Source organism: Collinsella sp. CLA-ER-H3, from assembly GCF_040092425.1.
Taxonomy (GTDB): domain Bacteria; phylum Actinomycetota; class Coriobacteriia; order Coriobacteriales; family Coriobacteriaceae; genus Collinsella.
Genome location: NZ_JBBNLP010000004.1, coordinates 115,343 through 173,013 on the forward strand (window position 1 = coordinate 115,343; position 57,671 = coordinate 173,013).

At 59.1% G+C, this 57,671-nt stretch carries 50 protein-coding genes (2 of these 50 running past the window's edge); 19 read left to right on the top strand and 31 right to left on the bottom strand.

Annotation, left to right across the window (positions count from 1 at the left end; all coding sequences use genetic code 11):
• On the top strand, positions 1-235 hold the 3' portion of the coding sequence (locus tag AAAX32_RS04610; RefSeq protein WP_349100128.1) for a DUF188 domain-containing protein. It extends 248 nt beyond the left edge of the window; only the last 235 of its 483 coding nucleotides appear in the window; its start codon lies beyond the left edge, outside the window; it ends in the stop codon at positions 233-235.
• Between the two features lie 133 nt (positions 236-368).
• Here AAAX32_RS04610 and AAAX32_RS04615 read toward each other — a convergent pair whose 3' ends face one another.
• Positions 369-1,463, bottom strand: coding sequence for a putative manganese transporter (locus tag AAAX32_RS04615; protein ID WP_349100129.1), 1,095 nt, complete (start codon positions 1,461-1,463; stop codon positions 369-371).
• 171 nt (positions 1,464-1,634) lie between these two features.
• Here AAAX32_RS04615 and AAAX32_RS04620 point away from each other — a divergent pair, with 171 nt between their 5' ends.
• The 5 genes from AAAX32_RS04620 to AAAX32_RS04640 all read left to right on the top strand — a co-directional run bounded on the left by AAAX32_RS04620 (position 1,635) and on the right by AAAX32_RS04640 (position 7,263).
• The gene (locus AAAX32_RS04620; protein ID WP_349100130.1) at positions 1,635-2,603 is read left to right on the top strand and encodes a 3'-5' exonuclease; all 969 of its coding nucleotides are present in this window, start codon (positions 1,635-1,637) and stop codon (positions 2,601-2,603) included.
• A 349-nt stretch (positions 2,604-2,952) separates the two neighbouring features.
• Complete coding sequence (locus AAAX32_RS04625) at positions 2,953-4,143, top strand: hypothetical protein (protein WP_349100131.1); 1,191 nt, start codon at positions 2,953-2,955, stop codon at positions 4,141-4,143.
• A 419-nt stretch (positions 4,144-4,562) separates the two neighbouring features.
• On the top strand, positions 4,563-4,928 hold the full coding sequence (locus AAAX32_RS04630; RefSeq protein WP_055252065.1) for a metalloregulator ArsR/SmtB family transcription factor: 366 nt from the start codon (positions 4,563-4,565) through the stop codon (positions 4,926-4,928).
• A 63-nt stretch (positions 4,929-4,991) separates the two neighbouring features.
• Positions 4,992-5,210 carry a heavy metal-associated domain-containing protein gene (locus AAAX32_RS04635; protein WP_035137286.1) on the top strand — a complete coding sequence of 73 codons (219 nt, stop codon included), beginning with the start codon at positions 4,992-4,994 and terminating at the stop codon, positions 5,208-5,210.
• A 100-nt stretch (positions 5,211-5,310) separates the two neighbouring features.
• Entirely contained in the window at positions 5,311-7,263 is a 1,953-nt protein-coding gene (locus tag AAAX32_RS04640; protein WP_349100132.1) for a heavy metal translocating P-type ATPase, read from the top strand.
• Positions 7,264-7,548: 285 nt separating this feature from the next.
• Here the strand turns inward: AAAX32_RS04640 and AAAX32_RS04645 are convergent, their stop codons facing one another.
• From AAAX32_RS04645 to AAAX32_RS04690, 10 genes are all read right to left on the bottom strand, one after another.
• The gene (locus AAAX32_RS04645) at positions 7,549-7,938 is read right to left on the bottom strand and encodes a metal-dependent transcriptional regulator (RefSeq protein WP_035137287.1); all 390 of its coding nucleotides are present in this window, start codon (positions 7,936-7,938) and stop codon (positions 7,549-7,551) included.
• 187 nt (positions 7,939-8,125) lie between these two features.
• A complete protein-coding gene (locus AAAX32_RS04650; RefSeq protein ID WP_349100133.1) occupies positions 8,126-8,896 on the bottom strand; it encodes a Cof-type HAD-IIB family hydrolase in 771 nt (256 codons plus the stop codon).
• Positions 8,897-8,902: 6 nt separating this feature from the next.
• Entirely contained in the window at positions 8,903-10,762 is a 1,860-nt protein-coding gene (locus tag AAAX32_RS04655) for an ABC-F family ATP-binding cassette domain-containing protein (protein WP_349100134.1), read from the bottom strand.
• Positions 10,763-10,925: 163 nt separating this feature from the next.
• Positions 10,926-11,798, bottom strand: coding sequence for a phosphate ABC transporter ATP-binding protein PstB (gene pstB / locus AAAX32_RS04660; protein WP_349100135.1), 873 nt, complete (start codon positions 11,796-11,798; stop codon positions 10,926-10,928).
• Positions 11,795-12,721 (bottom strand): phosphate ABC transporter permease PstA, encoded by a 927-nt coding sequence (pstA, locus tag AAAX32_RS04665; protein ID WP_199409541.1) that lies wholly within the window; start codon positions 12,719-12,721, stop codon positions 11,795-11,797. The genes pstB and pstA overlap by 4 nt, the downstream gene beginning before the upstream one ends.
• Positions 12,714-13,622, bottom strand: a complete 909-nt coding sequence (gene pstC, locus AAAX32_RS04670) for a phosphate ABC transporter permease subunit PstC (protein ID WP_349100136.1) — start codon at positions 13,620-13,622, stop codon at positions 12,714-12,716. Before pstC ends, pstA begins: the two co-directional genes overlap by 8 nt.
• A 24-nt stretch (positions 13,623-13,646) precedes the next feature.
• Positions 13,647-14,585, bottom strand: a complete 939-nt coding sequence (locus AAAX32_RS04675) for a phosphate ABC transporter substrate-binding protein (protein WP_117655832.1) — start codon at positions 14,583-14,585, stop codon at positions 13,647-13,649.
• Positions 14,586-14,904: 319 nt separating this feature from the next.
• On the bottom strand, positions 14,905-15,750 hold the full coding sequence (locus AAAX32_RS04680; protein WP_349100137.1) for a M20/M25/M40 family metallo-hydrolase: 846 nt from the start codon (positions 15,748-15,750) through the stop codon (positions 14,905-14,907).
• Entirely contained in the window at positions 15,747-16,340 is a 594-nt protein-coding gene (locus AAAX32_RS04685) for a M20/M25/M40 family metallo-hydrolase (RefSeq protein WP_349100138.1), read from the bottom strand. The genes AAAX32_RS04680 and AAAX32_RS04685 overlap by 4 nt, the downstream gene beginning before the upstream one ends.
• Positions 16,341-16,394: 54 nt before the next feature.
• Positions 16,395-17,057, bottom strand: a complete 663-nt coding sequence (locus AAAX32_RS04690; RefSeq protein ID WP_195404186.1) for an HAD hydrolase-like protein — start codon at positions 17,055-17,057, stop codon at positions 16,395-16,397.
• A gap of 156 nt (positions 17,058-17,213) precedes the next feature.
• Between AAAX32_RS04690 and AAAX32_RS04695 the strand changes: the two genes are divergently transcribed.
• Entirely contained in the window at positions 17,214-18,074 is an 861-nt protein-coding gene (locus tag AAAX32_RS04695; protein ID WP_273376991.1) for a DegV family protein, read from the top strand.
• Positions 18,075-18,167: 93 nt separating this feature from the next.
• Here AAAX32_RS04695 and AAAX32_RS04700 read toward each other — a convergent pair whose 3' ends face one another.
• The 5 genes from AAAX32_RS04700 to AAAX32_RS04720 all read right to left on the bottom strand — a co-directional run bounded on the left by AAAX32_RS04700 (position 18,168) and on the right by AAAX32_RS04720 (position 22,240).
• Complete coding sequence (locus tag AAAX32_RS04700) at positions 18,168-18,476, bottom strand: type II toxin-antitoxin system YafQ family toxin (RefSeq protein ID WP_055250871.1); 309 nt, start codon at positions 18,474-18,476, stop codon at positions 18,168-18,170.
• Between the two features lie 2 nt (positions 18,477-18,478).
• A complete protein-coding gene (locus tag AAAX32_RS04705; RefSeq protein WP_055250873.1) occupies positions 18,479-18,778 on the bottom strand; it encodes a type II toxin-antitoxin system RelB/DinJ family antitoxin in 300 nt (99 codons plus the stop codon).
• A 113-nt stretch (positions 18,779-18,891) separates the two neighbouring features.
• Entirely contained in the window at positions 18,892-19,650 is a 759-nt protein-coding gene (locus tag AAAX32_RS04710; RefSeq protein ID WP_349100139.1) for a TIGR00730 family Rossman fold protein, read from the bottom strand.
• 213 nt (positions 19,651-19,863) lie between these two features.
• On the bottom strand, positions 19,864-21,003 hold the full coding sequence (gene tgt, locus AAAX32_RS04715) for a tRNA guanosine(34) transglycosylase Tgt (protein ID WP_055250876.1): 1,140 nt from the start codon (positions 21,001-21,003) through the stop codon (positions 19,864-19,866).
• A 436-nt stretch (positions 21,004-21,439) separates the two neighbouring features.
• Complete coding sequence (locus AAAX32_RS04720; protein ID WP_006235414.1) at positions 21,440-22,240, bottom strand: SDR family oxidoreductase; 801 nt, start codon at positions 22,238-22,240, stop codon at positions 21,440-21,442.
• 294 nt (positions 22,241-22,534) lie between these two features.
• Here AAAX32_RS04720 and AAAX32_RS04725 point away from each other — a divergent pair, with 294 nt between their 5' ends.
• A complete protein-coding gene (locus AAAX32_RS04725; protein WP_195535157.1) occupies positions 22,535-24,298 on the top strand; it encodes a hypothetical protein in 1,764 nt (587 codons plus the stop codon).
• Positions 24,299-24,630: 332 nt separating this feature from the next.
• On the opposite strand, the gene queA is transcribed toward AAAX32_RS04725, so the two are convergent.
• The 4 genes from queA to AAAX32_RS04745 all read right to left on the bottom strand — a co-directional run bounded on the left by queA (position 24,631) and on the right by AAAX32_RS04745 (position 29,735).
• Positions 24,631-25,842, bottom strand: coding sequence for a tRNA preQ1(34) S-adenosylmethionine ribosyltransferase-isomerase QueA (gene queA / locus AAAX32_RS04730; RefSeq protein WP_117818284.1), 1,212 nt, complete (start codon positions 25,840-25,842; stop codon positions 24,631-24,633).
• Between the two features lie 134 nt (positions 25,843-25,976).
• Positions 25,977-26,987: an ornithine carbamoyltransferase gene (gene argF / locus AAAX32_RS04735; RefSeq protein ID WP_055285784.1), complete on the bottom strand. Its 1,011-nt coding sequence runs from the start codon at positions 26,985-26,987 to the stop codon at positions 25,977-25,979.
• Between the two features lie 32 nt (positions 26,988-27,019).
• Complete coding sequence (locus AAAX32_RS04740; RefSeq protein ID WP_117637307.1) at positions 27,020-28,264, bottom strand: arginine deiminase; 1,245 nt, start codon at positions 28,262-28,264, stop codon at positions 27,020-27,022.
• Positions 28,265-28,292: 28 nt separating this feature from the next.
• Positions 28,293-29,735, bottom strand: a complete 1,443-nt coding sequence (locus AAAX32_RS04745) for a YfcC family protein (RefSeq protein WP_035137320.1) — start codon at positions 29,733-29,735, stop codon at positions 28,293-28,295.
• 253 nt (positions 29,736-29,988) lie between these two features.
• Between AAAX32_RS04745 and AAAX32_RS04750 the strand changes: the two genes are divergently transcribed.
• A complete protein-coding gene (locus AAAX32_RS04750) occupies positions 29,989-31,239 on the top strand; it encodes an arginine deiminase family protein (protein ID WP_117637309.1) in 1,251 nt (416 codons plus the stop codon).
• A gap of 2 nt (positions 31,240-31,241) precedes the next feature.
• Entirely contained in the window at positions 31,242-31,898 is a 657-nt protein-coding gene (locus AAAX32_RS04755; protein ID WP_158551273.1) for an XRE family transcriptional regulator, read from the top strand.
• 60 nt (positions 31,899-31,958) lie between these two features.
• Here AAAX32_RS04755 and AAAX32_RS04760 read toward each other — a convergent pair whose 3' ends face one another.
• Positions 31,959-32,534, bottom strand: a complete 576-nt coding sequence (locus AAAX32_RS04760) for an epoxyqueuosine reductase QueH (RefSeq protein WP_349100140.1) — start codon at positions 32,532-32,534, stop codon at positions 31,959-31,961.
• A gap of 10 nt (positions 32,535-32,544) precedes the next feature.
• The gene (locus AAAX32_RS04765; protein WP_349100141.1) at positions 32,545-33,111 is read right to left on the bottom strand and encodes a DUF3267 domain-containing protein; all 567 of its coding nucleotides are present in this window, start codon (positions 33,109-33,111) and stop codon (positions 32,545-32,547) included.
• A gap of 132 nt (positions 33,112-33,243) precedes the next feature.
• Between AAAX32_RS04765 and AAAX32_RS04770 the strand changes: the two genes are divergently transcribed.
• Positions 33,244-35,394 carry a class I tRNA ligase family protein gene (locus AAAX32_RS04770; RefSeq protein WP_349100142.1) on the top strand — a complete coding sequence of 717 codons (2,151 nt, stop codon included), beginning with the start codon at positions 33,244-33,246 and terminating at the stop codon, positions 35,392-35,394.
• A 36-nt stretch (positions 35,395-35,430) separates the two neighbouring features.
• On the top strand, positions 35,431-36,534 hold the full coding sequence (locus AAAX32_RS04775; RefSeq protein WP_349100143.1) for an RsmB/NOP family class I SAM-dependent RNA methyltransferase: 1,104 nt from the start codon (positions 35,431-35,433) through the stop codon (positions 36,532-36,534).
• A 24-nt stretch (positions 36,535-36,558) separates the two neighbouring features.
• Here AAAX32_RS04775 and AAAX32_RS04780 read toward each other — a convergent pair whose 3' ends face one another.
• Positions 36,559-36,729, bottom strand: coding sequence for a hypothetical protein (locus tag AAAX32_RS04780; protein ID WP_349100144.1), 171 nt, complete (start codon positions 36,727-36,729; stop codon positions 36,559-36,561).
• A 191-nt stretch (positions 36,730-36,920) separates the two neighbouring features.
• On the opposite strand from AAAX32_RS04780, the gene AAAX32_RS04785 reads away from it, so the two are divergent.
• Positions 36,921-38,012: a hypothetical protein gene (locus AAAX32_RS04785; protein ID WP_349100145.1), complete on the top strand. Its 1,092-nt coding sequence runs from the start codon at positions 36,921-36,923 to the stop codon at positions 38,010-38,012.
• 81 nt (positions 38,013-38,093) lie between these two features.
• Here AAAX32_RS04785 and AAAX32_RS04790 read toward each other — a convergent pair whose 3' ends face one another.
• Positions 38,094-38,984, bottom strand: a complete 891-nt coding sequence (locus tag AAAX32_RS04790; RefSeq protein ID WP_349100146.1) for a DegV family protein — start codon at positions 38,982-38,984, stop codon at positions 38,094-38,096.
• 320 nt (positions 38,985-39,304) lie between these two features.
• On the opposite strand from AAAX32_RS04790, the gene AAAX32_RS04795 reads away from it, so the two are divergent.
• The 3 genes from AAAX32_RS04795 to AAAX32_RS04805 all read left to right on the top strand — a co-directional run bounded on the left by AAAX32_RS04795 (position 39,305) and on the right by AAAX32_RS04805 (position 42,321).
• Complete coding sequence (locus AAAX32_RS04795; protein WP_349100147.1) at positions 39,305-41,221, top strand: fructose-1,6-bisphosphatase; 1,917 nt, start codon at positions 39,305-39,307, stop codon at positions 41,219-41,221.
• A gap of 78 nt (positions 41,222-41,299) precedes the next feature.
• On the top strand, positions 41,300-41,695 hold the full coding sequence (locus AAAX32_RS04800; RefSeq protein ID WP_006235398.1) for a GtrA family protein: 396 nt from the start codon (positions 41,300-41,302) through the stop codon (positions 41,693-41,695).
• 218 nt (positions 41,696-41,913) lie between these two features.
• Positions 41,914-42,321, top strand: coding sequence for a GtrA family protein (locus AAAX32_RS04805; protein ID WP_055250894.1), 408 nt, complete (start codon positions 41,914-41,916; stop codon positions 42,319-42,321).
• A 159-nt stretch (positions 42,322-42,480) separates the two neighbouring features.
• Here AAAX32_RS04805 and AAAX32_RS04810 read toward each other — a convergent pair whose 3' ends face one another.
• From AAAX32_RS04810 to AAAX32_RS04840, 7 genes are all read right to left on the bottom strand, one after another.
• Positions 42,481-43,359 carry a DUF4430 domain-containing protein gene (locus tag AAAX32_RS04810; RefSeq protein ID WP_349100148.1) on the bottom strand — a complete coding sequence of 293 codons (879 nt, stop codon included), beginning with the start codon at positions 43,357-43,359 and terminating at the stop codon, positions 42,481-42,483.
• Positions 43,360-43,368: 9 nt separating this feature from the next.
• Positions 43,369-47,157, bottom strand: coding sequence for a DUF4430 domain-containing protein (locus AAAX32_RS04815; RefSeq protein ID WP_349100149.1), 3,789 nt, complete (start codon positions 47,155-47,157; stop codon positions 43,369-43,371).
• A gap of 430 nt (positions 47,158-47,587) precedes the next feature.
• Complete coding sequence (locus tag AAAX32_RS04820) at positions 47,588-49,351, bottom strand: lipopolysaccharide core heptose(II) kinase RfaY (RefSeq protein ID WP_117639742.1); 1,764 nt, start codon at positions 49,349-49,351, stop codon at positions 47,588-47,590.
• Positions 49,352-49,359: 8 nt separating this feature from the next.
• Positions 49,360-49,776, bottom strand: a complete 417-nt coding sequence (locus AAAX32_RS04825; RefSeq protein WP_117583986.1) for a hypothetical protein — start codon at positions 49,774-49,776, stop codon at positions 49,360-49,362.
• A 99-nt stretch (positions 49,777-49,875) separates the two neighbouring features.
• Positions 49,876-51,399, bottom strand: a complete 1,524-nt coding sequence (locus AAAX32_RS04830; protein WP_349100150.1) for a C69 family dipeptidase — start codon at positions 51,397-51,399, stop codon at positions 49,876-49,878.
• Between the two features lie 354 nt (positions 51,400-51,753).
• Positions 51,754-52,608: a bifunctional 5,10-methylenetetrahydrofolate dehydrogenase/5,10-methenyltetrahydrofolate cyclohydrolase gene (locus tag AAAX32_RS04835; RefSeq protein ID WP_349100151.1), complete on the bottom strand. Its 855-nt coding sequence runs from the start codon at positions 52,606-52,608 to the stop codon at positions 51,754-51,756.
• Positions 52,609-52,610: 2 nt separating this feature from the next.
• On the bottom strand, positions 52,611-53,243 hold the full coding sequence (locus AAAX32_RS04840) for a cyclodeaminase/cyclohydrolase family protein (RefSeq protein ID WP_349100152.1): 633 nt from the start codon (positions 53,241-53,243) through the stop codon (positions 52,611-52,613).
• Positions 53,244-53,619: 376 nt separating this feature from the next.
• Here AAAX32_RS04840 and AAAX32_RS04845 point away from each other — a divergent pair, with 376 nt between their 5' ends.
• The 3 genes from AAAX32_RS04845 to AAAX32_RS04855 all read left to right on the top strand — a co-directional run.
• Entirely contained in the window at positions 53,620-54,219 is a 600-nt protein-coding gene (locus AAAX32_RS04845) for a hypothetical protein (protein ID WP_147351026.1), read from the top strand.
• A gap of 240 nt (positions 54,220-54,459) precedes the next feature.
• Positions 54,460-55,053, top strand: a complete 594-nt coding sequence (locus AAAX32_RS04850; RefSeq protein ID WP_349090023.1) for a hypothetical protein — start codon at positions 54,460-54,462, stop codon at positions 55,051-55,053.
• Positions 55,054-55,358: 305 nt separating this feature from the next.
• Positions 55,359-57,671, top strand: partial view of a phosphatidylinositol-specific phospholipase C gene (locus AAAX32_RS04855; protein ID WP_349100153.1) — the 5' portion only. Its footprint extends 177 nt past the window's final position; only the first 2,313 of its 2,490 coding nucleotides appear in the window; its start codon is at positions 55,359-55,361; its stop codon lies off the right edge, out of view.

Consider the following 57,671-nt stretch of genomic DNA (forward strand, 5'->3'; position numbering starts at 1 on the left):
CGACGTGGTCGTGACGCAGGACATTGGCTTGGCGAGCATGGTGCTCGGGCGCGATGCCGCCGCCATCGGTGTGCGCGGGCGCGTCTACGACAAAGCGACCATCGACATGCAGCTGTTTATTCGCCACGAGGAAAAGAAGGTGCGCCGCGCCGGCGGACGCACTCGCGGACCGGCGGCATTTACCAGCGAAGACCGCATCCGCTTTAAACGCAACCTCACCGAGCTACTGCGCTAACCAAGGTAGATTTTTGGGACATGCCTAAAAATCTACCTTTTTGTTTTGGCGATTGACGCGCATCCAACGCCCAAGTCATGGCGGTAGATTTTACGGCATACCCCAGTTTTTACGGCCTATCCCAAACATCTACTTAGAGACCAACGGCGGAAAGGATGAGACCCCAGCCCGCGCCGATAACGTACATCATAATCAGGAACACGACGTTTTCGCGGGCGCTGCGGTTGGTGCGGAACAGCACCAGGTAGCCCACGCCGGCGGAGATAAGCGTGCCGGCGAGCATCGGTGCCAGCTGCAGCGCACCTTCCAGATACAGCTGCGTGATAACGACGCTGGCCGAGCAGTTGGGAATCAAGCCGATAAGCGCCGAGCCCAGGACCGCAAGCGTCTCGTTACCGCGCAGGAACTGCTCAATCGCCGATTCGCCGAATGTCTCGAGCACGGCGACCAGAATCAGCGTCACCAGAAAAATGAATACCGATACCTGTATGGTGTGCGAGATCGCACTGCGGATAATTGACAGAACGGGCGCGCCCTCGTGGGAGTGGTCGTGGCTGTGGCCGTGGTGGTGCTCATGCTCGCCCATGTGACCGTGATCATGGCTGTGTCCGTGGTCGCGCTCATGTTCATCTTCATCATCATCGCAACCGCAATGGTCACGCTCGCACAGCTCATGGATGTGATCGGCGCTCACGCCCGCCTCGGCCACCTCGTCAATGATGTCACCGCCAGTGTGGTCGTCGTGCGCGCAATTCACGTGGGCCGGGTTGGCCGCGATTCCCAGCACGGTACGGCGAATCGTCGCATGCGCGCGAGCGTTACGACGCAAGCCGCGAATGGCGGCGTCCACGATAAAGCCCGTGACCAGCGCGATCAGTGCCTTCGAAGCCAAAAGCATCGCCATGGTCTGCACGGGCACCTGCTCGGCGAGCAACAGCGGCAGCATCTCATCGGAGGTCGAAAGAAACACCGCCACCAACGTGCCCAAGGTCACGACACGACCGGCGTACAGCGTGGCCGCCATTGCCGAAAAGCCGCACTGCGGCACCATGCCCAGTAACGAGCCAACCACGGGGCCCGCGGCACCAGCGCGCTTGATGGCGCCGTTAACGCGGTCACCCGCGACGTGTTCCAGGGTCTCGAGGGCCAGATACGTCACCAACAAAAACGGCACCAGCGACAGCGTGTCCTTGCCGGCGTCGAGCAAAATATCAATCAGCAAATCCATGACGGATGGAACCTTTCGTGTCTTTCGGCAGCATTGTAAAAGTCCTAGCGGTCAACTAGGGTATTGTAGTTGTCCCGAGCGCGGTGCCAATAGTTGCCCATGGCAAACTATCATCTCGCCACAACTCAGTAACCCTGAGCCGCGCGACGCGGCCCATCCAAGGAGCAGCCTATGAACGTTTCGCAAGCACTCGAATACGAACGCCAACCGTTTATCCCTATGTTTATCTATGGCGATCACGGTGCCATGGAGTCCGAGCGCCAGAAGGGCGAAGAGGCCCTCAAGGTGCTCGAGACCGAGTATTTTACTGCCGAGGACGACCCCGGCTTCGACTTTGCCACCGTGCGCGACCTGGCCGACCGCAACCGCGACCTTTGCGACCAGATTGGCGAGGCACGCCTGCGCAATGTGACGCCCGCGACGCTCTCGCGCGGCCTGTCCGACGCCGACACCTGCGCCGCCATCGGCAAGATGCAAAAGCGCACCGCCGCGTCCGTTATGCGCGAGATCCGCGGTGACCGCGACGCGCTCGGCGTGGCCTACGCCCGCAAGCCCATCCAGGGCACCGTGCTCGGTATCGACATCGAGACCACCGGCCGTGCACCCGAACGCGGCTATATCATCAACGTGGGCTGGGAGATCATGGAACTCACCAGCGACGCCATCCCGCACGACGCCGAGGCGCACTACTGCGGCCTGCCCGACATCTACCGCGGCGAAGATGTGCCGCTGTCGAATATCCACCACATTACCTGGGACGACATCGACGGCAAAACGCCCTTCCGCGAGAACAAGGAGCTGCAAAAGCAGCTGCTCAAGCTTATGAAGAAGTACCCGTACATGGCGCATAACGCCGCCTTTGAGGACAGCTGGTTCAAGATTCACCTGGACGGTTACGCCGAGGCACGCCGCGCGGGTAAGATCATCGTCATCGACTCGCGCCAGATCTGCCGCAGCCTGGATGCCGATGTGCGCTCGCTCCCCCGCGAGTCCGCCCCCGCCGCACTCGAGAACTGGGCGCGCCGCCGCGGAACCCTCGCCGCCGACGCCAACGAGCAGCATCTGGGTCTGGACGACACCGACCTCATGCTCCGCACGGTACAGGCCGAGTTCAACCTCAAGAACCTATTCGCGAAATAGCAACGCCTGCGACAAACACTGCTTGCTCACGAGCGGCCTCGCAGCGGGAAACACCGCAGCGGGGCCGCCCTACGTTCCACAGATAGATCTGCCATCACAAATTCTGAACCCTCATTTTGAACGATTTCGGCCAATTCCCGACACGTAATTCGTTGTCGGATGGTGATGCATCGATATCAAATGTGCAGCAATTGAGTTTTTATATGCTATAGCTAAGCTGCGAGAACATTGATTTTAGGCGTGCCAACCCATAATTGCGTCAAGCTTTTGGACAGCATTTGGTTAGGCCCCTAAAACGACTTTCCCACTCAGCGCCATCAACACGGCATTAGCTGACACGATATATACCATGAGTATCGTATTGTCACATACCACTGCAAAAGCGGTCTACCAGGCCGCGCATTCGGCGTCTGCGAAAGACACCAAGCCCTGTAACCCTGCCGCGATTTACGGATCATGTCCCACCGGAACGCTCCTTGACGCAGCCGCAGAATGGCTCACCAAACACAATGTTTCCCTCGACGCAAACGATCCCCTCGAGGTAATGGTGTTTGATCGCAGGAACGCACGCTACGCGATGAACTGTCGATGCCACGTTTCGTCAAAGCGATTCTCAAACTCACGCTTTATAGAGCTCGGAGAAGGCATCTTCGTTGTTGGTGTTGAGCTTTGTGCACTTCAGGCCGCCACCTATCTCCCTTTTCTCGAACTAGTGGAGTACTACTTTGAACTGTGCGGCGCCTATTCCCTAGGAACCGGCTCTTCAACCTCCTATACCGAGCGTTTCGCGCTTACCTCGACCGAGAGGCTAAAGCAGTTCTTTAATTCCATTACCAGATGTGACGGTTTGGCCCTTGCCCGAAAGGCGATTCAATGTGTACGCGATGGATGCCGGTCTCCCATGGAAACGGCCTTTGTCATGATGCTTACGCTGCCCAAAAGCGAAGGTGGACTTGGTATTAAGGGAATTGAGACCGATTACGAGGTACAGGTCACCGCCGCCGCAAAAAATCTCACGAGACGCAAAAAGTTCTTTATGGATGCATATCTGAAGAGATCTCGAACAGATATTGAATACAACGGTTTTTATCACGACGCGGAAGAAGACCGCGCCATCGACGAAGAACGCAAGAACGCACTTGCGTCCATGGGGTACGGAATCATCACCGTCAGCCGTTATTCCTTTATGCATGCCAGCTCTTTCGTTAGGGTCATGGAGGCAATCCAGCGGAAAGAAGACATACGCCCATCGCGTCTGCCAAAAGACTTTCGAATCATGCAAGAGGACCTGAGACTGTTTGTGCTCAGACGATTTATTGAGGAGAAGAAACGAATCCAGGAGGAGCTTCGCCAAGATTCCGAAGAGCGTCAAAGAATCGACCTCGAAAAAGCAATGCTCGAAGGCATCACATTAGACGATCCGACGATTAACGAGGCTCCGGCAATCGATGACATGCAGACTGTCGAATCCGACAGCCCATCATTTGCCCAAATAAGCAGCCTCGCGCCCGAGGGCAGAATCTTCGGGGCCGGAAGCTAGACCGGCTAACAAGGTGGGTACCCTAGCGATGTGCAAAATTGCGAGTATTCAGCAGGGTCGGCCCTCCAGCACCCACAAGTTAATCCAAATGAGAAACAAAAACGCTATCGAACGGGAACGTTAGGCAACATTTGAGGAAGACCTTGTCTGTTTACCGCCCTTGGATAACTCTTGAGCGGCTTTATTTGGCCTGGAATAGATTAACGGACCCCCTATAGTTGCAGAATACTCCAATTTTTGCACGGCGCGGGGGCACCCACCCCGGCATCGGCTATCAAAACCGCTCAGTCCGGAATCTCGTCCACTATTCCCCATCATTTTGTGCGACGAATTACCTGAACGTCATTGACATATGAACATGCGCTCATATAATCGGAAGTAAGTTATATGAGCGCATGTTCATATGAAAGGATATTGCAATGAGCAGCCACGCTGATGAAACAAAGACTGGCATCGAGGCCACCGAGCCGATCGTCCCCACCACCTGCTCGCCCGAGGACCTTCCCGACGAGGAGCTGTTGTACGACCTTGCCGACCTGTTCAAGGTCTTCAGCGACACCACGCGCATCAAGATTCTCTATGCCCTCATGGGCCGCGAGCTCTGCGTGGCCGACATCGCCGAAGCGACCGCAACCTCGCAGTCTGCGGTGTCGCACCAGCTGCGCACGCTTAAGCAGTCGCACCTGGTCAAGTTCCGCCGCGACGGCCGCAACATTCTCTACTCGCTCGCCGACGATCACGTCTACACCATGCTTAACCAGGGCATGAGCCATATCTGCGAATAGCAATCAACCACGGTATCAGCGCGGCCGGCACCCAGACCGCTAACACAGGGAAAGGAACCCACCATGAAAAAGCAGTTTAAACTCGACGAGATCGACTGCGCCAACTGCGCGCGTGAGCTTCAGGACGAGCTGGCCAAGCTCGAGGGCGTTAAATCCGTGTCCGTCAACTTTATGACCCAGAAGCTGACGCTCGAGGCCGATGATGCTGAGTTCGACGAGGTGCTCAACCGCGTTGTTGAGTTTACGGCCGACGCCGAGCCGGACTGCGAGATTATTCTCTAGCCCAGGTTTACGCCAACCTGCAAGGCCGCGCTTGCCGCGGCCTTTGCTCGCGAAATTATATGAGCGAGTGTTCATTCATTCAAATGGGAGGATACGAGTCATGGCCACCGCCGACCCCAAAAAGAAAAAGAAGAAGCGCAAGAAGAAAGAGTCCCTTGAGCACAAGCGCAACCGCATCCTGGTAGCGCTGGGCATTTTTGCGGTGGTGTACGCCCTCGAGGAGCTCGGCACCCTCGCCGCCACATTCGGCACCCCGGGCAACATCTACGCCAGCTTCGCGCTGTTCCTCGTGCCGTTTTTGATTGCGGGCTACGACGTACTGCAAAAGGCATTCAATAACATCCGCCGCGGCAAGGCGTTCGACGAGAGCTTCCTCATGGCCGTCGCGACCATCGGCGCGTTTGCCATGGTGTTCTTCCCCGATACCGACCCGCACATGGCCGAAGGCGCCGCCGTCATGCTGTTCTACCAGGTCGGCGAGCTGTTCCAGGCATACGCCGTGGGCAAGAGCCGCAAGTCGATCAGCGCCATGATGGACATCGCGCCCGACTACGCTAACGTCGAGCAGCCCGACGGCACGCTCGAACAGGTCTTTCCCGATGACATCGCCGTGGGCACCGTGATCGTGGTCAAGCCCGGCGAGCGCGTGCCTATCGACGGCGTCATCGTCGAGGGCGAAACCCAGCTCGACACCGCCGCACTCACGGGCGAGTCAGTTCCCCGCCCCGCCAAGTCCGGCGACGATATCATCAGCGGCTGCATCAACATGACGGGCCTCATCCACGTGCGCACCACCAAGCCCTTTGGCGAGTCCACCGTTGCGCGCGTCCTGGAGCTCGTTGAAAACGCCAGCGAAAAGAAGGCGCGCACCGAGAACTTCATCACGCGCTTTGCCCGCGTCTACACCCCCGCCGTCACCGGAGCCGCCGCGGTGCTCGCGCTCGGCGGCGGCCTGGTCACCGGCGCCTGGTCCAACTGGATTCTGCGCGGCCTGACCTTCCTGGTCGTCAGCTGCCCGTGCGCCCTCGTGATCAGCGTACCGTTGAGTTTCTTTGGCGGCATCGGCGGCGCGTCCAAGCTGGGCGTTCTCATCAAGGGCTCCAACTACCTCGAGACGCTCGCCGACGTGGATACCGTCGTCTTCGACAAAACGGGCACGCTCACCAACGGCACGTTCTCGGTAGTCGCGGTGCACCCCGAGGCAGGCTATACCGAGCAGTCGTTGCTCGAGGTCGCAGCCCTTGCGGAGTCGTTCTCCGATCACCCCATCGCGCAGTCCGTGCGTGTCGCCTACCAGGGCGAGGTCGACCCCAAGCGCGTTAGCGACTCCGCCAACGACGCGGGCCACGGCGTGACGGCAATCATCGACGGCAAGCACGTCGTCGTTGGCAACGCAAAGATGCTCGCCGCGGCCGGAGCCAAATCGCCCGATTGCGAGGTCGCCGGAACGATCCTGCATGTGCTCGTTGAAGGCGTGTACGCCGGTCACATCGTGATTGCAGACACCGTTAAGGCCGATGCCGAGCAGACGGTCCGCGACCTGCACTCCGCCGGCGTCAAGCGCACCGTCATGCTCACGGGCGACCGCGAGGAAGTGGCTGCTGCGGTGGCCAAGCAGCTCGGCCTCGACGAGTTCCACGCGCAGCTGCTGCCGGGCGACAAGGTCGAGCGTGTTGAAGCGCTGCTCGCGGCCGAAAGTGGCAAGGGCAGGCTCGCCTTTGTCGGTGACGGCATCAACGACGCGCCTGTGCTTACGCGCGCCGACGTGGGCATTGCCATGGGCGCCATGGGCTCCGACGCTGCGATCGAGGCCGCCGACGTTGTGCTCATGGATGACAAGCCGTCCAACATCTCCCGCGCTATTCGCGTGGCGCGCAAGACCATGTCGATTGTTTGGCAGAACATCATCTTTGCGCTGGGCATTAAGCTGCTGATCCTTGTGCTGGCAGCGCTGGGCATCGCCAATATGTGGCTTGCCGTCTTTGGCGACGTGGGCGTGGCGATCATCGCCATCCTGAACGCCATGCGCGCGATGGGTGTCAAGAACTTGTAGCGTTCGTGGGCTGTCCGGCCGGGGCCGGGCTTGGTTTTGAAAACGTCCTCGACCAATGAAGTGCCCCCGTTCTGCTCCTTCGGAGCTACGAACGGGGGCACTTCTGGTCTGCGGAATGTTTTCAAAACCAAGCCCGGCCCCGGCCTGCGGTAACGTTGCTGGCGGTTCTTGGGCATCGCTTGCTGGTGGGGTTCCTTGTCTGAGTTGGACTTAGTTGGTGGGACCACTCATCTCGGTCGCTGTCCCGCGCCGTTCCGGCGCGGGAGGCGCGCCGCTGCGGGAGTGCTAGTCGGTCATTATTGGCGCCGAAGCACCGTCCCGTCCCAGCATCGCCCTCAGCTTCTCGAAGCTTTCCTCGCTTAGGCAGTGCTCCATGTGGCAGCCCTCTTGCGACGCGACCTCAGCCGAAACACCCGCATCCTCCAGCAGCCCCACGAAAAAGCAGTGACGCTCCCACATTTGACGAGCGACCTCCAGACCACGCTCCGTCAGATGAACATCTCGCTTGCCCATTTCGACGTAGCCGTTGTTCTCCAACGTCGCCATAGCTTTTGAAACGCTTGCCTTAGTTACGCCAAGGTACTCTGCAACATCAATCGAGCGCACGATGCCCTGACGTTGCGACAGAACGTAGATCGATTCGAGATAGTCTTCTCCGGATTCACGTAGGGCCATGGGCCGCCTTTCGCAATGATTGCTAGTTAGCCTTTGGATACTTTCCACGGCTAACTTTACCGCAAAAGTTGCCCATGTCTTACTACTTTGCCTAAAAGTTAGCCGCATTTCACAAAACGTGCGGGACGAAAACAAAATGGGGACGCCCCGCAAGGAATGTCCCCAGGTGCCAGGTGCCGGCCCGCAGCTACACGAGTCCAAAGTGCTTCGCGGCGTTGTAGATGCCGTCGTCGTCCACGGCGGTCGTCACGTAGGTCGCCGCGGCCTTCACGGTATCCTGCGCGTTGCCCATGGCCACGCTCGTGCCCACGGCGGAAAACATCGACAGGTCGTTCTCGCCATCGCCAAAGGCGATCGCCTCGCTCGCGTCGACACCCAGGCGCTCCAGCGTCGCCGCGACACCCAGGTCCTTGCCGCCGTTGGCCGGAATAATGTCGCAGAACAGGTCACACCAGCGCGTAGTGAGCGAATGCGACACGGCATCGGTCACGATATGCTCGTCGGCCGGATCCACAAAGGCGCAGAACTGGTAAACCGGCGCATCGAAGGCGTGTTCAAACGGCTCCTCGTGGTAGACGATTCCCGCGTTGCTGCCTGCCGTCACCACGCGCTCGGACAGGCGGTTCACAAACGAGTTCTCGCCCTGTATACACAGCGAGTCATAGCGCCCCTGCGCCACCTGGTCCACAATCACCGCAACGTCGTCCGGGTCAATCGGGCAGCTACGGTAAACGCCCTTGGCATCAAAACAGTGCTGGCCCGAAAGCGTAATGTACGCATCCCAACCCAAGTTGAACAGCCAATCGGGCATCTGGTAGGTCGGGCGACCCGTGGCGATCACGCACGCAATCCCCTGCTCATGAAAGCTGTCGAGCACCTGCTGTGCCGACGCCGGAATCCGATGGGTCTTAAAGCTCAGCAGCGTGCCGTCGATATCGAAAAACGCGGCTTTGATCATCCTCGTCTACTCCTCGCCCTCGAGCTTTTCGCTCGCTTCGAGCCATGCCATCTCCAGCTCGTCCATGGCGGCGTGGGCCTCGTCGATCTTTGCCTGCTGCTCGCCCAGCGCCGTGTAGTTGGTGGGATCGACCTGAGCCATCGCAGCCTCGGCCTCCTCCACGCGAGCGCGCTGCGTCTCCATCTTGCGCTCGAGCGAGCTCACCTCGCGGCGGAGCTTCTGTCGCTCGGCGTTGGAAAGACCGTTGGGCTGCCCGCTCGTCTTGGGCTTTTCGGCCGCAACCGCTGCGGCGCCGGTGTCGAACGTGCCGGTCTTGGCACTCGGTGCGCCCACGGGCTCGCCCTCGGCAGTAGCGTTGCACAGGCGCAGGTACTGGTCCACGCCGCCGGGCATATGCGTCAGGTGGCCGTCGAGCAGCGCCCACTGCTGGTCGGTCACGCGCTCCATCAAGAAGCGGTCGTGCGTCACCAGGATCAGCGTGCCGGGCCAGCCGTCGAGCAGGTCCTCGACAATCGCCAGCATATCGGTATCCAGGTCGTTTCCGGGCTCGTCCAGGATAAGCACGTTGGGCTCGTCCAGGATCGTCAGCAGCAGCGACAGGCGACGGCGCTGGCCGCCCGAAAGATCGCCGATGCGACTCCAGAGCTGCTGTGTCGTAAAGCCCAGGCGCTCGCAAAGTTTCTCGGGCGAAGTCTCCTTGCCGTCGATGACGTAGTACTTCTTATAGTTGCCGAGCACCTCGCGGATCGTGTCACCCATGTAGGGCTCGAGTTCCTCGAGCTGCTGCGACAGCACGCCAAAGCGCACTGTCTGGCCAATCTTCACGCGGCCGCGCAGGGGCGCGATCTTGCCCTGGATCACGTCGAGCAAGGTCGACTTGCCGGCGCCGTTCTCGCCCAAAAGGCCATAGCGGTCGCCCGCACCGATGAGCCAGGTCACGTCGGTGAGCACCTGCTTGGGCGCACCATCGGTATCCGCATAGCCGGCATCCACGTCGATGACATCGATGACCTGCTTGCCTAGGCGGCTCACGGCAAGGCGCTTGAGCTCCAGCTCGTCACGCACGGGCGGTACGTCGGCGATCAGCTCGCGAGCAGCCTCAACGCGAAACTTGGGCTTGGTGGAACGCGCCTGGGCGCCGCGGCTCAGCCACGCGAGCTCCTTGCGCGCCATGTTGCGACGGCGCTCCTCGGTAACGGCGGCCATGCGGTCGCGCTCCACGCGCTGCAGGATATATGCCGAGTAGCCGCCCTCGAAGGGATCAACCTGGCCGTCGTGGACCTCCCACATGCTGGTACAGACCTCGTCCAAGAACCAACGGTCGTGCGTGACCACGAGCATGGCGCCCTGGCCGCGCTGCCAGCGAGCCTTTAAGTGACGCGCGAGCCAGTTGATGGTGCGCATGTCCAGGTGGTTGGTGGGCTCGTCGAGCATGAGCACGTCGTAGTCGCCAATCAGCAGGCGAGCGAGGTCCACGCGACGGCGCTGGCCGCCCGAAAGCTCGCCCACCGTGCCCTCCCAGGGCACATCGCTGATGAGGCCGGCGAGGATCTGACGCGTGCGGGGGCTCGATGCCCACTCGTACTCAGGCGTGTCGCCCACAACGGCATGATGCACGGTATCGGTGTCGACAAGCTGGTCCTTTTGGCCGAGTAGACCGATCGTGGTGCCGCGGCGGTGCGTCACGCGGCCGTCGTCGGGTTCCAGCGTGCCGGCGAGTACACTCAGCAGCGTCGACTTGCCGTCGCCGTTTTTACCGACGATACCAATGCGGTCGCCCTCGCCCACGCCGAGCGTCACGCTATCGAAAATATGCTTGGTGGGAAACTCTAGGCTGATGGAATCGCATCCCAAAAGAATCGCCATATGCCCTGCTCCTTCGTAGAAATTCAACGTTGTCCATGATAGCAGCGAAAAGGCAGGCCGCACACGACACAAAAAGGCGGGCCATCTCCCGCAAGAGATGACCCGCCTCTCCAATCAGTCCCGCGGCAACCGTGGTCGCCGCGGGCCTCAAGCATGTCCCGGACTAGGAGAACATGCCAGTGAGGTAATCATTCAGCCGCTTATCCTTGGGCCGTTGGAAAATCTCGTCGGTCTCGTCGTACTCGACCATATCGCCCATGTAGAAGAACGCCGTGCGGTTGGAAACGCGCGACGCCTGCTCCATGTTGTGCGTCACGATGACGATGGCGCGCTCGGCCACAATCGACGACATAAGGTCCTCGATCGCCAGCGTCGAGATGGGGTCGAGCGCCGAGCAGGGCTCGTCAAACAGGATCACGTCGGGGTTGAGCGCCAGCGTGCGCGCAATACACAGACGCTGCTGCTGGCCGCCCGAAAGCGCGTAGGCGCTCTTGTCGAGCTTGTCCTTGACCTCGTCCCAAAGCGCCGCGCCGCGCAGGCTTTCCTCGACCATGCGGTCGAGCTCGTCGCGGTCGGTGATGCCGTGGCGCTTAGGCGCAAACGTGATGTTGTCGCGAATGGACTTGCGAAACGGATTGGGCTGCTGGAACACCATGCCAATGGAACGGCGCAGCTCGTAGGTGTTCTCGGTCTTGGTGTTCACGTTGCGCCCGCGATAGTTGATCTCGCCCTCCACGCGGCAGCCGCGAATCTCGCGATTCATGAGGTTGAGGCTACGCAAGAAGGTCGACTTACCGCAGCCCGAAGGCCCGATGAGCGCCGTGATCTCGCCCTTGTGGAAGTCGAGCGACGTATTGTGCAGTGCATGGTGGTCGCCATAGTACACGTTGACGTCCTTGGTGGAGAGCACGACCTCGTCGCTCACGGCCTTGCCGCTCACGCGCACGTGCTTTTCGCTCTCCCCCACGCTCGACAGAAAGTCCTGGGTCTCGGACGTGGCCGCCTCGGTTGCGGGCGTTGCATTCATCTCGCTCATTCGGCCGTCATCTTCCTTGCCAGTTGCTTGCCCACGATGCGGGCAACTACGTTAAACAGCAGCACGCAGATCATCAGCAGTGCCGCGGTGCCCCAAACGATCTGCTGGGCCTCGGGGCTGCCCTCGCCATAGATCTTGTAGATGTGCACGGCGAGCGACTCACCGGGGCGGAACACGTTCCAGGCGCAGGTGGGGCTCGACAGGTTAAAGCTCAAGAAGTTCAGGCGCACCGGCGAGCTCATGCCCGAGGTGAAGAGCAACGCCGCGGCCTCGCCAAACACGCGGCCGGCCGAAAGCACGATGCCGGTCACGATGGCGGGCATGGCCTCGGGAATCAGGATGTGCAGCGTGGCCTCCCAGCGAGTGAGGCCCATGGCCAGGCACGCATCGCGCTGGGCCTGCGGCACGTCCTCGAGCGCCTGCTGAATCACGCGCACCAGGATGGGGATGTTGAACATGGTGAGCGCGACGGCGCCGGAGATGATGGAGTACTTCCAGCCCAGCTGCACCGAGAACACTAGAAAGCCAAACATGCCGACGACGATGGAGGGCAGCGAAGACAGCGTCTCGATGGCGGTCGAGGCGATGTCGCGGATGGGTCCGTCCGGCGCGTACTCAACCAAAAAGACCGCACCGCCCAGGCTGATGGGCACCGAGATGATCAGGGTGATCAGCAGCAGATAGAACGAGTCGAACAGCTGATAGAGCACGCCGCCCTGGGTTCCGTTGGCGCGCGACGGCTGCGTGAGAAAGCCCGGCTGGAACAGCGTCGAGATGCCCTCGAACAGGATGTAAGCCACCATGGAAACGACGATGAGCATGACGATTGCGACAATCACCGTCAGCACGCCCGTGGCGATGCGGTCCTGCTTTTGGACACGCCCGAGTCTCGCCTCGTCGATATGGATGCGCGTGCTAGCCACGAGCCTTCGCCCCCTTGCGGCCGATAAGGTGGATGATCAGGATAAAGATGAGGCTCATGCCCATCAGCAGCAGACCGAGCGCCCACAGAACATCGTCCTGGGCCGAGCCCTCGGCATAGACCGCCATGGATGTGGTGAGCGTGGTGGTAATGGTGGACGCCGGCGACAGCAGCGACGTCGGCATAGCCTCGATGCCGCCGATAACCATGCGCACGGCGAGCGTTTCGCCAAAGGCGCGGGTCATGCCCAGGATGATCGCGGTCATGAGCGAGGGCATGGCACTCTTGAGCACCACGTGCCAGATGGTCTGCCAGCGGGTGTAGCCCAGCGCGAGCGAACCCTGGCGGTAGCTATCGGGCACGGCGCGCAGGCCATCGACCGAAAGCGTGGTCATCGTCGGCAGAATCATGACTGCCAGCACGATAGCGCCGGGCAAGATACCCAGACCCGTGCTCACGTGGAAAACGCTCTTCATAAGGCCGACGACCACGTGAAAACCGATCAGGCCAAAGACGACCGAGGGAATACCGGTCAAAAGCTCAATGAGCGGCTGAAAAACCTTGGAGCCAAACTTAGGCTGAATCTCGACCGCAAAGATGGAGGAGCCGATGGCGATGGGCAGTGCGATGAGCGTGGAGAGCACCATGACCGCAAACGAGGTGACGATCAGGGGCAGGGCGCCAGTGTAGGGCAGGCCGTTTTCGGCCGTGTTGGCCAGGTCCCACTTGGTACCGATAAAAAACTCGACGATCGAGACGCCGTCCTTGAGAAAAGCCGAGAGACCCTTTTGGGCGACCATAAAGATGAGCGCGGCAACGACAAGCGTCACGAGCGCTACGCACGCACCCGTGACGCCCAGGCCCACGTTCTCAAGCTCGCGCTTTGGCAGCTGTTTTGCCATTGCAAACCTTTCCGGGGCGATTGCTTATTTAGCAGAGACCTTACCGCTGGCGTCCTTGACGACCTTCATGGCAGAGACGGGGATAAAGCCCTGCTCCTCGACGAGTTTGCCCTGGACGTCGTCGGAAAGCATGAACTCCAGGAAGGCCTTGGTGGCCTCGTCGGCGTCCTTCGCGCAGTACATGTGCTCGGTAGCCCAGATCTTGAAGGAGTCGTCGGTGACGTTTGCGCTCTTGGGCTCCACGCCCTCGACCTTGATGGCGTTGAACTTGGAGTCGTCGAAGTGCGAGAAGTCGAGGTAGGAGATGGCATTGTCGGTGCTGCCCATCTGAGTCTGGACGTCGCCGGACTTGTCGAGCTCGGCGTCGCCCTTAAAGTCGACGGCCTCGTCGCCAAAGACGGCGGCCTCGAAGGTGGCGCGGGTGCCGGAGCCTGCCTTGCGGTTGAGGACGACGATCTTGGCGTCGTCGCCGCCGACCTCCTTCCAGTTGGTGATCTGGCCGGAGAAGATGCCCTTGAGCTGCTCGAGGGACAGATCATCGACCTTGACGTTCTTGGAGACGACAGGGCCCATGCCCACGACGGCGACCTCGTGATCGACGAGGCTCTTGACCTGATCGGCCTCGAGCTTGGTCTCGGCGAAGACGTCGGAGTTACCGATAGTAACGGTGCCGGCGGCAACAGCGGTCAGGCCCTTGCCCGAACCGTTGCCCGAACCGGAGACGGAGACGTCGGGATTGGCATCCATAAACTTCTCGGCAGCAGCCTCGACGAGAGCCTGGAACGAGGAGGCGCCGTCGTAGGTCACCTCGCCGGAGACGGACTCGGCAGCAGCGGCGCTGCCCTCAGCAGCGGTGTTGGCGGCGTTGGAGCCGCCGCAACCAACGAGACCGAGACCGACGATGCTGGCAAGACCACCAGCGAGGCCGAGGAACTGACGACGAGAATAAGCCTGATCGAGCATGATCTTCCTTTCATACATGCGACTCGCGGGCACCCTGCCCGCTTTGCTGTTTGGAAAGATACGGTCTCGATCGGGCGACGACCGCCTTATCTGCGGTTTCTTACGGACATTTGATAGACCCTTACCGCAAGCTCTGCCCAGCCTTTACAAACGGATAACAATCCAGCGCCAAGCATGGCGCGCCTTTTACACCAATAAAAACAAAGTTGCAGTGAAATAGTTCCTGCTTGGCCATCAAATGGCCCATTCTAGGAACTATTCCACCGCAACTTAAAAAGCCCGGACGAAAGGGGTGCAAAGTTGTTAAAACGCCGCAGCCTTAAAGCTCAAGCTCGTTCAAACGTAAGATCGCCACGATATAAATCTTGAGCGCCTGCTTGAGCTGTTCCTCGTTGGCGCACTCATTGGGGCCGTGCATCTGGCCGCCCCATGCGGGCAGCTCCAGGCCGGTCTCCTCGGGGCCAAACGAGACGGCGCGGGCAAAGTTGCGTGCGTACGTGCCGCCGCCCATGGCAAAGGGCTCAGCATGCTTGCCCGTAAACTCGTTATAGGTATCAATAAGCGCCTTCACGGCCGGATCGTCGGCAGAGACCGAGAACGGCACCTTCGCACGACCCACACGGCACGTCACGCCAAAACGGCCCACGAGCGGATCGAGCTGCTCGCGGATGGTATCGGCACTCGTGCTGTCGGGGAAGCGCACGTCGATGACCTGCTCAATATGGCCATCCGCCACGCGGATGACGCCAGCGTTGCAGGTAAGCGGGCCAAACGCCGGACTCGTCGCATCGATACCCAGGCCGCGACCATAGGCGTCCGCATGCACAAAGGCCAGGAACTTGACGAACTCGTGCTCGGCAGGCGTCAGCAGGCGCTCGTCGCGTGCACCAAACGCGTCCTCGGCCTCGCGCAGATACGCCACGATCAGCCCGACGGCGTTGATCGTTCCCTCTGGCATCGAGGCATGACCGCCAATGCCGTGGGCGAAAATCTGCGCATGCCCGTTATCGAGCGCCGTGATCTCCAGGCGGTCGCCGTTCTCGACCGGCGCCGGCAGCTCATCGGCGGCAATCGCAAGCTCGCAGATAGACTGCGACGGAATGGCGTTGCTCGCCTCGGCACCGCTCCAGGACACAATGCGCCCGCCGTCGATCTTGGAGCTCACAAATGTCGCCCCAAACTGGCCCTTCTCGGCATTACAGACCGGGAACTCGGCATCGGGGGTAACAGAAAGTCGGGGTTCGCGTGGTTCTCCAGATAATGGTGAACGTCGGACATGCCCACTTCCTCATCGCAGACCAGCAGTGCGCGGAAGGTGTAGCGCGGAACAATGCCGTGCTTGAGCAGATAGGCGCCGGCGTAGAGCGACAGCACCGCCGGACCCTTGTCGTCGATAACGCCGCGGCCGAGCAGCCAGCCCTCGCGACGCTCCATCGCAAACGGGTCGGTGTTCCAGCCCGGGCCGGCGGGCACCACGTCCACGTGGCAGATGGTCGCGAGCTGCTTGTCGCCGCGGCCAGGAATATCGGCAATGCCCACATAGCCCTCGTCGTCGCTCGTCTGATAGCCGAGCTTCTGCGCGATGCCGAGCGCACAGTCGAGCGCGTCACGGACCGGGCGGCCAAACGGCGCGCCGGGCTCTGCATCGGCAGAAACTGCCACGGACGGATAGCTCACCAGCTGCTCGATATCGGCGACGACATCTTCCCAGACCTCGTCGACATACTCGGCGACGCTCTGCTCCACCTGATTCATGGACGACCTCCTTACCAATGAGCGGCGAGCGCGCTCGCCCCTCACATTACGTCATTAGATAGCGAAAAGTTTAGCAAGCTCGGCCACCGAGTGCACCACCGCATCGGCACCCGCCGCCTCGTGCTCGCCCGGCGCCGCCGCGCCCGAATAGATGCCGATGCACGGCACGCCCATTGCGTGCGCGCCCTCCACATCGTTAAAGCGATCGCCGATCATCACGGCATCGTCGGCCGTCGCGCCGAGCGCCGCCAGGGCATCGCGGACCGAATCGGCCTTGGTCTCGCGTCCCTGCGGCGGATTCATGCCAATCACCGCCTCAAACTGAGAGAGCCCGAGCTCATGCACCATGTCGATGCACTTGGCCTCCATGCGCGACGTCGCCACGGCCATACGTTTGCCTTGGGCGACCAACCCATCCAGCAGCTCGGGGACCCCATTGAACACGGGATACTCCTCCGGTCCCAGTTCATCAAAAAAGGCGCGGTACTCATCGGCCACCTCAAGCGACTCCTCGCGGGAAAAGCCGTAAAAGTCGTGAAAGCTCTTCCACAGGGGCGGCCCGATCATGCGGCGCAGATCACCCATCTGCGTCTCCGAAAACCCGCGCGCAGCCAGCGTCTTGCGCGTCGAGGTCATCACTGCCCGACCCGTATCGGCCACCGTGCCGTCAAAATCGAACAGCACAACCGGCCGCTCGCAAAGTTGCAATGCCGCCATCGGCACCCTTCTTCCCCAGTTGATGATTTCCACACCACCGCTTCAAACTGTTGACTATTCAACAATTGAACCTAGCAATGTAGAGCAACTCCACTATACTTGTCGCACTTTGCTTTCAGAAGGCGGCGCTGCCGCGCCCCAACGAAAGGTGCAATTATGTCTTTTGCCATCATAACCGACTCCACGTCGGACATCTCCCCCGCCCGTGCCCAAGAGCTCGGCATTTACGTGATTCCGCTGCATGTGATTATCGAGGGCGAGGACCTGCTCGACCAGGTGCAGATTACCGCCGAGGAATACGTCGCCCGCATGGCCGGCTCCGAGCAGCTGCCGCACACCTCGCAGCCGAGCGCCGGCGAGTTCAAGGCGCTGTTTGACCGCGTACGCGCCGATGGCCACGACAGCGCGATCTTTATCTCGCTGTGCAGCGAGTGGTCCGCCTGCTATTCCAACGCATGCCTGGTCGCCGAGACCCACGAGCTCGACGTGCGCTGCATCGATTCGCGCACCGGCTCGGGCGCCGAGGGCCTGCTGGTGGAGTACGCGCTTGCCATGCGCGAGGACGGCCGCAGCTTGGACGAGACCGAGGCGCAGATCCGCGCGACGCTGCCCGAAGCCCACCTGCTGCTGATTCCCCGCACGCTCGAGAACCTGGTCAAAAACGGCCGCGCCCCCAAGCTCGCCGGCCAGCTGACGCAGATGCTCAACATTCGCCTGGCCGTTTCGCCGGAGTGGAAATCGGGCGAGATCAAGGCAATCAAAAAGGGCCGCGGCGCCAAGCGCATCGTCGCCAACACCATGGCAGATTGCCTCGCGTTTTTGGACGAGCACCCGGGCTCAAGCGTGCGCGTGCTCACGACCGGCGCCGCCGAGGAGCAGGAACTTGTCAACGAGGCGCTCGCGGGCCAGGACTACGTAGACGCCGGCACTGGCCCCATCGGCTGCACCATCGCCACCCACGTAGGCGTCGATGCCATCGCCATCAGCTACTGCCCTCGTTACCAGCCCATCCACTAGGGGCACCTTTACCACTTGCGGTGGAATAGGAACTGTTTTTGGCTTATCAGCCGCAAATCAATCCCTATTCCACCGCAACTTAGAAATCGGCGATCAGCCCAGCGGACCCTGAAACAGTTCCTGATGAGTGCCCATTCTCACCAGCCTAATCACTGGGTTAGTCTTATGGGGAAGATAAAGAACGACCACATCGACCAAGCCATCGGATAGGTGGAAATCGATGTGGCCGTTGTAGTTTCCGCCCGGGTTTGAGAGCTCGTGGGCGCCATACTCCGCCGGAAGTGACCCATGAGCCACAAGCTCTGCAACCGCCGCTTTAAACTCACTTTTTAGCTGCGGATGCATGCGCATCGTTCGTTTGTAGTCCACCTTAAATTGAGCCTCGACTTTAATCTCGAACATCGCTATTCCTCATCGAGGAATGACATAAGCTCATCAGCGTTATTGAATGACAGGCTATCGTCCGGCAAAATCCCCAGCTCATGAGCCTCGGCGATCACCATGGCGCGCCTCGTCACCTCGTTGGGCACCTCCGCCCTTCCTACAATCTCAAAAGGAATCTTTCGCTGATTTACCAGCTGCCGAACGGCAAGATTGAGATAGGAATTGAGGCTGAGGCCGACCGAATCCAAGAACTCAGTCGCCTGCTCCTTGAGCCCCTCTTCGATTCGAACCGTCGTAGGCTTAACTGTTGCTGTAGACATTTGCGACCTCCTCGCCCTCGTCTTTTACACCAGTATACCCAATACGCATGGCAATCTGATGTTAGATAACATCAGATTGCCATGCGTATTCATGTCGCGTGGGCACGATTGATCTACATCAGCCCGCTGAGCGCAATGTCAACGGCCTCGTTGAGGTCGTCGGTAATGTGTACCAGATCCGGATCGAGCGGGCTAATCATACCGGTGCTCATCACCGGGCCGTTGAGCCAGTCGAATAGGCCCTGCCAGTACTCGGTGCCCACCAGCACGAGCGGCATGCGCTTGACCTTGTGCGTCTGCACCAGCGTGAGAACCTCGAACATCTCGTCGAGCGTGCCAAAGCCGCCGGGAAATACGATGGCGCCCGAGCTGTACTTAACGAACATGGTTTTGCGCACAAAGAAGTAGCGGAAGTCCATGCCGAGGTTCACGTATTTATTGAGCCCCTGCTCGTGCGGCAATTCAATGCCTAGGCCAACTGACTTGCCGTTGACACTCGCCGCTCCCCTGTTGGCCGCTTCCATGATGCCGGGGCCGCCACCGGTGATGACCGCCACGCCACGTTGCGCGATCTTGCGCCCGACGGTACGCGCCGCCTTGTAGAGCGGATCGGTCTTGGGCGTGCGGGCGCTACCGAAGATGGTCACCGCAGGTCCAAGCTCGGCAAGCGCGCCAAAACCATCGACAAACTCTGCCTGAATTCGCAGCACGCGCCAGGGGTCGGCGTGCAGCCAGTCAGTCGACTCCTCGGGCGCCAGCAGGTTGGCGTAGGTGTTGTCCTTAGGAATCATGGGGCCGCGCATGACCACGGGGCCGCGGCGGTACGTCTCGTCGTAGGCAGGCTCGCCCTCGACGTTCTCATTCTTAATCATGGGTACCCCTATCGAGAAAAAGAAAAACGGGCGGGGTCGACGCCATGCGTCAAACACCCGCCCGAACATCAACTATTCGGTATGGTACCCACGATGCATCAAGCACTTGCAAGCTATCGGTCAGCGGTCGCGCAGCCGGTGTCAGCGAATGTGACGACCAACCGGCGCCCGTCCCTTGCCGTTGCCCGCGCTTTGCAAGCGCCCGCGCCGCTCTTAGTAATCCACCGCCGCTGGGCTGTTCATCCAGTCACTCACGAACGCGCCGTAACGACCCTCGATAATGGCCTGGCGGGCGCGCTGCATCAGGTTGAGCAGGTAGTAGATGTTGTGCATCGACAGCAGAATGCCACCGAGCATCTCCTTCTGCGTGACCATGTGACGGATGAGCGCGCGGCTGTAGCCGCCCGTGCACACCGGGCAGGTGCAGGTGGGGTCGATGGGGCCGTCGTCGTGCGCAAAGCGAGCGTTGCGGAAGTTGAGGCGACCCTCGCTGGAGAATGCCGTGCCCATACGGCCGGTGCGCGTCGGCAGCACACAGTCGAACATGTCGATGCCCACGCCCACGCCGCGTACGAGCGTGGTGGGGTTGCCGACACCCATCAGGTAGCGCGGCTTATGCTTGGGCATGTACTCGCTCACGAGCGGCGCCAGGGTCTCGAACATGGTCTCGTGATCCTCGCCCACCGAATAGCCACCGATACCATAGCCCGGGAAGTCGCCGCACTCCTCCAGATGGCGCAGCGAGCGCAGGCGCAGATCCAGGTGCATGCCGCCCTGAACGATACCAAAGAGTGCCTGGTCGTCGCGGGTATGCGCCTTATAGCAGCGCTCGGCCCACATGCTCGACAGCTCGACGGCACGCTCAACGTAAGCGCGCGTGGCGGGATAGCCCGGGCACTGGTCCAGCTGCATGCAGATGTCGGAGCCAAGCTTCATGGCGATTTCCATGTTGTCCTCGGGCGTCCAAAACACGTGGCGGCCGTCGTAATCGTTGACGATAAAGCGCACGCCCTCGTCGGTGAGCTTGACGGCATCGTTGTGGCTGAAGACCTGGAAACCGCCCGAGTCGGTGAGGATGGGGCCGTGCCAGTTCATGAACTTGTGCAGGCCGCCCAGCTCGGCGATGGTGTCCTCGCCGGGACGCATGGACAGATGATAGGTATTGGCGAGCACGATCTGGGCGCCGAGCTTCTTGACAGTCTCGGTAGGAATGCCCTTGACGTTTGCCTTGGTGCCCACGGGCATAAAAATCGGCGTCTCGATGTCGCCGTGCGGGGTGTGCAGTACGCCGGCACGCGCGTGCGTCGTCGGGTCCTCGGCGATCAGGTCGAATTTAAAAAGGTTCTGGTCCATAAACTGGAACTCCTTGGTTGCGGTTCATACGCAAACCATTATACGGGCAACCCGCAAGAAGCACCGACTCGACAGAAACTGGCGCGAGGAGGATACGGCAGGGACACGGCAAATGAGCGTGGATTTTTGGACGCTTACCGGATGAGCGTGGATAATCTCCCACTTTTGCCCAAAGCACAGCCCAAAAACGGGAGATTATCCACTTTCATTCTGCGGGCACTCATTTAAGTACGCCCCCGATGAGTGGAGCTATTTACCAGCCACGGCAACGCCGATATTTTGGCAACGTCAGCGAGCGGGTCGCATTTGAGACAAGGTGCCGTGAAATGAAAGGGCGCTGACCTTCTGGTCGCGCCCTTGAAATTGAACGGCAGGTTGTCCAAATGCGGCCCGCGCAGCGTCGGCCGGTCCGCCGTTCGGTAGAACGGCGGAACCCCTAAGGACGCTGGCCCATGCCACCCTCGAGGGTGACGGTCTCGCCGTTCATATACTTAAAGTCGGGACCGCAGAGCTGAACGACAACGCGGCCGATTTCCTTCTCGACGTCGCCGTAGTGGCCTGCCGGCGGCATGTGGACGTTGGCCTTGAACGCCTCGGGATAGGCATCTTGGAAGTTCTCGAGCGCGGCGGTCCAAGCAAGCGGGCAAACGATATTGACGTTGATGCCGTCCTTGCCCCACTCGTTGGCGGCAACGCGAGTCAGACCACGGATGCCCTCCTTGGCGGCGGCATAGCTGCACTGACCATAGTTGCCAAACAGGCCGGCGCCCGAGGCAAAGTTGACCACGGAGCCCTTGGTTTCCTTCAGGTGCGGATAGGCCTTCTGCATGTACAGATAGGTGGCATACAGACCGGAATAAATGGCCAGGTTAAACTGATCCATGGTGTGGTCGGCGATGGTAACACCCGAGGCGCTGGCCTGAGCATTGTTGACGACGGCGTCGATGCGGCCGAACTCCTCAATAGCCTTGTCGATGACGTTCTGGACGACGGCCTCGTTGTCCTGACCAGCCGAGACATCGGCCTGAACAGGCAGAACCTTGACGCCGTACTCGGCCTCGAGGGATTCCTTGGCAGCCTCGAGCTTGGCAACGTTGCGGCCGGTAATGACGAGGTTTGCGCCCTCCTTGGCAAAAGCGATATCGATACCGTAGCCGATGGAGCCAGCGGAGCCGTCCTTGAGCGTGGCCTTGCCACCGCCGGTGACGATCACGGTCTTACCAGTGAAAAGTCCCATATAAAGTCCTTTCAAATCGCGACGGGCGCACCCGCCGACTGCGCGCATCCAAATAAACGCGACAAAAGCTGAAATGCAACTTTAACGGGTTCAAGTGAAAAGAAAAGGCCTCGGCAGGCGAACGGCATAACGTCTTTCGGCGAAGGGATTGTCAAGTACAAACTGGATAAAGTGGCCGAGTTTTTGCTATCGACGCGAGCCATCGAACACGTTTTGAAACTTTGCTGCAGCGCGCGGGATGTCGGCGCGAGACTTTATCATAGGGTGACAAACAACGATGAGGAGCACATGCCTATGACAGACGAGCTGGACCCCCAGACTCAACAGCATATTGATGATTCCGCAGACGTCACTGCAGATGCTGACGCTGTGACCTGCGATGATATTGGCCTCGACGACCCCATCTTAGACGAAAGCGCTACGGCGGAAACCCCCGGCGCCGAAGATGCAGGCGAGCAAAACGACGATGCGCCCGCTCAGGACGACCACCCCGTACAGGATACTGCTCCGCAAGCTGCGGGCCCTATCGAGGTTTCTTCGGAAGAAGAGCTCGACGCCGTCATGGACTCCATGATGGATGCCGTCAAAGCGATGAAAGACGCCGTGGCCGACGCTGACGTTGACGCCGAGGAAGAGGAGGCCGCCGAGGCGGCCTCGACCTTTGTACCCGGCGAGACTCCGGTTGCCGACCAGGGCAGCACCATGCCCTCGTTTCTGCAGCTCGAGCATCCCACGATTGGCGCCGATGCGGTCGACCCGCACGCAGCAGGCTTTTCTGTGATCGAGGGCGGTACCGGCAATATCGCCGTGCCGCAGGCTGCCGATGCGGACGCTGCCGACACCGCTCGCCCGACCGCCCCGCACTCCTCCGCCGCGAGCCGCGATCTGGGGACCGCTGTCTCGAACACTGCGAACGCCGTGGGCACCTTTATCGCCCAGGGCGCCTCGGCCATGCGCGAGATGAACGCCGCGAAAAAGGCACTTGCCGATGCCCGCGCCCACCTGGCCGAACTTGAGCAGCGCATTGCCGATCAGGCCGAGGAACTCGAGACGCGCCAGGATATCGCAGGCCGCTACGACCAGATCGTCGCCGACCAGCGTCAGGCGATCGCCACAGCGCAAAAGACCGCTGCGGCAGCCGAGATTGACCGTGATGCCCACGCCGCCAAAGCGACAGAGCTCAAGGGTCAACTCGAACAAATGAAGACAGAGGATGACGCGACTGAGCTCCGTCTGAAGGCCGCGCTCGATGCCGTGGAGGCCCGCGAGGCGAGCTCGCGCGAGACCGGCAACCGCCTCGTTCGACGTCTTGAGGATTCCAAGCGCATCCGCGACAAGGTGAAGGCAGAGCGAGACGCCGGCATTGCCGCCGCACAACAAACCGTCGACGCCACGCGCGCCCAGCTCGAGACGCTGCGTCATGAGTATGCCGAGCTGCAACGCAATCCCTCGGCAAATCCCGCCAACTATACGGTGCGCACCAGCGAGCTCTCGATGCAGATTTCCGACACGGCAGATGCCCTGCGTAAAGCCGAAGAAGATGTCCCGCGCATCACCGCCGACCTTGAGCATTCACTTGCCGCAGCCGAGCAGGCCGTCGAGCAGGCTCAAGCCCCTATCGCCGACGCAAAACGCGCGCACCAAGCCGTGACGACCGAAGCCGATGCCGCGCGCGACGAGCTGCAGTCCGCAAAAACTGCCGCTGCGACGCGCCAGCGAGAGCTGCGCGAAAAGATTGCCACGCAGGACAAGGCACGCCGCGAGCAAGAGCAGGCCATCGCAAACGCCCGGGCAGATGCCGCGCATGCGCAGTCGATTATCGAGCAGGCGACCGAGGTGCACGATCATCCCGAGATCACCGAATCGCTCGCCGGGTCCTTGGCACGTGACAAGGCCGAGCATACCGAGACCGAGCGCGAAGTTGCCCAACTCGAGGCCGCCGAAGACGACGTGCGTAAGCGAACCCGCGACTCACGCATCAAATTCACCGGCGCCATCGTCTGCATCGTCGCCGCAATCCTGGCGATCATCCTAGTCTGGCTGTTCGCAAGCAAGTAGTCATTGGGGACGTTCTTAAACGACTAGTCAAACAAGAACGTCCCCAACGACTAGCCCAATGACGAGAGTGGATAATCTCCCACTTTGAGCCCCCAAGCAGGCCAAAAACGGGAGATTATCCACTCTCATTCTGCAGGCACTCATTTAAGTACGTCCCCAATGAGTACCTGCCGATGCTTTGGCAAAGTCAGCGAAAACGCCCCTAAGCGAGCAAGGTGACGTGAAAGAGGAGGGCATTGACCTTCTGGTCATGCCCGACGATTGAACGTCACCTTGCTCGCTTAGGGGCGTTTGCAGCGTCGAGCAGTTACGCGGTTCGTAGAACCGCGTAACTAACAAATGAGCATGGCGTCGCCAAAGCTGAAGAAGCGGTAGCGCTCCTCGATGGCGGCGGCGTAGGCATCCATGATCTGGTCGCGGGTGGCAAGCGCGCTTACGAGCATCATGAGCGTGGAGCGCGGCACGTGGAAGTTCGTGATCAGCGCGTCGACCACGTGATAGGTCGAGCCGGGCATGAGGTAGAGCTGCGTCGTGGCGTTCTCGCGCACCACGATGTCACCGCGGCCGAGCGTGTCGGCGCCGTCCTCGCGGCCTTCAAAATAGCGCGCCGTCACAGCCGGATCGGACACCGGAGCATCGGCGTCAAACGCGCTCTCGAGCGAGCGCACCGCCGTGGTACCGACAGCAATCACACGATGGCCCTCGGCCTTCGCCTTATGCACGGCGTCGACAACCTCCTGCGACACGTGGTAGCGCTCGGTGTGCATCACATGCTGCGTGGGATCGTCCTCCTCCACCAGACGGAAGGTATCGATGCCCACCTCGAGTTCGACGGCGGCAAACTTGGCACCCTTGGCCTCGATGGCAGCCATAAGCTCGGGCGTAAAGTGCAGACCCGCCGTGGGAGCGGCAGCCGAGTGCTCTTCCTTCATGGCGTAGACGGTCTGGTACTTCTCGGGGTCGCCCTCGTAATCGGTAATGTAGGGCGGCAGCGGCACGTGGCCGGCAGCATGGATGGCCTCGTCGAGCGTGCACGGGTCGCCGGCGGCATTGCAACCGGCCGGCTCAAAGCGCACCAGACGGCCACCGCGGCTATCGGTGACAAAGTCGATGACCTCGGCCGTCAGCACCACGGGAGCCCCCTCGGGCGCATGGGCGCCACCGGCGCGATACTCAATCTGAGCACCGGGCTTCAGGCGCTTGCCCGGCTTGACCAGGCACTCCCACACATGGCCGAGCGGATCCACATCCTCACGGCGCTTGAGCAGCAGCGTCTCGACCACGCCACCCGAGCCGGCCTTGCGACCGATCAGGCGGGCCGGCATCACGCGCGTCTGGTTGATGACGAGTACATCGCCCGGCTCGATATAGTCGATGATGTCGCGGAAGATGCGGTGCTCAACGGTACCGCCGTGCTCCAGCGGCTTCCCCGCCTGGGAGCCTTTGCGATCCACCACCAGCAGGCGGCAGGAGTCGCGAGGCTCGGCAGGAGCCTGGGCAATCAGTTCCTCAGGAAGGTTGTAGTCAAAATCATCGGTACGCATCTTTGCCTCTTTCACAAAGCGCGTCAGTCGAAAAAATCGACTGACGCGCGCATCATTCTCCCCTGTATCCTATCAGCTTGTTGAGAGAAATATAGTATGGCAAACAGATTTGCGACTGTTTTCTCAGCGCCCCGCTACTTAAGCGTTGCGTACATCACCGCCTTAATCGTATGCATGCGATTCTCCGCTTCTTGGAAAACACGAGACTTATCGGACTCAAAAACCTCGTCCGTGACTTCCATTTCGGTGACTCCAAACTTCTCAGCAATTTCGGCACCAACAGTAGTATTAGTATCGTGAAAGCTCGGAAGGCAGTGGAGGAAAATTGCCTCGGGCTTTGCCATAGACATCACCTCAGCGGTCACACGATACGGCGACATGAGCTTAATGCGGCTTTCCCACAGCTCTGCGGGCTGACCCATGCCAACCCAAACATCCGTGTAAATTACATCGGCATCACGAGCGCCTTCCTCAATATCCTCTGTAATGGTAATCGTCGATCCATGCTCGGCCGCAATACGACTACATTCTGCAAGGAGTTCAGGATCATAGGATGTAGCCCCCTCCGAATTTCCCCCGATTGGGCCGCAAGAACAGTAGTTAATGCCGAGCTTAGCGCAAATGACCATGAGCGAATCGGCGACGTTTCCGGCCGCCTTACCAAAAAATGTAAGTTTCCTGCCCTTAATCTCTCCAAACTCTTCACGCATGGTCAGAATATCGGCAAGCACTTGAGTCGGGTGGAATTCAGTAGTCAGCCCATTCCAAACGGGAACCCCAGCTTTTGCAGCAAGCTCCTCAACCTTCGCCTGTTCAAAGCCGCGGTATTCAATTCCGTCATACATGCGGCCAAGGACGCGAGCCGTGTCCTCAATCGACTCCTTTTTGCCCATCTGGGACGAGCCCGGATCCAAATAAGTTACACCCATGCCAAGGTCAAGTGCACCAACTTCGAAGGCGCAGCGAGTACGCGTGGAAGTCTTCTCAAATAGCAAAACAATATTCTTGCCTTCAAGGTATTTATGCGGAACACCGGCACGCTTCATGCTTTTGAAGTTAGCAGAAAGCTCAAGCAGATACTCAATCTCTTCCGTCGTGTAATCAAGCAGCTTCAGAAAACTGCGACCAGCGATATTAACACCCATATTCGCCATCTCCTATCACAGTGGATTTGCAACTAAATATCTTCGCGCCAGAAGGGCATGCTCATGCAGCGCGGGCCGCCACGACCGCGGGACAGTTCCTCGGAGGGAACGACCAAAAGTTCCAAACCGTTCTTGTAGAGCTCATCATTTGTGACAACATTGCGCTCGTAAACACAGACTTTACCAGGAGCAACGGCAAGAGTGTTCGACCCGTCGTTCCACTGCTCGCGAGACGCCTCAACCATATCGCCGGCACCGCACTCAATAAGCTGCACCTTCTCCACGCCAGTAGCCATTTCAAGAATATGCTCAAGCGTGTCATCAATCTCTTGAACAGCGACCATTCCCTCAGAGTCACCACGAGTCAGACGATAAACACGAAGGGTCTCAAAAATACCGGGATAAACTGTAAACTTATCGAAATCCACCATGGTGCAAACGGTGTCAAGATGCATGTAAGCATAGCCGTTGGGGATTTTAATAGCGTAAACGGTATCGATCTCAGAATTCCCAGATCCCCAGAACAAATTCTTTGCAAGCTCCTCAATCGCAGCCGCCTCAGTTCGCTGGCTAATTCCAATAGCCAAGGTATGAGCGTTAATGTTAAGCACATCACCGCCCTCGATATGCCAGGGATTCTTATGGTCGTACCAAATCGGAGTCCCTGCATAATCGGGATGGTATTTGAAAATCGCTTCATAGAAGGGCACTTCACGATCTCGCTGTTTCCAATACATATGGTGAAGCAGAACGCCTTTGCCCACAGAAGCAAGAGGATCGCGAGAGAAATATGAACTCGGAAGAGGCTTCAACACCAAATCATCGGGCTTCGCATCCTCATTATCCATCATGCTAAGCGTAGTCGAGACGCGAGGCAGCTCAAGGTCACGATAACGATACCCCCCCATAGCCTCAAGTACAAACTGATACGAATCTGAAATAGCGTCGAGCTTTTCACGAACAGCCTGCTCAAGCATAGGATTGACAATTCCGCTCTCAGCCATAAATGTATCGGTAAACTCAGCGCGAGCCGAGGGGCATGCATCCAGCGCTTCAGCAACGAGTTTCTCCATATAGAGAACTTCAACACCTTCGCTCCTCAGAAGATCCGCAAAGGCATCATGCTCCTTTTGAGCCACATCAAGATAGAAACAGTCGTGAATCCAGACATCCTCGAACTCTTCTGCCTTTACGTTCACAAGGTCACGACCGGGGCGGTGAAGCACAACTTTCTTGAGCTTACCAATCTCGCTGTGTACATTCAGTCCTTTAGGCATTCCTGTTACTCCATTTCAGCCATGAAACCTACAGGGCAATAAGTCCCGAGATTGCTACGAATACGATATTGATGAGCGACACGACCAAGAAGAATTTCCAAACGGTCTTCCACCACTGGCCAAGCTTGATCTTGCACACGCCCAAACCCGCTACAAGAATGGCGCTAGTAGGACAGATCAAAGACATCGTCGCGCTACCCATGGAGAGAGCCCACACGGCAGCCTCGGGATTAAGGCCCATGAGTTCGGTCAAAGGTCCAAAAATGGGAGCGGTCAGTGCTGCAAGGCCAGATGAGCTGGGAACCAGGATCGCCAGGAGGTTCTCAACCGCATAAAGAAGCGTAGTAAAGAGAACCGCCGGGATGCCGCCCAGACCAGTGGCGAGCGCATTGAGGATGGTATCGATGATCATGCCGTCAGAGGCAATGACAAGGATGCCACGCGCAAGTCCAACGACAATTGCCGAGAAAGCAAAGTCAGCGATACCCGCAACAAATTCCTGAGCGATGACGTCCTGACTAAAGCCCGCAATAACACCAGCCAACAAGCCCATGGCCAAAAAGACCGCAGAAATCTCGTTCATATACCAGCCCTGGGTCACAAGTCCCCAGATGATAAGGCACATTCCAGCGATAAATACCGCAAGCACGCCTTTTTGACGACCCGTAAATTCCGCATCAAGGGCAGATTCATCGGCAGCGAACTCGACTTTCTTGGCGATATCATCCTCAAATGTGATCGATGACTCAGGATTCTTCTTTACCCTTCGTGCATAGAGGACAACCCAAGTAATTGCAACGGCGGTCAAAACAACCCAGGCAATCATACGCAGCCACAGCTGGGGGTTGCCCTGAATACCAAGAATACCTTGCGCAATGAGAACATTAAACGGATTAATCGTTGAGGCGATGTAACCCGTGCGCGCTCCAACGAACACGACCATGAACGCCGTCATCGAGTCGAAGCCCATAGCCATCATAATTGGCATGAAGATCGCAAAGAACGGGAGAGTTTCTTCCGCCATGCCAAAGCTCGTTCCGCCCAATGCAAAGAGAACCATCGCAATAGGAATAATTAGAATGTCTTTGTTCTTAAAGCGGCGAACGACACGACCCATTCCGCTCGTGATAGCGCCCGTTTTAGTAATAACCTGAAACGAACCGCCCACAATCAAGATGAATGCAACGACCTCAATTGCCTCTTGTATACCGCGCGTTGGAGCCTGAAGAACATCGAAGACACCTTGTCTGAGATCTACTTCATCCCCGGTTTCCTCGTCAATATATGTCTTTTCACTCTGCTCATACGTACCTGCGACAGTGACTTCACGACCGTTCACCTCCTGACGCTGATAGGACCCAGAGGGAACAATCCACGTGAGAACAGCGAAGATGACCATAAGTGCAAAGATGATCGCATATACGTGCGGGACCTTGAACTGCTTGATGCCTTTCGAACTTTCCGCTGCCATATCTCCTCCTTCATTCCTTTTCCCATCTATCCAGCTGGCACCATAAATGTATGAGGTTGCTCAGCGGTGGTCGGGCAACCATCGCTATCGTGTCGCTTTTCACCTATGAACGGCAGCTAAAGTGACGTTATTAATCAATCTGATATTTTAAATTGATGTTATTTGTCAATTACATACGTCTTTTAACTTTTCCGCAACACAACAAGGAACCTGCCTTAGCCTTATATAAAAACCAGCAGGACAGGAGACAGGCATGCAAGGCATACACATAACAAATGAAATCGGTCATTTAAAAGCCGTACTTGTCCATCGACCAGGAGCTGAAACACAAAACTACCCTGATGCCGACTTCAGCCAAGTTTTCTCCCTGCGAAAATGGAGCGGTCGTTTTGACCTCGACAAAGCAATGTATGAGCACGATTCCATGGTTCAATTGCTTGAGAAGCATGGCGTAGAAACCATTGAAATTAGGGACCTTCTCGAAGACTCACTTGAAACTGAGCCCCAATCACTTAAATATTTTATTGATGACTACCTCCGTTGCAGCGGGGCAACAGGCAGAGAGTTCCTCGAGGCAATAACCCAGCTGTTTGAGAACGCTAAGAACACCCAGGAATTGGTGAATATAGTACTTAACGGCATTCGCTTTGGAGACACTGAGCTATGTTCAAACCAGTCGGAAACACTACGGGCGCTCGTGCACGAGCAATTTGATCCCGCCTCGCTCTTGGTCAATCCCCTCAACACGCTTTTTTTCACTCGTGATCCTGCTGTGGTAGTCGGAGACGGCATCATCCTAAATCATATGTATTGGCCTGAGCGTGATCGTGAGGTCGCCTTATACCGGCAGATATTCACCCACCACAAGATCATGGGAGAAACTCCAATATGTGATTTGAACAGGAGTAGCTACCATATAGAAGGCGGAGACATTATTGTTATCAGTGCTAAGACAATATTAGTTGGAATCTCTGACCGAACTGAACCCGCCGCCGTCGAGTCACTTGCCAAAGAGCTCCTGACCTCAAATAAATTCCAGACCACCGAGCTAATTGCGATTCGAGTCCCCTCTGACGGGCTGCGTATCCACCTCGATACGTTCATAAGTAGAATTGATCACGACGCGTTCCTCATCGATCGTGAGATATGCAATGCCGTTGATGCATACAGCATTCAACTAAAACGATCCGGAAGGGGCCTTACGATCACTCCTATCGATCGCACGATTCCGGAAATACTCTCTGCAGCCTGTTGCGAACCAATAAAAGTGATTGACTGCGGAGGCGGGAATCAAACCGCCTACGAAAGAGAACGCCGGAACAACGCAACGTCTATCCTTGCGCTCTCGCCAGGAAAACTATGCGTATATGAAGAAAACGTTTGGACCAACGAAGCGCTTGAGAAAGCAGGAATGGAATTATTCCCGCTATCCATTGACGAGCTCACCAAAGGCTATGGTGGCACAAACTGTCTATGCCTCCCTCTGTGGCGAGAGGATCTATAGCCATGGGCTTCGGGGCAAATATTCGTAAACTCCGCACCATGGAGCATCTTGGTCAGGCGCAACTTGCAGAGATGTTGGGGGTATCTAAAGAGACCGTTTGTCGTTGGGAAAAAAGTCGGTATGCCCCCCGTGAGCGCTATATTGAAAAGTTACAAGCGCTCTTCGGTTGCACCCGCGATGAACTTGTTGGCGAGGAAAACGGTTTGGCTGTAAAGCTCGCAAATAAAAGAATCGTCACCGACGAAGACCCTGCTATCCACGAAATGGAGGGCACATTTCCCGTCATCGATATCGAATCGCAAAAGCGCCGCATCACGCACGGCCAACAAAATGCTTGCGCGCCTGTAGACGTAGCCAAACGTCACCCACATAGCGTTTTCGTTAAAATCAAAGGCGACGAAATGTCCCGCATTTACCCTCCCGGCAGCTTGCTACTTGTCGATACCACCGCAAAGCCTTGGAACGGCTGTGCTGTATTGGCGCTCGCAGACGGTAAAACACCGGTAATTAGGCGATTTGCAGAAGGAAACGACATGATTGTGCTGTCGTCCCATTCATATGCAACAGCAAGTCCGGATCTGATGTTTAACAAACGGAGGATTAGAATCATAGGAGTCGTCGTTTGGTATCAAGCGAGCCACGATCACACGCTTAATTAAATCGACTTTCCCAAAAACGACCGTACCGCACAGACAGCTCAAAGTCCCAGCCCAAATGAACTACTTTTTGGCGGCTTTGCGCTCGTCGCGGATGCGGGCGCGATCCATGGCCGCCTCGACCGCCGAGAAACGGCAGCCGCAGTAATTCTGCCGATACATGCCCAGCTCACGCGAACGGCGCGTAGCCTCGGGATAATACGGGCGAAAATCGCGAATCACCGGGGTGAGACCGCGGGCGGCAGCCAGACGCTCCAAAACATCATTGCAGGTATCGAACAGCTGATACGGCGAGACGGCGAGCGTCGTGCCCACAAACTCAAACCCGCGCTCCTGGGCCACGCGGCACGCCTCGGCCAAGCGCAGGGCATAGCACGAGCGACAGCGACGGGGCCGATCGGCACCCAGCGGGGCCACGCCGGCCTCCCAGCGCTCGCGATCCTCCTCGGCCTCGATGAGCTCGATGTCGCCGTCGGCACACCACCGGCGCAGCTCGTCCAAACGCCGCTGCCATTCATCGTGAGGTTGAATATTAGGGTTGGTCCAGCAAATCGTGGGCTCAAACCCCTCCTCGCGCAGCAGGCGAACCGGCTCAAGCGAGCATGGTGCGCAGCACGCATGCAGCAACAACGACTTCATCGACATCTCCTCACCCAAAAAAGAGCACGCCAAAGGACGTATCCTCGCAGGCGACAATGCGGCGGTCGCGCAGGATGGTCCGCACGTAATACCAATCGCCCACGCAGCCCGACAAGTGCAGACCAGCCGCCAGGTAGCACAGCAGCGGATAGTCCGAGAACGCAAACCCCAGGGCAAACGCCACCGTCAAGGCAACCGTCGGCGCCAGGCAAATGACCATGTACCGCGCACGCGAATACACAACGCCCTCGGCGCAAGCGTAAATCATGCAGGTTTCGAGATTTGCCCCAAAGGTCACCCGAGCACCGACGGGCGCAAACAGCTTAAAGAACGCCGCGTGCACCAGCTCGTGCACGGCAAATGACGCCGCCGAAACCGCACTCAAGCCGACTAGCCAGCCCAAGACCGCCGTCCAACCGCCCGCGTCAGCCGCATCCAGATCTGCGGGCCCACCCAGCAGCATAAACACCGGCACCAGGCACACGGCAAATGCGCCAAGCACGACCATGCCCCACACGAAGCAAGCGTGCAGAAAATCCTCGTCCTCAAACGCATGTATGTTGGAAATCTCATTCATAGCATCTTAGGATAGCGCCCCTGCCACGCACCCGCCCGCATGTGCGATAATGTCGAACGATATGCACGAATTGACCACCGCGTCGCCAGGCCTTGCGCCCGGCTGCGCTCTTACAATATGCGAAGGAGTCCCATGGCATCCAAATACTCCATGAACGACCGTCCCAGCTGGCCTCGCCGCGCCATCGTTACCGCCGGCGAGCCCTACGGCAACAAGGGCCTTCACTTTGGCCACGTTGGCGGCGTCTTTGTCCCGGCCGACTTCTTCGCCCGCTTCCTGCGCGACCGCCTGGGCCGCGAAAACGTCATCTTCACCTCGGGCACCGACTGCTACGGCTCGCCCATCATGGAGAGCTACCGCAAGCTCAAGGAGAACGAGGGCTACGACAAGTCCATCGGCGAGTATGTCGAGTCCAATCACTCCCGCCAGGCCGCGACCCTCAACAACTACAACATCAGCTGCGACATCTACGGCGGCTCGGGTCTTGAGCCGGCTGCGCAGATTCACAACGAGGTAACCGCCGAGATTATCGAGCGCCTGCACGAGCAGGGTACTATCTCAAAGCGCTCCACGCTGCAGTTCTACGACGCCAAGGCCGGCACGTTCCTCAACGGCCGCCAGGTGATCGGCCGCTGCCCCATTCAGGGCTGCAAGTCCGAGAAAGCCTATGCCGACGAGTGCGACCTGGGTCACCAGTTTGAGCCCGAGGAGCTCATCGCGCCCAAGAGCCAGCTCACCGGCGAGGTGCCCGAGCTGCGCCCGGTCGACAACCTCTACTTCGACCTTCCGGCCTACCTCGACTTTATGAAGACCTACACCGCCAAGCTCGCCCAGAACCCGCAGGTTCGCTCCGTGGTCTCCAAAACCATGGAAGAGTGGCTGCTGCCGGCACAACTCTATATTCAGAACAAGTTCCGTGAGGCTTTCGACGCCGTCGAGGACCAGCTGCCCGAGCACACCGTGCTGGAGCCCGAGGGCAACAAGAGCAGCTTTACCGTCACCTTCCCCAGCTGGAAAGAGCGCGACGACGCCCACGCGGTGCTCGCCAACGGCGGCGTGCGCTTCCGCAGCGGTAAGGCGCTCGTGCCCTTCCGCATCACCGGCAACATCGACTGGGGCGTTCCGGTGCCCGAGGTCGACGGCGTTTCCGACGTCACCTGCTGGTGCTGGCCCGAGAGCCTGTGGGCGCCCATCAGCTACACCCGCACCGTACTCGCACGCGATGCCAAGGCCGCCGGCGTGACCGAGGGTGTCGCCGCCCAGGATGCCGCCCTCATGGGCGAGCCCGCCGCCGATTCCACGCAGGTCCCCGCGCCCGCCTACCAGCACAGCTCACTCGACTGGCGCGACTGGTGGTGCTCGGACGACGCACAGATCTACCAGTTCATCGGTCAGGACAACATCTACTTCTACTGCATCGCGCAGACCGCCATGTGGGAGGCCCTGGGTTGGGACCTCACGCAGAGCACCGTCAGCGCCTGCTACCACCTGCTCTACATGGGCAAAAAGGCCAGCTCGTCCTCGCAGACGCCTCCCCCGCCGGCAGACGACCTGCTCAACCACTACACCTGCGAGCAGATGCGCGCGCATTGGCTGTCGCTCGGCCTGTCCGAGAAGCCGGTGAGCTTTAGCCCCAAGGCATACGACACCCGCGTGACCGGCAAGGACAAGGACGGCAACGAGGTGCGCGCCTGCGACGACAAGCGCGTCATCGACCCCGCCCTTAAGGAGAGCGCCCTTTTGACCGGCGTGTTCAACCGCTTAGCCCGCAGCTGCTTCTACGGCGTCGCCGTCAAGGAGGGCGACGAGAGTCCCTATCGCAACGGCTGCATCCCCGCCGGTGCCGCTTCTGACACCGTGGTCGAAGCCGCCCAGCAGGCAGCCCTCGCCTTTGAGCAGGCCATGTACAAGTTCGAGACGCACCGCGCGCTTGCCGTGTGCGACGACTACCTGCGCGCCGCCAACAAGCGCTGGAGCGACGCCTCCAAGGCCGCCAACAAGCTCGAGGGTAACGAGGCAAACGCCGCAATGACGCAGGCGCTCGTCGACGCCTTTACCGAGCTGCGCGTGGCGACCGTGCTCATGCACGGCATCGTCCCTGCCGGCTGCGAGCTCATCTGCGAGTACTTCGACATCGACCCGGTCGCCTTCTTTAGCTGGGATAACATCTTCGCCTCCACGGATGAGTTTGTGGAGAGCTTGGGCGAGAAGCCCGGCGAGCACCGCGTAAAGCCGCTGCCCCCGCGCTTCGACTTCTTTAGCAAGCACGAGAGCCAGTACTAAACACTCGACATGTAATGGAATGGGAAGGAAAGACGGATGTCCAAGCCGCGTCGTCGTAAGCAGAAAAAGCAGGTCAAGGCCGAGCTCAAGCTCAGGCAGTTTGCCGCCACCGAGCTTTCCGACCAGCTTGCCGCCCTTCCTTGCGCCGCCGACCTGCCGCGCTTTATGGTCGACACGGTCGCCGGCGCCTATGCGCCCGCCGATGCCGAGCTCATGATCAAGGGCTTCGGCGCCGCGGTCACACGCCCGGTCACGCTGCGCGCCAACACGCTCAAGGCAACCGCCGAGGACATCGCTGCGGCGCTCGATGCCGCCGGCATCGCCCACAACCCCGTCGCCTGGTACCCAGACGCCTTCATCCTGCCCGACGCCCAGGTTTCCAACCTGTGGGACCTCGACATCTACCGCGACGGCAAGATCTACTTGCAAAGTCTGTCGTCCATGATGCCGCCGTTGGTCCTGGGCGCCCAGGCATGCGAGGACATCCTGGACATGTGCGCGGCCCCCGGTGGCAAGACGACGCAGATCGCCGCCCTCACGCAGGGCCAGGCGCACCTTACCGCCTGCGAGATGAGCATTCCCCGCGCCGAGAAGCTCGAAGCCAACCTCCACCGCCAAGGCGCAAAAAACGTGCCCGTCATGCGCATCGACGCACGCGAGCTCGACGAGTTCTTCCGCTTTGACCGCATCCTGCTCGATGCCCCCTGCACCGGCACGGGCACCGTCATCAGCGGCAACGAGAAAAGCCTGCGCGGCCTGACCGAGCAGCTGCTGAGTAAGTGTGCCCGCTCGCAGCGAGCACTTCTGGACCGCGCCATGGGAGCCCTTAAACCGGGCGGCACGCTCGTCTATTCGACTTGTTCGATCTTGCCGCAGGAAAACGAGGACGCCCTGCAAGAGGCCCTCGACAAGCACATGGACTGCGAGCTCATCCCCCTCGACGGCACGCCAAGCGAAAGTGAGGCACGCCGCGCCCAGGAAGCTGGTGAGGAGCCGCGCATCGAGTCCAACGCCCTGACTGAGGCCATTGCCGCGGGTCAGGTATCGGCCATCGCCAACGGCCTGCCCGGCACGCTGACCATTCCGCCCAGCCGCGACTTTGAGGGCTTCTACATTGCCCTGATCCGAAAACGCAGCTAGCGCACGGATCCAAAACTCAACAAGCTATCTCTGTGCGCGTTTGCTCTGCTGGTCGCGATGCTGTTTAAGCATCGCGCGGTCCTTGCGTTCGGCCCTTTTGCCCTTAATGGCCGTGACCACAAAGTAGATGACCGCGGCGGCAACGATTGCGCCCACACACAGGCCAATCGAGCCAAACATTGCTGTCAATTCCATACCGCGTCACCTCTCTTTTAAACGGAACATTCAAGATAGCACCTCAATACCCGCCACCACAGCTCCTTCACGTTCGCCGGCCCTTCGGTCTAACGAATGGCGCGGCGGGGAAAAATCAACTCGTCAAACGATTTAGCATTCGCAATTCCGGCTGCATCGCGCCGGCCGTCATCACATAGAATCGAGCTTCCATGGATACCCTCAACGATCTAAATGAGCGCGTCGATGCCTTCGTCGGCACCAGCTCTTTCGACACGCCTGCCGCGGCAAACGACCAAGCCCCCATCGATGTGCCCGCCGAGGTTCACGAGGACATTGTCGCCTCGGTCGATTTCTCCGAGGTCGAGCTCGCAGACGAGTTCACCGAACCCCAGGTAGCTGTGACCCCCAACGGACTGCTTCCCATGGAGCCGCTGCCCATCGACGGGCGCCTGCGCAAGGCGGCCCTTCGCATGCCTGACGAGATTGAGGAGGCCAGCGGCTTCACGCTCTTCGGCCGTCGTATCAAATCGCTCATCTACACCACCGACGTCGCGGTCATCCGCAACTCCAACGCCGATGCCGTCTTTGCCGTTTACCCCTTCACGCCGCAGCCCGCCATTACGCAGGCGCTGCTGACCGTCGCCGAGTGCCCGGTCTTTGTAGGCGTGGGCGGCGGAACTACGACCGGTAAGCGCTCCGTGCAGATGGCAGCCGTCTCCGAGATGCAGGGCGCGGCGGGCTGCGTGGTCAACTCCCCCGCTACTGCCGAGATGGTCGAGCACATCACCAACATCGCCGACATCCCCGTCATCGCTACGGTCGTTCGCTGCGACGACGATGCCCACGCCAAGGTGCGCGCTGGAGCCAAGATTCTCAACATCGCCGCTGGCAAGAACACGCCCCAGGTCCTACGCGAGCTGCGCAAGCACTATCCCAACCTGCCGCTCATCGCGCCGGGCGGCAAGACGCCAGAGAGCATCCGCGAGACCATCGCCGCCGGCGCCAACGCCATCATCTGGACGCCGCCTTCGGCCCAGCAGCTACAGACCGACATGATGCAGCGTTATCGCAAGATGAAGGTAGACGCCACACCTGTCATCTCGCACGACGATGTGCCCATTATCGACCAGGTCTCCGCCGCCGAGGTCAGCCAGGTCGAGAACATGAATCCCGACGTGCCGATTCCCGACGAAGTCATCGAGCGCGTCGCTTCGATCCACGAGCGCGTCGAGGAGCATCGCGCCAACCGCGGCCTCAAGCCGTCACTGCACGGCTTCTTCTTCCGCGGAAAGAAACGCTAACCCCAACAGCAAGGCCCGCCCCACAAACGTGAGGCGGGCCGTTTTTGTTTGAGTAATCATGCAGCGATGTGATGGGGCAAACTAATCCACGCGCTTGTCGCCCATAAAGAAGAGCGCCACCGTACCAGGTCCGGTATGCGAGCCAATCAGAGTACCGATGTTATTGATCTCAATCTTGCCTTTAAGCTGCGGAACCTGTTCCTCAATCAGCGCCGCAACTGCCTCGGCATCCTCGCGGCACGCCGAGTGCGACATGATGCACTTACCCGAATAATCCGCACCGTCCTGCACGTGTGCCATCATGGTCTTAGCCATCTCGGAAATCGCGCGCTTCTTAGTGCGAATCTTCTCACGTGGCGACAGCTTACCTTCGCAATCGACCGTCATAAGTGGGCAAATCTTAAGCGCCGTGCCGATGATCGCGCTCGCAGCCGAAATGCGACCGCCGCGCAGGTAGCTCGACAGATCGGTCGAGAAGAACCAGTGGTGCAGGTTGAGCTTGTGCTCCTCGATCCAGGCAGCCGTCTCGTCGAGTGAAGCCCCGCTATCGCGCACGTCGGCGGCACTTTCCGCCAGCAGGCCAAAGCCCGAAGACGCCGCCAGCGAATCGATGACGCGCACCTTGCCGCCCTGGGGATAGCGATCCGCGAGCATCTGCGCCGCAACGCAAGCCGAGCCATACGTACCCGAAATACCCGACGACAACGTCAGGTGCAGCACGTCTTTACCCTCGGCAACAAGCGGCTCCCAAAACTCCTCGTACTCACCCACGCTCACCTGAGACGTCTTGGGCATGGCGCCTGCGGCAATCTGGGCAAAAAACTCGTCCGGCGTAATCGACTGATACAGATCGTCCGTATAGACAACATCGTCGATCTCGTAATGAAAACACACGACAGGGATATTGCGCGATTCAAAGAACTCCCGAGTTCGATCGGCGGCGGATTCACAGGTCAGGACAAAATCACTCATATGAGGCTCCTTACTCATTGCTGCGCAAATTATCGCACAGTGAGCCTACATACGGTACATATGTCCACTATTTACCAAATCGAACCAAAAATAGCGAACATCTTTACCACCATCGTTTCCACCGACCCCACGCATAAATATCTGAGAAAACACCCTCTATCGTCTCCACTCAACCGCCATATCTACCTCCACTAAATCGATTTACCAAACCGTTCGGCTAACAATTCGGCCGCCCATCCCCAATCGAAACAAAAGCGGCGCATACTGATAAACGTTTGACACTGTTTATCAGTTTTACCAGCCCTATCGGAAGGTGTTTCATGGTCGCATTCGATCGCAATCCGCAAGACTTCAAGTATCTGCGCCTGCTGTCGAGACAGTTCCCCACCGAACAATCCGCATTTACCGAAATTATCAACCTCTCGGCCATCCTCAACCTACCCAAAGGCACCGAGCATTTTATGAGCGACGTGCATGGCGAGTACGAAGCCTTTATGCACATCCTCAACAACTGCTCGGGCGTCGTGCGCGAGCATGTCGACGAAATCTTTGGCGAAACGCTCTCCTTTGACGAGAAGGGCGAGCTGTGCACGCTCATCTACTACCCGCGCGAGAAGATCGACCTGGTCCGCAGCCAGCGCGAGGACTCGCCCACCTGGTACAAGACGATGCTTGACCAGCTCATCATGGTCGCGCGCTCGCTTTCAAGCCGCTACACGCGCTCCAAGGTGCGTAAGGCCATCCCGCGCGACTACGCCTATATCATCGACGAGCTGCTGCACACGCACCCGGACGAGAACAACTATCGCGTGCGCTATCACGAGCGCATCGTGGAGTCCATCCTGGAGACCGCAAGCGCCGACGACTTTATCGAGTCGCTTGCCTCGCTCATCAAGCGCCTGGCCGTCGACCACCTGCACCTGGTGGGCGACATCTTCGACCGCGGTGGCGGCGCGGCCAAGATTATGGACCGCCTGCTCACCTACCATTCACTCGACATCCAGTGGGGCAACCACGACCTGCTGTGGATGGGCGCTGCGGCCGGTGAGCCCGCCTGCATCGCCACGGTGCTGCGCAACAACCTACGCTACGACAACTACGAGATCCTGGAGAACGACTACGGCATCTCGCTGCGTGAGCTTGTCGCCTTTGCCGATGCCACCTACACCGCCGGTGAGTCCATCACCCCGCTGATCAAGGCCATCAACGTGCTGCTCTTTAAGCTCGAGGGTCAGATTATCCAGCGCCATCCCGAGTTCGACATGACCGACCGCCTGTTACTCGACAAGATCGACCACGACACCGGCACGGTCACGCTCGCCGACGGCAGCGTGTGGCCGCTCACGACCAACGACTTCCCCACCGTCGACCCGACGGACCCCTATACGCTCACGTCTCAGGAGCAGCACATCATCGACAAGCTCGTGTCCGAGTTTGTCACCGCCGATCACCTGCATCGCCATATCGATTTCCTCTATTCCCACGGCTCGATGTACAAGGTCGCCAACGGCAACCTGCTGTTCCATGGCTGCGTGCCGCTCAACGAAGACGGCACCTTTAGCAGCATGAACTGCCTGGGCACCTGGCACGCTGGCCGCGATTATCTCGATTTTTGCGACCACATCGCCCGCCGCGCCTGGCGCGTGGGCGACCGCGACGCTCTCGACTGGATGTGGTACCTGTGGATTGGCTTTAACTCACCCGCCAGCGGACGCCTGGTGCGCACCTTTGAGCGCGCCTATATCGCCGATAAGAGCACCTGGGTCGAGCCGATGGACCCGTACTTTACGCTTACCAAGTCGCCCTCGGTCTGCGATGACATCATGCGCGAGTTTAGCGTCGCGCCCATGGCATGCTCACCGACCGGTCACATCATCAACGGCCACACGCCCGTTAAAACCACCAAGGGCGAGCAGCCCATCCGCGCCGAGGGCAAGCTGCTGGTCATCGATGGCGGCTTCTGCCGCGCTTACCATCCCAAGACGGGTATCGCCGGCTATACGCTCATCTCGAGCTCGCGCGGCTGCCGCCTCAAGTCGCACCGGGCCTTTACGACGGTTGCCGAGGCACTCACACGCAACGTGGACATCGAGAGCGAGACCAACCGTTTTGACCAAGCAGACCGTCGCCGCATGGTGAGCGACACCGATTCCGGAGCCAAGATCCGCAGCCAGATCCAGGACCTGCGCCAGCTGCTCGATGCATATAGAAACGGTGCTATCGAGGAGCGCGCCTAGCCCCACCCGCGGGGATTGGCTAAACTTGCTGAGTTTGTCATCCCCGCGGCGCCCCGGCGCCACCATAAGGCAGGTACCATGCAAAAGCTCCTTGCGCAGATCATGAAGTTTGGCGTCGTCGGCGTCATTGCCACGGTTATCGACTTTGGCATTATGAATCTGCTCCACTACGGTCTGGGCCTCAACATCCTAATCGCCAACACCAGCGGCTTTATCATCTCACTCATCTTTAACTACCTCGCAAGCATGAAATACGTGTTTGCGCACAAGGAAGGCATGAGCCGCCGCCGCGAGTTCATCATCTTTGTCGTGCTGTCCGTGATCGGCCTGGCACTCAACGACGGTATCGTGCTGACACTCAACGCCGGCCTGGGGCTCGAGGCCAATATCGCCAAGATTTGCGCCACCGCGCTTGTCATGGTCTACAACTTTGTGACCCGAAAGATCTTCCTGGAAGGCGATGAGACCAAGTAACTCGCAACCTTACAGCTTTACAATGCCCACGGATGACGCGCGTCGAGCGCTGTGTTGTTCGTGGGCATTGCTCGTTTACGGGCAAATTTTCAACGTTTGCGGATAAGCTCTTGAAAATTTGGCGAGTTCGTATAGTTCTTGGCAAGGACCTTACGTTTCCCTTGCAAAAGCTCTAAAGTATCCTCTGCTCGATTCATCAACGCATTGGATGTGATTACGTGCGCAAGGCACTGGCACAACCTCATACCAAGCAGTTCCTCAAGTTCGCTGTCGTGGGTCTTATCTCCTTTGGCATCGACTGGGGTATGCTCATTGCGCTCGTCGAGCTGTTTCACCTCGACTTTTTGATGAGCACCACGGTCTCGTTTACCACGTCCGTCGTGGTCAACTACTGGCTCAGCATGAAGTACGTGTTCGACCATCGCGAGGGCATGAGCCGCAAGCGCGAGTTCACGATCTTCACCATCCTGTCGGTGATCGGCCTGGGCCTCAACGACCTGTACATGTTTGTGGGCGTCACGTTTTTGAGCATCGGCTACCAGGCCATGAAGGCTATCGCCACGTTCCTCGTCACCTGGTACAACTACTTCAGCCGCCGCTTCTTCCTCGAGGGCGCACGGTCGTAGTCGATTCGCTATTTGCTTGAATGTATAACCGGTTGGAATTCCCATTCCAACCGGTTTTTTGTTTGCCGAGAGACCCGGCGACCCAATCCCATTCGCATGAAAAACGGGCGGCCCGGATGTCTGTCCGAACCGCCCGTCTGGCGCGCTATGTCGAAGCCTCTAGCCTGTAACGTAATACCAGACCACGTTGTCGCCGTTGGAGAGAACGTAGTTGCTGCAGGCCGTCATGGGCGTTGTGCCGTTGACGGAGTACATCCAGCCGCTCGTGCCGCCGTACTGTTTCTCGGCCAAACCACCAATCGCGGAGACATACGTGCCGTACGACGAGCCATGTGCGTTGACAGAAAGGCCCAGCGCGCACAGGGCATCGTAGACGGTAGCGCCTTCGTTAAAGGTAAAGGTGCCACCAGAAGACACAGGATTGCCCACAGCGCTCGATGTGACCGAAACCGTCACTGTTATGTAGCTGGACTCCTGCGAGCCGCTCTGGCCGCCCGAGGAGGCGTTTCCACCATTAGAGCTGGAGGCTCCATCAGACGACTGACCGCCGCCCGAAGAAGCACCACCAGACACATTGGAAGTATCGCCGGCTCCCGTATTCTGGGCAGCGGATTTATCTCCAGACTTCTTGCTATCCGAGCTTTTATTCGATTCCTTGTCCGAAGACTCGGAATCGTCCTTGGCGTCGTTCGAACCCTTGGACTCGTCTTTTGCATCATTCGATGACTTGGAGCTCTCGGAACTGGCCTCGCCCGAAGTCGTAGTCGAGCCAGACGCCTTGGTGTCCTTGGTGACGACGCTCTCCCCCGTCACGGTCTGAATGATCCAGTCGATGGACCAGGCGCCGCTCTCGGAAGGATGGACGAAGCCCAGCGAGACGACGATCAGAATGGCGCACGCGGCAGTCAGAACGCCAAGGAGCGCTTTACGCCGTGGGGCGGACGCCGCCGAAGCGGCGCCCTTTTGCTTTGCATCATCAAGCTGGATAAACGAGGAATCTGGTTGCTTGGGGTCAGCGTCCTTGGATTTATTGGACACAGCCCTCACCTACCGACGTTTGGTGAACACGAACACGCCGACGATGGCGAGACCGATGACGCCGGCGGCAACGCCAACAATGGCGAGCGGGTTGGTGCCAGTCTCCTGCTCGGAAGCACTAGAGGACTTCTTAGCAGTGGTCGTGGAAGCAGCACCCGTATCAGACTTGGAATCGGACTTCTTGTCGGACTTGTTGTCCTTCTTGTCAGACTTCTTGTCAGACTTCTTCTCGTCCTTCTTATCAGACTTATCGGTGTCCTTCTTGTCGGACTTGTTGTCCTTGGTCTCGGTCTTGGTCGACACCGTCGTCTTGGTCGTCGGCTTATGACCCGGGGCGATAGCGCCGCCGGCCTGCTGGCCCTTCGTGCCGAAGCCGGAACCCGTGCCCGTGCCAGCACCGGAACCGTTGCCAGCGCCACCGTTGCCACCATTAGTGCCAGAACCGCCATTACCGCCAGGGTTAACGGCATTCTTGGTCCACTTGGCATACAGCGTCAGGTCGGCCGTTACCGGCGTGCTAAAGTCATACGCCTGCGTGCAAGCCTCATCGGTGAACCAACCGCCGAAAGTGTAGCCATCGCGCGTCGGATCGGCCGGCTTGACCAGCTTGCCGTCGGCCGTAGCAACAAACTTAGTGTCGCAAGCAGACCCGCCGTTGGAATTAAAGGCAACCGTCCAAGACTCAACGGCCCCGAGCTTAAACAGCGTACCCGAATCATTGATGTAGTACAGGTTGCCAGATGCATCGGCAATGACCGGAGAGTCACAGTACTGGTAATGGCCAGCCGCATCATAAATCTGCGTCGCCTCTGCATCGCCGAGCGTATAGCGATACACGCCACCACCAGCAGAGTAGTTGACGTAATCCTTGCTATCCGCGCTGTTAACGGTGAAGTACACATAGGTCTTGCCGCCCTGAACACTCACCAGCGGAGTAGCAGCAATACCGTTGAGGCCAGCCGGCAGCGCCTTGCCGTCGGCAGCAGCGACCATCGTGGTCTTACCCGTCTTCAGGTTATAGAGAACCAGAGCAGAGCCCGTAGCCGTCTGTCCGCCGACAATTAGATTGTCACCAGACACCGCAGGGGCGCTCAGATTATTCGTAAGGCCCAGATCAACCGTCTTCTGTGCACTCAGCACACCCTTCGCCGAAAGCGAAATCACATGGAGCTTTCCGTCGTGCGTCATCTGATAGAAGGTCGAACCATTGGACGGATCGGCAATGCAATCGGCATTTGCGACAGCGCCGAGCTCCATGGTCGAAACGACATCGCCCGTCGTCTTATCAATGCACTTAAGCGTACCCGCGCTCGTAGGAACGATGGCATACTTATCCGTCAAAGCCGCACCAGTCCAGTAATAGCCCTCGGTAGGGTCGATGTTCTGCCAAGAAACTTCGCCCGTGGCAATCTTAATGCGTGCAAAGGAGCCGTTGCCGTAGGTCGCGTTGTAGTTCTCATCATACGAAATATCGACCGAGCCTACATAGACGTACTCGCCGTCCGAAACGACGGTGCAGGAGCTCTGCGTCAAGTCCGTCAAACCGGGCGTCAGCCACTTGCAGATCAGCTTGTCTGCAGTAATCGCCTGGACCGCACCGCCGTTGAGCGGAACGATGATAAGGCCATTGGTATAAATCGGACGAGAGGTATAGCTCACCTTGGAGGCAAGCGGCGCAGAGGCAACCTTTTTGCCCGTGGACGAATCGATCTTAATGAGCTCGTTCTCGGTCGCGATGTACACAAAACCGTTAGCGATGACAGGTTCGCTGCAGTTGGCATACTGCTGACCAGACTCGGCCTTCCAATCGAAGGCCCACTTAAGACCGGCGGCCTGCGCAGGCGTCTTGGCATCCGTTACGGTCGAGCCGTTGCCGCTGTTGCCGTAGCCGGCCCACTCGGCATCCCAATCAGGAGTCGTCGCGCTCGGGTCCACGACAATCTTGTCGGGATCGGGCATGGCCGAATCGTCGGTGGTATAGGCAAGCGTAACCTTATCGCCGCTCTTGAGCGTAATCTGATTGGCGCAGAGTAAGGAGGGCTCTCCATTGATATACAGGTGCCAATATTTATTGGTCGCAGCATCCCAGACGTACGGCTTGTGATCGAACGGCGAAGTAACGGAATTGAGGAACCAGTATGCACCACTCTGGGAGGCTTTGTAATCAACGCGCTTTGCCTTCAGAACCGTCTCGATGAAATCCTGAGCCGTAGAGCCTTCGGGCAGAGAAACGTTGCTTGCCGAGCCCCAGCGAGTATTGTTGCCGTTGACATCGGGACCGATAACATCGACAGAACCAAGAACCTGGCCAGGAAGGGCATCGGCGTCAGCACCATACATAAAGGTGACGGCGTCACCCTCTTGGAGCTCATAGGCACCGGCGCCAACGTCGGCGAACTTGCCATTTACGTAGAAGCGCCAATAGCTATTGGTCGCAGCATCCCAGCCATAGGACTTACCATCGAACGGCGAAGTAATGCCGTTAAGGAACCAGCCCCAAGACGATTCGCCAGCATCGAGAGTAAGGCCGGTCTGCTCGAGGAGATCCTTGGCAGTAGAGCCCGCCTTGAGACTCGTCTGGCCCGTCGAGGCCCAAACCTGCTGCTTGCCGTCCTTGTCCTTACCGAGGACCTGAACGGAAGCATGGACGGAATCAGAGGGCAACTTGTCGCCCCAGCCACCGTAGAACCACGTGACGGTATCGCCGGCATGGATGGTGACATTGTCCGCCGTATAGTCACTCGACTTGCCGTTGATGAACAGCTGCCAATAGGTCGAATAATCTTGGGGCGTACCCAGCTCAACACCGTTGTACTTAAGGCTCAGAATGAAGGAGCCCGCAGCAACGGCGTCAATGTCGTTCGCCTCGAGTGCGACCTTCGTAAGATCAAGCGCGCTCGAACCGGACGTCACCACATACTGCGCATTATCGACCCAAGTCTGAGTCTTGCCCTGGGCATCGCGACCAATGACGGTCACATTTGCGGCAACCTGGTCCTTAACGACAGGGGACGAGCTACCAGCCGTATAGGCAAACTCAATCTTCTGCCCCTGGGTGAGCTTGACGCTGCTCGCGCCAACCGAGGAAGACGCGCCGTCGACGAACAGCTGCCAGAAGGCATAAGTCGTCGGATCGTAGGCAAGCGTGCGACCATCGCTCGGGGATGTGATGCTTTCGAGGTAGAAACCGTATGCCGTGTTCGGTTCGTACTTCGCCTTGAAGCCCGTCTTCTCCTGCAGCTTAATGAAGGCATCCGCAGCCGTCGCGCCCTCGTCGAGCTTGAGCTGCGTAGGTGCCACCCAGGTCTGAGCCTTGCCGTCGGCATCGGTGCCGATAATCGAGAACGAGACCTCGACCTGCTTCTTGGCGACATCGCCGGTTTCTGTCGGGTTCTCTGTCTGAACGGCAGCCGCGGCGGCAGATTCTGCTTGGCCAGCGGATGCCGCTGAAGACTGCTCGCTCGCGGCAGGGCTCTCCCCCGTCGCCGAGCCTTCGTCGCCAGTTGCTGCCTTTGTTGCGGCGGCACTAGCTGCAGGCGCGCTCCCAGAATCCGAAACCTCGGCGCCGCTCTGCTCAGCGGCACCGCCCGCAAGCGCTGCGTCCTCGCCCGGCGTCGTAGCCTGAGCCACAGCCTCGGCAATGCCCTCGGCGCCCTCGGCCCACAGCTGAGCCGGCGTGGTGCCAAAGGCCATCGCGAAGGCCAGGAATGCCACCAGGCCGCGCTTGGCTATACCGCGTGCAATCGCGCCACGGCGATGCATCGAGGCGCGCTCGCGCTCGTCCTCAAACATATCCATTTGTCCCCCATTGTCTGTACTTGGAGCATTGCCTTGAGACTGCCCCACGTCATCGCGCATGTTGCGCTCGAGTTCCCCCATCGGGGTTCCCTTCCCTCCAGAGCCCTATGCACACCGGCGGCATACGCCGCAGCCGCATGCAAGATGGGAGGCGATCCGACTTAACCTTAACGGCTCAGGCGCGCCGTCCGATCTGCGACGCGAACATCCCGAGCCAAGAGGAATTACGGTTACTGGTACAGCCGGGGACTTGCACCCCGATTCTCCCAAACGCGCAGGAAAACCGCGCATTCGTGCGTCTCCGCACCACCATCTAGGCCATCGATTATTACCGTCAAAATGGTATCACGCAAAAGGGCCCCGCACACAGGCGAAGCCCAAGGTAAAAGCTATTGTTTGCGATAGGAAAATGCGGTGACGGTCGCAGCCTCTAGTGTTTGCCGCCGTGGCTGTTGAGCCAGATATTGCGGCCCAGCATAAGCGCCAGCACCAGCGCGCTCACGTAGCCCATAAAGCCAATGACCGGGATACCAAACACAACCGGCTCGATGCGTGCGTAGTACACCACCGACGAACCGATAAACAGGCCGGCGATAACGATAGCCATCGACATGCGGTCGATAATTCCGCCCAGCTGTCGCAGCGCCTTATCGCTGCTCATGATCTGCGTGTTCACCTTAAGCTGGCCGCGCGTAAGCATGCGCGAAGCCAGCCCCAGGTACTCAGCCGCCTCGAGTGAGCCCTTCGCCGCGCGATAGCTGCTCGCGGCAAGATCGCGCCCCATGTCGCGCACGCGCGCATAGGTGCTTTTCTCGTTTTTAATGTGGGTTTGGATGATCTGGATCATGTTGACGTTGGGCATGTACTCGGTCAACAAACCCTCGAGCGTCACCATGCCGCGCGCGAACATCGTCACCACGCTCGGCAGCTCAACATCGTTTTTGCGCGCCAGGTTTAGCAGCGAGGTCAAAAACTCGCCGATATCCAGGTCTTTAAGGTCGAGGCCCGCAAAGTCAGCCACGATGAAGTCAAGATCGGACAAAAAGGCCGAATGATCGAGCTCGGCCGAGTCGCCACGCGTCACGGCGAAGCGCATGAGCGAATCCTTGAGCTTGGGCACGTCACCCTCGGCCACGGCGAAAATCATGTCCTTAACGATGCCACGATCGTGGCTCGACATGCGTCCGACCATGCCCAAGTCGATAAAGTAAACGATGCCGTCCTTGAGAATGATGTTTCCCGCATGCGGGTCGGCATGGAAAAAGCCGTCGTCGAGCACCTGCGTCGAGTAGTCCTCGACAATCGCGGCACCGATCTTTTCCAAGTCATAGCCCTCGGCCACCAAGCGTTCAGGATCGGCAATCGAAATGCCGTCGACGTAGTCCATAACCACCACGTGCTCGGTGCACAGGTCCAGATAGGATTTAGGGCACGTCACGCCATGAACGCTCTTATGGAACTCGTAGAAGTCGTTGAGGTTTTTGGCCTCGGCCAAAAAGTTGGTCTCCTCGCGAAACGAGGTCCACAACTCCTCGACTACGCCGTGCAGGTCAACGAATTGATCGGTGTTGACGAACTTGGAAACGATACGCACCACCGAGCGGATGATATCGATGTCCTGTGCCATAACCTGCTGCGCACCGGGGCGCTGCACCTTGACGGCCACGTCCTCGCCCGTCACCAGACGAGCGCGGTGCACCTGCGCGAGCGACGCACTACCGAGCGGGTTGGGGTCGATCGCATCGAACATCTCCCCCAGGCGCAGGCCGTATTCTTCTTCCAGACAACTGAGTACGACCTCGTACGGCACCGGTTCCACGTCGGAGCGCAGACGACGCAGCTCGTCGCAAAAGCGTTGCGGCAGAATCTCGGACCGGTTGGCCAAAATCTGCCCCATCTTGACGAACATGGGGCCGAGTTCCTCGAGCAGGCGGCGCAAACGAACCGGCGTGAGGTTATCCCACACGCGGTACTTTTTGACCAGGCGAACAATCTGCCCAATGCGTTCGCGACGACCCGCCGGCGTGAGCTGGTATTCCTCGTCCGGCGCCATCGCGTCGGGCTCCTCGGGCACCATATCGACAGCGCGCGGCTTCTTGCGAGCGCCCGAGACGGCGGCGTCGACCTCATCGACAACCGCCGCCTCGTCACCCAAGGGATCTAGATTGTTGTAATCGGTGGTGGAATCTGCCATCTGCGCTGCTACTCGGCCTCTTCGGTATCCTTCGCATCGTCGGGCTCAACGGACTCAACGGGCACCGAAGTCACGTTGTCCTCGACCGAATCGACGATGTCGCGCACATGGGCCAGGAAGGCCGTGCGCTCGGGGGCGGTCATAACGCGGACGCGGGCAAGTATGAGCTCGTCGAGCACGCGCTGGGCCGCGGTCTCGCCCTGCATGCCCAGACGCTCGGTCAGATCGGAGATGGTACCGCCGGCCTGCTCGAACATATCGGACACGCTGCGGGCGATATCGGGGGTGGCGGTGTCCTTGCGGACCTGCTCGCCCTTGGTGTTAAGGTCGTCGAGGACCTTCTTGCCGCCTTCGACAGCAACGGCGGCAGCGCCAAAGCCCACGTTAATGGCGCCGTTAACAAGCTGATCGAGTTTCATAACCATGGTTGTCTCCAATCACAAACAACTGCATTGGCGTTCTTGTACCCAAGATTGAGCGAAAGCGACAAAGCGTTTTAGCGCTATTCGATCGACGGGAAACCCTTACCTCACGTTGTCGTTCATCGCAAAAGAGTTCTTCATGGCGCAGCTCGTGGTGTAGAGCACCTTGCCCAGTAGAGCATCGGTCTCCACGCGAACACGCTCGGCAAACTCCTCGTTGGCGCGTGCAAGTTCGGCAGGCACTTCGGCCTCGGGCAGAACGGCTACGGCAGCGTCGATGTCATGGATCTGCTTGTGGCCCATGCCACCGACCTTCTCCTGATAATCCTCGACCGCGCGACCGCACTCATGGAAGCGGACGTCAGCCAGCGCGCCGATCAGGCGGTTGGCCCAGTAGAAGTTTTCGGACGTCACGCGAGCCTGCGTGTCGGCATAGTACTCGGGCATGGTCTCGACGTTGGCGTACAGCGGAACCAGCGCGTTAAACGAGTTGGAGCCAAACGCCATCCACTGCACGGCGCGATAGGCCGGCTGCGCATAGGGACGCAGCTGCAACACGGCGAGCTGGCTGTTGCGGTTGATGCCGATGGGGCGATATGCGCCACGCGTAGCGGGCGTGCCCTTGCTACCGTAGCAATCGTACTCCGTGCCCTGGTAGTGGCTCGAGAGTACGTACTTGATGTCCTCGATGGTCACCTTGCGCTCGGGCACGCGGCTCCAGGGGATATCGTCGCTCTCGGGCGTGTAGTCGGCGTCGGGGCCATCCCACACGTCGCTGGGGTTGAGACAGCGCTGCATGTACCACGCGCGCGGCGTGTTGTAGACGTGGTCGCTGTCGCTGTGCGAGCCAAAGGCCTCGCGCGGGTTAAAGACCGCAGCCGGGCCGTCGCCCTCGACGTCCAGCGTCAGGTCCAGATGCCACTCGGCCATCCAGGCGCGCAAGTCGGCGGAGCACATGTGGTCGGCCTGGGCGCCCTCGGCGTCATCCAGGTCAAAGCTGTCGATACCCAGCTGGTTGGGCATGGTCACATAGGCGTCGTCAGGCACGCGCTTGGCAATCCAGTGGTGACCACCGATGGTCTCGAGCCACCAGATCTCGTCCACATCACTAAAGGCGATGCCGTTGTTCTCGTAGGTGCCGTAGCGCTCGAGCAGGTCGCCCAGGATACGAACGCCGTCGCGGGCGGACTTGGCGTACGGCAGGACAAGGGTCACCATGTCCTCCTCGCCCAAGCCACCGGGCTGCGCCGGAACGTATCCATCCTCGCCTTCGTTGCCCTTGGTGGGCACGTAGTCCACGAGCGGGTCGGCGCCGCGAACGCGCTCATTGGTGGTGAGCGTCTCGGTTGCGGACATGCCAACATTGAGCTCGTTGAAACCGGCCTCGGCCCAGATGCCGTGGCCCGGGACAACATCGGGGACGCTCGTGTAGCGCATGGGGTTATCGGGCAGTTCAACGGTCAGGTGACTCAAGACGCTCGTGTAGACGCGCGGCTGCTCGTCGGGATGTACCACGCGCATGCGCTTGGGCTCAAACACCCCGTTGGACGAGTCCTCGTTGCGGGCGACCAGCGTCGACCCGTCGTAGCTCGCGTTCTTACCAACCAAAATCGTTGTGCACGGCATGCGCATCCTCCTTGAGCGAAGAAATCAAACGGCAACAGTGTATCGCTTCGGCGCAAAAAGGGCGAAAACACGGCGCTGGCAACCCCTGTGGTCAAAAAATGCCAAATATGAGTACTGTCACCAATTTAGTAACAGCAATTTTGCTACGTATGGGTGTCGAAAGTCTACATTTGTTCAGAAATTAGATGATTTAATTCCTCATAGGTCCAATAAAATAGGCTCTCTAACGATAATAAATATCGTTAGAGAGCCTATTTGACCTAAAATATATGTGACTATCTTGGCAACAGTACTCATATTTGGCATTTTTTGTCCACGGGGTATAGAACTAACCCCTCAAACAGCCCAAAACGCCTATTTCGATGCGCGCTCGGCCGCTTCGATCACGTGTTTGGCGAGAATCGCCGTTGTCACGGCGCCCACGCCGCCCGGCACGGGGGTGATGGCACCAACAACCGGCTCCGCGGCAACAAAATCGACGTCACCCACCAGCTTGCCAGCGTCCTCATCCCAGTTAATGCCCACATCAATGATCGTCTGGTCCTCGCGAACGGCATCCACGCCAATCGTGCGCGCGCGTCCAACGGCGGCAACCACAATATCAGCCGCACGGCACTCGGCAGCAAGGTCGCGCGTATGCGTATGGCACGTCGTCACGGTCGCATTGCGCGCCGTAAGCATGGCAGCAACAGGACGCCCGATCACCAGCGAGCGCCCGACCACAGCAACCTTAGCTCCATCCAGCTCAACGCCATAATGATCCAGCAAAGCAAGCACGGCTTCGGCTGTGCAGGGGGCAAAACCCTCACCGCGCCCCGAAAGCGTGGTGAGCAGCGAAGCCGGCGTCATGGAGTCAACGTCCTTGGCGGGATCGAGCGCTGCGGCGACGGCGTTCTCGTCAAGGCCGGCGGGCAGCGGGCGGAACATCAGACAGCCATGGACAGCCGAATCGGTATTGATGTCCTCGATGGCCGTCAACAGCTCGTCCTGCGAAACATCGGCGGGAAGCAAAATGCGACGAACCTCAATCCCCACTTTTTCACAGCGCTTGAGCGCACCGCGCTCGTAGGATAGGTCGTCCTCGCGCTCGCCCACGCGAACGATGGCGAGCGTCGGCACAACGCCGCGCTCACGCAAAGCGGCACAGCGAACAGCAAGTTCCTCGGTCAGCGCGCGAGCAACAGGAGCACCCTTCAGTAGCTCAGCCATGGCTATCCTCTCTTCCTTGCAGCGTCGGCGGCGCGGCGCGCCAGCGCATCGGCGCGCGGCAACCATGTGTCGAGCAGCTCATCACACGCCGTCTCGAGCTCCTCGGCACGAACGCGATCTTTCATAGACGTGGTGTTCGCAAAGAGCGTCAAGCTCGCGCCCTGCATAGCGGCACGGCAGAACACGGCGCCGCACGCCACATCGGACAGCAGCTGACGCGAACCCTTGTCGGCCATGTCCTCGAGCAGCGCCAGCGCACGCCCGCAGGCATCCATAATGCGATACGGCGGCATAGCGGCCACATGCAGCGCATCCTGAATCACGGTCGCTCGAGCCGGATCGTCACGCGGAATACCGTACGCCGCGGACACCCGCCTGTAGGCACGAACGTCCTCGGAAACCAACTCGACAAGCTCCTGGGCCAGCTCATCAGCCTGGGCAAACGCGCGCGTCAGGTCATCCGCACGATCAGCAAGCGCGGGATTAGTCGCACCGTAGCGGGCAACCATTCCGCACAGCGAGGCGCCCAGCGCGCCCACAAAGGCGCTCGCGCTGCCACCGCCGGGAACCGGCTCGCGCGCGGCAAGCGCCTCGGCAAACCCGCGGCAGGTCTTGTCCATCATCTCTTGGCTCATACGCATGCACCTTCAAGTCATATACATCGGTCGGGTGGAAACCGCCGACCGACCGCATCGATCACATAATGGTGCTAAGTCTAGCCCATAAGTACATAAGCGTCAGCGCACCTGGCCATCGCGGATTTCTATGACAAACGATAGGCGTCGGCACCGCAAACATGGGACACATGGCCCACCTTTCGAGACTTCCGGGCAGCGGCAACTGGGGCATACATATAGGTAAGGAGCCCTATGTTGGGGCAAGCTCATCACGGCACCGGACGACGAATGGAGGAATCACCGCACAGCAAACAAAGTCATCATGTGCACGCGCAACCGCCGCCCCAGCGATCCGCGGCACACGATGTCCCTGGCAGACAAGGAGGACGCCACCATGAAGAAAAAGACCCTATCGATCCTTTCCCTTTGCATCGCCCTCTTTGCCGCGTTTGCCCTTGTCGGCTGCGGCGGGAGCGCATCGGGCGGCAGCAGCGCCTCCAAGAGCGAGAGCAAGGAAAAGACCCCCGTCGCCAAGAAGACCGACTTTATCTGGTTTAAGGTCGAGATGCCCGAGGGCGTCGGCGTAAGCGACTCCGCCGGCAAGAATGCCGACAGGGTCCAGCTCACCTTCCCCGAAGACGAGAACGCCTCGGCCGATCGTTTTATCCCCGTTTGGAAAAAAGCGCTGACTGCCGAGGAATCCCACGCCGACCAGGCGGAAAAGAAGGGGGATACGTTCCAGTGGAAGGATGGCGGGTCCGTCGAGTATAACGGCAGGACGTGGCTCGTCGGAACGTACGAGGACAACAGTGGCATCACAACCCTCCTCTTTACCGACGTTGAGCCGGGAAGCGTCTACGTCCTCATCTCGAACTTCGACCAGCACAAGAAAGAAGCCGAGGCGCTCCTCAACTCCATCGAGTTCCCCGATGACATGGCAGAGGCAGTTTCCGAGGCACGCGAAGTCGAGATTTCGAGCATCGAGATCAAGTAACGGGACACCCGCACGCGCCTACGCGCACCAGCGCGCATGCGCCCATTAAAACAACGGGCGCCCAACCCGGGGGGGGCCGACAGCATCGGCCCTCCCCTCTTTTGGACCCGCGCATATTGCCACTTGTCGGCGCAATTCCAGCCCTCAGAATGGGACACATGGCCCACCCTAGCGAGCCGTCCACGCGTACAGTAAAGGCAGGTAATCCATGGGCGGTTACAGATCGAGGAGGACACGACCATGAAAAAGAAGGCCTTTGCGATTCTCACCCTCTGCATCAGTCTCTTTGCCGCGGTTGCCCTGGTGGGTTGCGGCGGAAGCGGCGGCGCTACCGGCAGTGGCGGTGGCGGCGGCGCAGAAAAGCCAGCCGTGGATATGAGGACCGACTTCATTTGGTTTAAGGTCGAGGTGCCCGAGGGCGTCGAAATCACGGACGTCGCAGGCGACACGGCCGATAGGGCCCAGTTTAAGTTCACCGAGAGCGAGCACGCCAGCGACCGCTTCATCCCCGTCTTCGACTCTGACAAGAACGCTGACGAGCTGTTCGACTACGAGGCCAAATGGAAGGCCAACTTTGAGTGGACCGAGAATGATCCCGTCAAGTACAACGGCAAGACCTGGCGCAACGCTTCCTATACACACTCGGGCGGCGTGACGACTGAGTACTTCACCGAAGCAGGCGGCGGCAGCGTATACGTGAGCATCGACAACGTCGAGGAGCACAAGGACGCCGTCGAGACCATGATGAAGTCTCTGGAATTTGCCGACGACATCGCCGAAGCCAAGACCGAGGCCATGGACGTCAAGCTCGACGATATCGAGATCAAGCGCTAAGCAACTGGCGAGCGCAGCGGGAAACACGGGCGCAGTGCAAACAAGCGACGGTGCCCCAGCGTTTCGTACTAAGGGAGGGCCGGTAAACCGACCCTCCCTTTCTTATGCCGGCACCTGACGAACGCGAGGATGCCGGACGCCGGAACCGCCCCAAATGTGGCAACAGTACGAAAACGACAAACACCCCAACACGTCCGCCCACCGATTTATTGCGCCGCGCAGACAATTAAACCAGCATCTTTAAACATCTGGGCAGTATAGTGACCAAAACTATCGCATAACCGCACTCTGCGAATGGAGAAGTCATGACCGAACACCATGCCATCAGCCGCCGAGCGTTTACGCTGGGCCTAGGGCTTGCGGCGTTGTCACCACTTGCAAGCCTGCCCGAAACCGCAGCGCCGGGCATTCCCCTGCGAGCGGCATTTGCAGACAACACACCCGCACCGTCGGACAGCCTCGACAATTTCGTCATTCGCCTTCGCCCCGCGGGCTATTTTCGCACCGCGAGCGTCAACCAAGACGGCAACGTTCGCGGCAACGTCTGCCACCTGTTTAACGACGGCACGTCCAGCAAGCTCATCCTTGAGAACGTAACGACCAAGAATGACGATACAAACTGGTATGCTATCCGCACCTTGCTCAATTTCGAAGAGCATAAAAAGACGGGCTACAGCATTTGGTCGGTCGACGACGACTCGGACAAAGATGGAAAGGTCATCCACGTATGGGGCGGCGAGTATGACAACAAGCCCAGCCGCGCTTTTGCGTTCGAGCGCCAATCAAACGGAACCTATATCATCCGAGACCGCACGGTCGAGAAAGAAACCGAGAAAAAAGACATTAAGTACCTGGCAATAGAATCGAACGGCGAAGACCAGGACAACAATAAGATCTGCCATAAGAGTAAGAGCATTCCGTGGGAGCTCGAACTTATCGGTTACGACATGAAAAAGAACGATGCCACGGTTAGCAGCCTCGACTGGATCACGTACAGCAGCTACGTCGATGGGCCATGTTGGATGAAATACGTCGACGACAACAAGTTCCTCGACGAGCTGAGCATCCCGGGTACGCACGATTCGGGCACCTGCAGCGTGGACAACGACACTGAGCCCCAATCCTCGCAAGTAAAATGCCAGCAGGATTACATTCCCACGCAGTTGCTCGAGGGAATCCGCTATTTTGATATCCGACTCGGAAAGGGCAACGACCCCGGTATCTGCCACGGGGATTTCTACCTATTCAAAAAAGACGGGTACTATCTGCATCTCTCCGATGTCATCGGGTACTTTAAAACGTTTTTGAGCGAAAACCCGAGAGAAGCGCTTATCATGCTCGCATCGCGCGGCAACGACGAGGCTACCGATGACAGTGTTACGACGGCCTTCGCCAAAGTTATGGCCGATAACCCCGATCTGTTCTACACGTCGAGCCACGTCCCCACGCTGGGCGAGGTGCGCGGAAAGATCGTCCTGCTGCGTCGATTTAGGCTCGACGGCAACAGCGTAGACGGCCACACGTGGGGCCTCGACCTTACCGAATGGGATGACAAGATCAAGGCTCACTCCGACAGCACCACTATGTGTCTCGTCCAAGACGCGCGGGGCTTTGAAGCCGCGGGGGAAACAGGCGACAAAGAGCCCTATTGCACCAAGGTATACGCCCAGGACAAGTACAAACTCACGGGAACCGACAAGCTCAGCTGGGTCGATAATGCGCTGAAGGAAACGACCGAGCGCACGCACAACAAGGTGGACGTCGTGGACGATGACGGGGCCAACGTGCCAGTCCAGGAGCGTTGCTGGTCTATCAACTACACCAGCTGCACGGGCTTGTCGCACGGAGGCAATCCTTTTACCTCGGCACGAGTGGTCAACGAGCATCTGTATAAGAGCCCGTATATCAATCCCAGCGGCATCGAGGATACAAAGTCAGATTACCTCAAGCACATTGGCATTATCGCATCCGACTTTGTTGATGCGGCGCTGGCCCGGAGCATCTATCAGCGCAATTACGATTACGATACACAGCACAAGCAGACAGCTTCGTACTACCTCCCGACCCGCATGCGCATGACGTACGGCAACTCGCTGAGCGACGTCTCGCTCCAGGACGGCAAGACCGTTGGCGAGGGTCATTTCCGCCTCGTCGACAGCAGCAACGTACTCAACGTGGCGGCTTCGGGCCATGCGTTTGCCATTGAATACGTGGATGTCGACGCCCTGGGCAACGAGACCGTTACGGGGCTGCAGGGCTCTGTGCCCATTGATATCGATCCACGCGCGCTGACGCCCCATTTTGAGGGACTCGAAGGCCTTAAGGCCGGCGAAGACGTGCGCGCCAAGATTGCGGCATCACTCGAGGGCAAGCTCGAAACCGATGCCTGCACAGCCCATCTCGAGTTTGTGCACGACGCGGACGGCGCTCCGGGCACGGCAATGGCCGAGGGCGAAACATTTGCCGCAGGAACGTACTGGGTGCGCGTGAACGGTCTCTTGGGCGACGCGGCGCAGAACTACACGCTCGCCAGCGATGGAGCCGCAAGCTTTACCGTAGCGGCCTCGGGCAGTGCAGGCGGCGCTGGCACCGGCAGCGGCACGGGTTCCAACGCAGGC

Bases quoted from the DNA above. Each gene is read 5' to 3' on its own strand.
- AAAX32_RS04655 (WP_349100134.1), bottom strand. From the start codon at position 10,762: ATGGCGATTCTTTTGGGATGCGATTCCATCAGCCTAGAGTTTCCCACC.
- AAAX32_RS04820 (WP_117639742.1), bottom strand. From the start codon at position 49,351: ATGGCAGATTCCACCACCGATTACAACAATCTAGATCCCTTGGGTGAC.
- AAAX32_RS04685 (WP_349100138.1), bottom strand. From the start codon at position 16,340: ATGAATCAGGTGGAGCAGAGCGTCGCCGAGTATGTCGACGAGGTCTGG.
- AAAX32_RS04750 (WP_117637309.1), top strand. From the start codon at position 29,989: ATGCAAGGCATACACATAACAAATGAAATCGGTCATTTAAAAGCCGTA.
- AAAX32_RS04800 (WP_006235398.1), top strand. From the start codon at position 41,300: ATGCAAAAGCTCCTTGCGCAGATCATGAAGTTTGGCGTCGTCGGCGTC.
- AAAX32_RS04760 (WP_349100140.1), bottom strand. From the start codon at position 32,534: ATGAAGTCGTTGTTGCTGCATGCGTGCTGCGCACCATGCTCGCTTGAG.
- AAAX32_RS04620 (WP_349100130.1), top strand. From the start codon at position 1,635: ATGAACGTTTCGCAAGCACTCGAATACGAACGCCAACCGTTTATCCCT.
- AAAX32_RS04775 (WP_349100143.1), top strand. From the start codon at position 35,431: ATGTCCAAGCCGCGTCGTCGTAAGCAGAAAAAGCAGGTCAAGGCCGAG.
- pstB (WP_349100135.1), bottom strand. From the start codon at position 11,798: ATGAGCGAGATGAATGCAACGCCCGCAACCGAGGCGGCCACGTCCGAG.
- AAAX32_RS04840 (WP_349100152.1), bottom strand. From the start codon at position 53,243: ATGAGCCAAGAGATGATGGACAAGACCTGCCGCGGGTTTGCCGAGGCG.
- AAAX32_RS04755 (WP_158551273.1), top strand. From the start codon at position 31,242: ATGGGCTTCGGGGCAAATATTCGTAAACTCCGCACCATGGAGCATCTT.
- AAAX32_RS04770 (WP_349100142.1), top strand. From the start codon at position 33,244: ATGGCATCCAAATACTCCATGAACGACCGTCCCAGCTGGCCTCGCCGC.
- AAAX32_RS04690 (WP_195404186.1), bottom strand. From the start codon at position 17,057: ATGGCGGCATTGCAACTTTGCGAGCGGCCGGTTGTGCTGTTCGATTTT.
- AAAX32_RS04780 (WP_349100144.1), bottom strand. From the start codon at position 36,729: ATGGAATTGACAGCAATGTTTGGCTCGATTGGCCTGTGTGTGGGCGCA.
- AAAX32_RS04745 (WP_035137320.1), bottom strand. From the start codon at position 29,735: ATGGCAGCGGAAAGTTCGAAAGGCATCAAGCAGTTCAAGGTCCCGCAC.
- AAAX32_RS04740 (WP_117637307.1), bottom strand. From the start codon at position 28,264: ATGCCTAAAGGACTGAATGTACACAGCGAGATTGGTAAGCTCAAGAAA.
- AAAX32_RS04640 (WP_349100132.1), top strand. From the start codon at position 5,311: ATGGCCACCGCCGACCCCAAAAAGAAAAAGAAGAAGCGCAAGAAGAAA.
- AAAX32_RS04625 (WP_349100131.1), top strand. From the start codon at position 2,953: ATGAGTATCGTATTGTCACATACCACTGCAAAAGCGGTCTACCAGGCC.
- AAAX32_RS04835 (WP_349100151.1), bottom strand. From the start codon at position 52,608: ATGGCTGAGCTACTGAAGGGTGCTCCTGTTGCTCGCGCGCTGACCGAG.
- argF (WP_055285784.1), bottom strand. From the start codon at position 26,987: ATGGGTGTTAATATCGCTGGTCGCAGTTTTCTGAAGCTGCTTGATTAC.
- queA (WP_117818284.1), bottom strand. From the start codon at position 25,842: ATGCGTACCGATGATTTTGACTACAACCTTCCTGAGGAACTGATTGCC.
- AAAX32_RS04790 (WP_349100146.1), bottom strand. From the start codon at position 38,984: ATGAGTGATTTTGTCCTGACCTGTGAATCCGCCGCCGATCGAACTCGG.
- AAAX32_RS04825 (WP_117583986.1), bottom strand. From the start codon at position 49,776: ATGGTTATGAAACTCGATCAGCTTGTTAACGGCGCCATTAACGTGGGC.
- AAAX32_RS04710 (WP_349100139.1), bottom strand. From the start codon at position 19,650: ATGATTAAGAATGAGAACGTCGAGGGCGAGCCTGCCTACGACGAGACG.
- AAAX32_RS04850 (WP_349090023.1), top strand. From the start codon at position 54,460: ATGAAAAAGAAGGCCTTTGCGATTCTCACCCTCTGCATCAGTCTCTTT.
- AAAX32_RS04815 (WP_349100149.1), bottom strand. From the start codon at position 47,157: ATGGATATGTTTGAGGACGAGCGCGAGCGCGCCTCGATGCATCGCCGT.
- AAAX32_RS04650 (WP_349100133.1), bottom strand. From the start codon at position 8,896: ATGATCAAAGCCGCGTTTTTCGATATCGACGGCACGCTGCTGAGCTTT.
- AAAX32_RS04675 (WP_117655832.1), bottom strand. From the start codon at position 14,585: ATGCTCGATCAGGCTTATTCTCGTCGTCAGTTCCTCGGCCTCGCTGGT.
- AAAX32_RS04695 (WP_273376991.1), top strand. From the start codon at position 17,214: ATGTCTTTTGCCATCATAACCGACTCCACGTCGGACATCTCCCCCGCC.
- AAAX32_RS04720 (WP_006235414.1), bottom strand. From the start codon at position 22,240: ATGGGACTTTTCACTGGTAAGACCGTGATCGTCACCGGCGGTGGCAAG.
- AAAX32_RS04645 (WP_035137287.1), bottom strand. From the start codon at position 7,938: ATGGCCCTACGTGAATCCGGAGAAGACTATCTCGAATCGATCTACGTT.
- AAAX32_RS04765 (WP_349100141.1), bottom strand. From the start codon at position 33,111: ATGAATGAGATTTCCAACATACATGCGTTTGAGGACGAGGATTTTCTG.
- AAAX32_RS04725 (WP_195535157.1), top strand. From the start codon at position 22,535: ATGACAGACGAGCTGGACCCCCAGACTCAACAGCATATTGATGATTCC.
- AAAX32_RS04630 (WP_055252065.1), top strand. From the start codon at position 4,563: ATGAGCAGCCACGCTGATGAAACAAAGACTGGCATCGAGGCCACCGAG.
- AAAX32_RS04830 (WP_349100150.1), bottom strand. From the start codon at position 51,399: ATGCCGTGCACAACGATTTTGGTTGGTAAGAACGCGAGCTACGACGGG.
- AAAX32_RS04785 (WP_349100145.1), top strand. From the start codon at position 36,921: ATGGATACCCTCAACGATCTAAATGAGCGCGTCGATGCCTTCGTCGGC.
- AAAX32_RS04845 (WP_147351026.1), top strand. From the start codon at position 53,620: ATGAAGAAAAAGACCCTATCGATCCTTTCCCTTTGCATCGCCCTCTTT.
- AAAX32_RS04700 (WP_055250871.1), bottom strand. From the start codon at position 18,476: ATGTTCGAGATTAAAGTCGAGGCTCAATTTAAGGTGGACTACAAACGA.
- tgt (WP_055250876.1), bottom strand. From the start codon at position 21,003: ATGGACCAGAACCTTTTTAAATTCGACCTGATCGCCGAGGACCCGACG.
- AAAX32_RS04705 (WP_055250873.1), bottom strand. From the start codon at position 18,778: ATGTCTACAGCAACAGTTAAGCCTACGACGGTTCGAATCGAAGAGGGG.
- AAAX32_RS04795 (WP_349100147.1), top strand. From the start codon at position 39,305: ATGGTCGCATTCGATCGCAATCCGCAAGACTTCAAGTATCTGCGCCTG.
- AAAX32_RS04635 (WP_035137286.1), top strand. From the start codon at position 4,992: ATGAAAAAGCAGTTTAAACTCGACGAGATCGACTGCGCCAACTGCGCG.
- AAAX32_RS04615 (WP_349100129.1), bottom strand. From the start codon at position 1,463: ATGGATTTGCTGATTGATATTTTGCTCGACGCCGGCAAGGACACGCTG.
- pstC (WP_349100136.1), bottom strand. From the start codon at position 13,622: ATGGCAAAACAGCTGCCAAAGCGCGAGCTTGAGAACGTGGGCCTGGGC.